The organism is bacterium, from assembly GCA_018814885.1.
In the GTDB taxonomy this organism is placed as follows: domain Bacteria; phylum Krumholzibacteriota; class Krumholzibacteriia; order LZORAL124-64-63; family LZORAL124-64-63; genus JAHIYU01.
The window spans coordinates 1-57,671 of sequence record JAHIYU010000075.1 but is presented as its reverse complement, the minus strand read 5'-3'; the positions used below and the strand labels follow the sequence as shown (position 1 = coordinate 57,671).

At 66.5% G+C, this 57,671-nt stretch carries 50 protein-coding genes (1 of these 50 running past the window's edge); 46 read left to right on the top strand and 4 right to left on the bottom strand.

What is annotated here, in order from left to right; all coding sequences use genetic code 11:
* The 11 genes from KJ554_04620 to KJ554_04570 all read left to right on the top strand — a co-directional run.
* Positions 1-49, top strand: the 3' portion of a protein-coding gene (locus tag KJ554_04620; protein ID MBU0741623.1) for an NADH-quinone oxidoreductase subunit D. The gene continues 1,670 nt to the left of window position 1, outside the view; the window shows 49 of its 1,719 coding nt (coding positions 1,671-1,719); its start codon lies off the left edge, out of view; it ends in the stop codon at positions 47-49.
* On the top strand, positions 46-615 hold the full coding sequence (gene nuoE, locus KJ554_04615; protein ID MBU0741622.1) for an NADH-quinone oxidoreductase subunit NuoE: 570 nt from the start codon (positions 46-48) through the stop codon (positions 613-615). Before KJ554_04620 ends, nuoE begins: the two co-directional genes overlap by 4 nt.
* 1 nt (position 616) lies before the next feature.
* Positions 617-1,921, top strand: coding sequence for an NADH-quinone oxidoreductase subunit NuoF (gene nuoF / locus KJ554_04610; GenBank protein MBU0741621.1), 1,305 nt, complete (start codon positions 617-619; stop codon positions 1,919-1,921).
* A gap of 4 nt (positions 1,922-1,925) precedes the next feature.
* Positions 1,926-3,491, top strand: a complete 1,566-nt coding sequence (locus tag KJ554_04605; protein MBU0741620.1) for a (2Fe-2S)-binding protein — start codon at positions 1,926-1,928, stop codon at positions 3,489-3,491.
* Positions 3,488-4,762, top strand: a complete 1,275-nt coding sequence (locus KJ554_04600) for an NADH-quinone oxidoreductase subunit H (GenBank protein MBU0741619.1) — start codon at positions 3,488-3,490, stop codon at positions 4,760-4,762. Before KJ554_04605 ends, KJ554_04600 begins: the two co-directional genes overlap by 4 nt.
* Positions 4,763-4,837: 75 nt before the next feature.
* On the top strand, positions 4,838-5,302 hold the full coding sequence (locus KJ554_04595; protein ID MBU0741618.1) for an NADH-quinone oxidoreductase subunit I: 465 nt from the start codon (positions 4,838-4,840) through the stop codon (positions 5,300-5,302).
* 21 nt (positions 5,303-5,323) lie between these two features.
* Entirely contained in the window at positions 5,324-5,839 is a 516-nt protein-coding gene (locus tag KJ554_04590) for an NADH-quinone oxidoreductase subunit J (GenBank protein MBU0741617.1), read from the top strand.
* Entirely contained in the window at positions 5,836-6,135 is a 300-nt protein-coding gene (gene nuoK, locus KJ554_04585; GenBank protein ID MBU0741616.1) for an NADH-quinone oxidoreductase subunit NuoK, read from the top strand. Before KJ554_04590 ends, nuoK begins: the two co-directional genes overlap by 4 nt.
* A gap of 19 nt (positions 6,136-6,154) precedes the next feature.
* Positions 6,155-8,206: an NADH-quinone oxidoreductase subunit L gene (nuoL, locus tag KJ554_04580; GenBank protein MBU0741615.1), complete on the top strand. Its 2,052-nt coding sequence runs from the start codon at positions 6,155-6,157 to the stop codon at positions 8,204-8,206.
* 33 nt (positions 8,207-8,239) lie between these two features.
* A complete protein-coding gene (locus tag KJ554_04575; protein ID MBU0741614.1) occupies positions 8,240-9,784 on the top strand; it encodes an NADH-quinone oxidoreductase subunit M in 1,545 nt (514 codons plus the stop codon).
* Positions 9,781-11,292, top strand: a complete 1,512-nt coding sequence (locus KJ554_04570; protein ID MBU0741613.1) for an NADH-quinone oxidoreductase subunit N — start codon at positions 9,781-9,783, stop codon at positions 11,290-11,292. The genes KJ554_04575 and KJ554_04570 overlap by 4 nt, the downstream gene beginning before the upstream one ends.
* A gap of 61 nt (positions 11,293-11,353) precedes the next feature.
* On the opposite strand, the gene KJ554_04565 is transcribed toward KJ554_04570, so the two are convergent.
* On the bottom strand, positions 11,354-12,520 hold the full coding sequence (locus tag KJ554_04565) for an acyl-CoA dehydrogenase family protein (protein ID MBU0741612.1): 1,167 nt from the start codon (positions 12,518-12,520) through the stop codon (positions 11,354-11,356).
* 150 nt (positions 12,521-12,670) lie between these two features.
* On the opposite strand from KJ554_04565, the gene KJ554_04560 reads away from it, so the two are divergent.
* Positions 12,671-14,665 carry a sulfatase gene (locus KJ554_04560; protein MBU0741611.1) on the top strand — a complete coding sequence of 665 codons (1,995 nt, stop codon included), beginning with the start codon at positions 12,671-12,673 and terminating at the stop codon, positions 14,663-14,665.
* A 95-nt stretch (positions 14,666-14,760) separates the two neighbouring features.
* On the top strand, positions 14,761-16,413 hold the full coding sequence (locus KJ554_04555; GenBank protein ID MBU0741610.1) for a hypothetical protein: 1,653 nt from the start codon (positions 14,761-14,763) through the stop codon (positions 16,411-16,413).
* Positions 16,414-16,468: 55 nt separating this feature from the next.
* Here the strand turns inward: KJ554_04555 and KJ554_04550 are convergent, their stop codons facing one another.
* Positions 16,469-16,687 (bottom strand): NifU family protein, encoded by a 219-nt coding sequence (locus KJ554_04550; protein MBU0741609.1) that lies wholly within the window; start codon positions 16,685-16,687, stop codon positions 16,469-16,471.
* 166 nt (positions 16,688-16,853) lie between these two features.
* Here KJ554_04550 and KJ554_04545 point away from each other — a divergent pair, with 166 nt between their 5' ends.
* From KJ554_04545 to KJ554_04530, 4 genes are read left to right on the top strand one after another with little or no spacing between them, the layout of a single operon-like run.
* The gene (locus tag KJ554_04545) at positions 16,854-17,675 is read left to right on the top strand and encodes an inositol monophosphatase (GenBank protein ID MBU0741608.1); all 822 of its coding nucleotides are present in this window, start codon (positions 16,854-16,856) and stop codon (positions 17,673-17,675) included.
* Positions 17,676-17,690: 15 nt separating this feature from the next.
* Positions 17,691-19,286, top strand: a complete 1,596-nt coding sequence (locus KJ554_04540) for a Na+/H+ antiporter NhaC family protein (protein MBU0741607.1) — start codon at positions 17,691-17,693, stop codon at positions 19,284-19,286.
* Positions 19,283-20,098, top strand: a complete 816-nt coding sequence (locus KJ554_04535) for an SAM-dependent chlorinase/fluorinase (GenBank protein ID MBU0741606.1) — start codon at positions 19,283-19,285, stop codon at positions 20,096-20,098. The genes KJ554_04540 and KJ554_04535 overlap by 4 nt, the downstream gene beginning before the upstream one ends.
* An 18-nt stretch (positions 20,099-20,116) precedes the next feature.
* Entirely contained in the window at positions 20,117-20,896 is a 780-nt protein-coding gene (locus tag KJ554_04530) for a hypothetical protein (GenBank protein ID MBU0741605.1), read from the top strand.
* A 55-nt stretch (positions 20,897-20,951) separates the two neighbouring features.
* Here KJ554_04530 and KJ554_04525 read toward each other — a convergent pair whose 3' ends face one another.
* Positions 20,952-22,253 carry a PhoH family protein gene (locus tag KJ554_04525; GenBank protein MBU0741604.1) on the bottom strand — a complete coding sequence of 434 codons (1,302 nt, stop codon included), beginning with the start codon at positions 22,251-22,253 and terminating at the stop codon, positions 20,952-20,954.
* A 269-nt stretch (positions 22,254-22,522) separates the two neighbouring features.
* Here KJ554_04525 and glnA point away from each other — a divergent pair, with 269 nt between their 5' ends.
* The 10 genes from glnA (at position 22,523) to KJ554_04475 (ending at position 38,120) form a co-directional block, all read left to right on the top strand.
* Positions 22,523-23,905 carry a type I glutamate--ammonia ligase gene (glnA, locus tag KJ554_04520; GenBank protein MBU0741603.1) on the top strand — a complete coding sequence of 461 codons (1,383 nt, stop codon included), beginning with the start codon at positions 22,523-22,525 and terminating at the stop codon, positions 23,903-23,905.
* Positions 23,906-23,978: 73 nt separating this feature from the next.
* A complete protein-coding gene (locus KJ554_04515) occupies positions 23,979-24,548 on the top strand; it encodes a hypothetical protein (protein ID MBU0741602.1) in 570 nt (189 codons plus the stop codon).
* A complete protein-coding gene (locus KJ554_04510) occupies positions 24,545-25,948 on the top strand; it encodes an O-antigen ligase family protein (GenBank protein MBU0741601.1) in 1,404 nt (467 codons plus the stop codon). The genes KJ554_04515 and KJ554_04510 overlap by 4 nt, the downstream gene beginning before the upstream one ends.
* On the top strand, positions 25,945-27,096 hold the full coding sequence (locus KJ554_04505) for a glycosyltransferase family 4 protein (GenBank protein MBU0741600.1): 1,152 nt from the start codon (positions 25,945-25,947) through the stop codon (positions 27,094-27,096). The genes KJ554_04510 and KJ554_04505 overlap by 4 nt, the downstream gene beginning before the upstream one ends.
* A gap of 245 nt (positions 27,097-27,341) precedes the next feature.
* Entirely contained in the window at positions 27,342-28,508 is a 1,167-nt protein-coding gene (locus tag KJ554_04500; GenBank protein MBU0741599.1) for an undecaprenyl/decaprenyl-phosphate alpha-N-acetylglucosaminyl 1-phosphate transferase, read from the top strand.
* Positions 28,471-29,130 (top strand): class I SAM-dependent methyltransferase, encoded by a 660-nt coding sequence (locus KJ554_04495; GenBank protein ID MBU0741598.1) that lies wholly within the window; start codon positions 28,471-28,473, stop codon positions 29,128-29,130. The genes KJ554_04500 and KJ554_04495 overlap by 38 nt, the downstream gene beginning before the upstream one ends.
* 53 nt (positions 29,131-29,183) lie before the next feature.
* On the top strand, positions 29,184-30,467 hold the full coding sequence (locus KJ554_04490; protein MBU0741597.1) for a hypothetical protein: 1,284 nt from the start codon (positions 29,184-29,186) through the stop codon (positions 30,465-30,467).
* Positions 30,468-30,928: 461 nt separating this feature from the next.
* Entirely contained in the window at positions 30,929-35,782 is a 4,854-nt protein-coding gene (locus KJ554_04485) for a T9SS type A sorting domain-containing protein (protein MBU0741596.1), read from the top strand.
* Positions 35,783-35,905: 123 nt separating this feature from the next.
* On the top strand, positions 35,906-37,528 hold the full coding sequence (locus KJ554_04480; protein ID MBU0741595.1) for a hypothetical protein: 1,623 nt from the start codon (positions 35,906-35,908) through the stop codon (positions 37,526-37,528).
* 79 nt (positions 37,529-37,607) lie between these two features.
* Entirely contained in the window at positions 37,608-38,120 is a 513-nt protein-coding gene (locus tag KJ554_04475; protein ID MBU0741594.1) for a hypothetical protein, read from the top strand.
* Positions 38,121-38,179: 59 nt separating this feature from the next.
* Here KJ554_04475 and KJ554_04470 read toward each other — a convergent pair whose 3' ends face one another.
* On the bottom strand, positions 38,180-38,524 hold the full coding sequence (locus KJ554_04470; protein MBU0741593.1) for a histidine triad nucleotide-binding protein: 345 nt from the start codon (positions 38,522-38,524) through the stop codon (positions 38,180-38,182).
* A 94-nt stretch (positions 38,525-38,618) separates the two neighbouring features.
* On the opposite strand from KJ554_04470, the gene KJ554_04465 reads away from it, so the two are divergent.
* From KJ554_04465 to KJ554_04375, 19 genes are all read left to right on the top strand, one after another.
* Positions 38,619-39,560: a hypothetical protein gene (locus KJ554_04465; protein ID MBU0741592.1), complete on the top strand. Its 942-nt coding sequence runs from the start codon at positions 38,619-38,621 to the stop codon at positions 39,558-39,560.
* A 56-nt stretch (positions 39,561-39,616) separates the two neighbouring features.
* Positions 39,617-40,075 carry an Hsp20/alpha crystallin family protein gene (locus KJ554_04460; protein MBU0741591.1) on the top strand — a complete coding sequence of 153 codons (459 nt, stop codon included), beginning with the start codon at positions 39,617-39,619 and terminating at the stop codon, positions 40,073-40,075.
* Positions 40,076-40,117: 42 nt separating this feature from the next.
* The gene (gene lon / locus KJ554_04455; protein MBU0741590.1) at positions 40,118-42,481 is read left to right on the top strand and encodes an endopeptidase La; all 2,364 of its coding nucleotides are present in this window, start codon (positions 40,118-40,120) and stop codon (positions 42,479-42,481) included.
* Positions 42,482-42,512: 31 nt separating this feature from the next.
* Positions 42,513-43,580, top strand: coding sequence for a hypothetical protein (locus KJ554_04450; GenBank protein ID MBU0741589.1), 1,068 nt, complete (start codon positions 42,513-42,515; stop codon positions 43,578-43,580).
* Positions 43,581-43,593: 13 nt separating this feature from the next.
* A complete protein-coding gene (gene waaF / locus KJ554_04445) occupies positions 43,594-45,273 on the top strand; it encodes a lipopolysaccharide heptosyltransferase II (GenBank protein MBU0741588.1) in 1,680 nt (559 codons plus the stop codon).
* On the top strand, positions 45,270-46,433 hold the full coding sequence (locus KJ554_04440; protein MBU0741587.1) for a glycosyltransferase family 9 protein: 1,164 nt from the start codon (positions 45,270-45,272) through the stop codon (positions 46,431-46,433). Before waaF ends, KJ554_04440 begins: the two co-directional genes overlap by 4 nt.
* Positions 46,430-47,500: a glycosyltransferase family 9 protein gene (locus KJ554_04435; protein ID MBU0741586.1), complete on the top strand. Its 1,071-nt coding sequence runs from the start codon at positions 46,430-46,432 to the stop codon at positions 47,498-47,500. The genes KJ554_04440 and KJ554_04435 overlap by 4 nt, the downstream gene beginning before the upstream one ends.
* A gap of 12 nt (positions 47,501-47,512) precedes the next feature.
* Entirely contained in the window at positions 47,513-48,328 is an 816-nt protein-coding gene (locus tag KJ554_04430) for a DUF3108 domain-containing protein (GenBank protein ID MBU0741585.1), read from the top strand.
* Complete coding sequence (locus KJ554_04425) at positions 48,325-49,941, top strand: glycosyltransferase family 39 protein (protein MBU0741584.1); 1,617 nt, start codon at positions 48,325-48,327, stop codon at positions 49,939-49,941. Before KJ554_04430 ends, KJ554_04425 begins: the two co-directional genes overlap by 4 nt.
* A 68-nt stretch (positions 49,942-50,009) precedes the next feature.
* Entirely contained in the window at positions 50,010-50,639 is a 630-nt protein-coding gene (locus KJ554_04420; protein ID MBU0741583.1) for a sugar transferase, read from the top strand.
* Positions 50,636-51,013, top strand: a complete 378-nt coding sequence (gene acpS, locus KJ554_04415) for a holo-ACP synthase (GenBank protein MBU0741582.1) — start codon at positions 50,636-50,638, stop codon at positions 51,011-51,013. Before KJ554_04420 ends, acpS begins: the two co-directional genes overlap by 4 nt.
* 96 nt (positions 51,014-51,109) lie before the next feature.
* Positions 51,110-52,036 carry a PhzF family phenazine biosynthesis protein gene (locus KJ554_04410; GenBank protein MBU0741581.1) on the top strand — a complete coding sequence of 309 codons (927 nt, stop codon included), beginning with the start codon at positions 51,110-51,112 and terminating at the stop codon, positions 52,034-52,036.
* Between the two features lie 125 nt (positions 52,037-52,161).
* Positions 52,162-53,820, top strand: coding sequence for an acyl-CoA dehydrogenase family protein (locus tag KJ554_04405; GenBank protein MBU0741580.1), 1,659 nt, complete (start codon positions 52,162-52,164; stop codon positions 53,818-53,820).
* Positions 53,817-54,194 (top strand): hypothetical protein, encoded by a 378-nt coding sequence (locus KJ554_04400; protein ID MBU0741579.1) that lies wholly within the window; start codon positions 53,817-53,819, stop codon positions 54,192-54,194. The genes KJ554_04405 and KJ554_04400 overlap by 4 nt, the downstream gene beginning before the upstream one ends.
* Positions 54,191-55,003, top strand: a complete 813-nt coding sequence (locus KJ554_04395; protein ID MBU0741578.1) for a hypothetical protein — start codon at positions 54,191-54,193, stop codon at positions 55,001-55,003. Before KJ554_04400 ends, KJ554_04395 begins: the two co-directional genes overlap by 4 nt.
* Before the next feature lie 5 nt (positions 55,004-55,008).
* On the top strand, positions 55,009-55,722 hold the full coding sequence (locus KJ554_04390; protein MBU0741577.1) for a hypothetical protein: 714 nt from the start codon (positions 55,009-55,011) through the stop codon (positions 55,720-55,722).
* Positions 55,719-56,591: a hypothetical protein gene (locus KJ554_04385; protein MBU0741576.1), complete on the top strand. Its 873-nt coding sequence runs from the start codon at positions 55,719-55,721 to the stop codon at positions 56,589-56,591. Before KJ554_04390 ends, KJ554_04385 begins: the two co-directional genes overlap by 4 nt.
* Complete coding sequence (locus KJ554_04380) at positions 56,588-57,283, top strand: hypothetical protein (GenBank protein ID MBU0741575.1); 696 nt, start codon at positions 56,588-56,590, stop codon at positions 57,281-57,283. The genes KJ554_04385 and KJ554_04380 overlap by 4 nt, the downstream gene beginning before the upstream one ends.
* Positions 57,284-57,350: 67 nt before the next feature.
* On the top strand, positions 57,351-57,671 hold a 321-nt coding region (locus KJ554_04375), incomplete at its 3' end, for a tetratricopeptide repeat protein (protein ID MBU0741574.1).

Genomic DNA, 57,671 nt, shown 5'->3' with positions numbered 1-57,671 from the left:
CGCCATCCTCGGCAGCATCAACATCATCGCCGGGGAGCTCGACAGATGAGCGCCACGAAAGGACCAGGCGAAATGAACGCACCGGCGGAGCAGGCCACCGCCTTCGACCTGTCGGCGGAGGATCGGGCGGCGTTCGACGACATCGTCGCCAGGTACCCGACCAAGCGCAGCGCGCTGATGCCGACCTTGTGGCTCATCCAGGATCGCCACGGCTACATCAGCGATGCGGCGGTCGCCTGGACCGCCGCCCGGCTCGAGATCTCCGAGGCGAAGGTCCGCGAATTGATCTCCTTCTACTTCATGTTCCGCGACGTTCCGCAGGCCGCGCACGTGCTCCAGGTCTGTCATAACATCAGCTGCCACATCATGGGCGCGCGCCCCCTGCTGGCGCAACTGGAGAAGAAGCTGGGCGTGCGGGCCGGCGAGACGACGCCCGACGGCATGTTCGCCCTGGAGGGCGTCGAGTGCCTGGGCGCGTGCGGCATGGGTCCCTGCATGCTCGTGGGCAAGCACCTCTACGAGCACCTGACGCCGAAGAAGGCCGACGAGATCCTCGACAGCATGCGCCGGGGCGAGCCGCTGCCGGCCGACACCGATCGGGATCTGGAGGACTAGAATGAACCGCGACGAGTGCCGGATCCTCTCCAAACGCTTCGGAACCCGCGACGGCCACAAGCTGCCGGTCTACGAGGCCCAGGGCGGGTACCGGGCCCTGCGCAAGGCCCTCGCCGAGCTGGATCCCCCGAAGGTGACCGAGCTGGTCAAGGACTCGGGGCTGCGCGGCCGCGGCGGCGCGGGCTTCCCGGCGGGCGTCAAGTGGGGTTTCGTCCCCAAGGACGCGTCTGCCGTCTACTTCATGGTCAATGCCGACGAGTCGGAACCGGGCACCTTCAAGGACCGCTTCCTGCTCGACTTCGACCCCCATGCGGTGATCGAGGGATCGATCATCTCCTCCTACGCGGTCAGCGCCTGCCTCTGCGTCATCTACATCCGCGGCGAGTTCGGCTGGCTTATCGACCGCGTGCGGAAGGCCGTCGACGAGGCCTACGCGGCCGGCTACCTGGGCCGCAACATCCTCGACAGCGGCTACGATCTCGAGATGATCGTCCACAAGGGGGCCGGCGCCTACATCTGCGGCGAGGAGACCGGGCTGATCAATTCCGTGACCGGCAACAAGGGACAGCCGCTGATCAAGCCGCCCTTCCCAGCGGTCTCCGGATTCCTCGGGAAGCCGACCATCGTGAACAACGTGGAGACCGTCGCCGCGGTCACGTACATCGTCGACGAGGGCCCCGAGGCCTACCGGCGCTTCGGCACCGAAAAATCCACCGGCACGAAGCTCTTCAGCGTCAGCGGTCCCGTCCGCAATCCCGGCGTGCACGAGATCCCCATGGGGCTTCCCTTCAGGGAATTCTTCCACGACTGGTTGGGGGGCATGGCCGCAGGGGAGGAGCTCAAGGCCGTGATCATGGGCGGTTCGTCCGTGCCCGTGCTCACCGCCGAAGAGGCCATGAACACGCGGCTGGACTACGAATCGCTCCAGGAGGCCGGTACCATGCTCGGCTCCGGCGGCATGATCATCATCCCCGCGCGCTGCGACATGGTGGAGCTGATACAGGTGCTCATGCACTTCTACTGGGACGAATCGTGCGGACAGTGCACGCCCTGCCGGGAAGGCACGGGGTGGCTGCATCGGATCGTGCGGCGCCTGCGCAGGGGCGAGGGGACCCTGGAGGATATCGACCTGCTGGCGAAAGTGTGCGACGGCATGGCCGGGTTGACAATCTGCCCGCTGGCCGACGCCGCGGTGATGCCCATGCGGAGTTTCCTGCAGCGTTTCCGCCCCGAGTTCGAAGCGCTGGTACACGAGAGCAAGCAGCCGGGGCCGGACTCGCGCTGGGCGCGCGAGATCAGGAGTTGACGACATGACCAAGTTGACGATAGACGGCCGGGAACTGGTGTTTCCCGAGGGCACCTCGCTCTTCGACGCCTGCCGCGAGGCGCGGGGCGAGGCCCTGCCGCACTTCTGCTACCATCCCGATCTCCCCGTCGCCGGCGTCTGCCGGCTCTGCCAGGTCGAGATCGAGGGCATGCCCAAGCTGACCATCGCCTGCAACACCACCGTCCGCGAGGGCATGGTGGTCCATACGCGGAGCGAGCGCGTGCGCACGGCCGCCCGGCAGATCCTGGAGATGCACCTGATCAACCACCCCGTTGACTGTCCGATCTGCGACCAGGCCGGGGAATGCGGCCTGCAGGACCAATACATGGTTTACGGCCTGTACGAGTCGGAAGTGAGCAAGGGCGACAAGGTCAACAAGGTGAAGGCCCAGGTCATCGGGCCGCACGTGATCCTCGACAAGGAACGCTGCGTGCTCTGCAGCCGTTGCGTGCGTTTCTGCGATCACATCACCGGTACGGGCGAACTCGGCGTCTTCAACAGGGGGGACCGGGCCGAGATCGGCATCGCGCCGGGCAAGGAGCTCAACAACAACTACAGCTTGAACACGGTCGACATCTGTCCCGTGGGGGCCTTGACCAGCCGCGACTTCCGCTTCAAGAAGCGCGTGTGGCTGCTGCGCAGCACGCAGTCCGTCTGCCCCGGTTGCGCGACAGGCTGTAACATCCGCGTCGATCACGAGGCGGAACGCATCTACCGCATCAAGCCGCGGCGCAACGACGAGGTGAACGGCCCCTGGATGTGCGATCTCGGACGCCTCGAATACCGCGCGGTGCATGCCGAGAGCCGCCTGGCGTCGCCGCTCGTCCAGCGCGACGGCGCGCTGCGGGAAGCGGCGTGGGCCGAGTTGGACGCCCGGCTCGCCGAGTTCGCGCCAGGCGGCCTGGCTCTGGCCTCGCCCGGGCAGACGCTGGAGGAGCTGGCCCTCTTCGCGCGGCTGGGACGCGTACTGTGCGGTGAGGGCCGCGTGCTGGGATGCCTCGCGGAATCGGGGCGCGGCGAGGGCGACGAACTGCTGCTCGCGGCCGACCGTAAGCCCAATCGCAAGTCGCTCGAGTGGCTCGACCTGCCCGAAGTGACGGCTGCGGATCTGGTCTCGCGCACGGCGGGTTCATCCGGCGGGGTCCTCGTCTACGGCGGCGATCCCGTCGCGGACTCTCCCGGTTTCGCGGAAGCGGCGTCCGGACGCTTCCTCGTCTACCTCGGCACGCATCGGAATGCGACCGCCCATGCGGCGCAGGTCGTCGTGCCGCTGCGCGCCTGGGCCGAGAAGGACGGCATCTTCGTCAACGCGCAGGGGCGGTTCCAGCTGATCCGACGCGCTGTAGCCGGCCCGGAGCGGACGCGCGAGGACTGGCGTTTCCTGGCCGGGTGGCTGGGCCGGCTCACGACGGCGGAGCAACCCGCCGGTTTGCCGGAGGTGCGCCGTATGGCCGCGGAGCAGGCTCCGGCCCTCGCCGGCGTCGACTTGAACGACCTAGGCACGGCCGGCGTTGCGCCCCTGCCGGTGGGAACGGGGGGTGACGCGTGATGGAGCTCGTCGTGGCGACCCTGCTGAAGATCGTCTTCATGCTGGTCCTGGTGATCGGTCTGATCCCGGTGCTGGTCTGGGCCGAGCGCAAGGGCTCGGCCTTCATCCAGGACCGGACCGGGCCCAACCGCGCCAGCGTGGCCGGCATCAGACTGGGCGGCCTCGTGCATCCCATCGCCGACGTCGTCAAACTGCTCTTCAAGGAGGACGTGCGCCCCGACGGAGTGCACGGGTTCCTGTATGCGCTGGCGCCGTTCGTGGTCTTCTTCGTCGCGCTCGTCACCTATGCGGTGATCCCCTTCGGGGACTACCTGGAGGTGGGCGGGCGACAGATACCCCTGGTGGTCGCGGACCTGAACGTGGGCATCCTCTACGTGTTCGCCATCGCCAGCCTCGGTACCTACGGGATCGTGATGGCCGGCTGGGCCTCGAACAACAAGTACGCGTTCCTGGGCGCCCTGCGCTCGACCTCGCAGATGATCAGCTACGAGATCAGCATGGGACTGGCCATCATGGGGCTGCTCCTGATCTTCCAGTCTCTGCGCTTGACGGAGATCGTATCTGGTCAGGGCGATCTGATCTGGGGGTTCCTGCCCAAATGGGGTGTGGTGATCCAGCCGCTGGGCGCGCTGCTCTTCATCACCGCGATATTCGCCGAGACCAACCGGACGCCCTTCGACCTGCCGGAAGGCGAGTCGGAGATCGTCGCCGGTTACCACCTCGAGTACAGCTCGATGAAGTTCGCACTCTTCTTCATGGCCGAATACGCGAACATGGTGATCGGTGCGGCGCTGATCGCGACGCTCTTCTTCGGCGGCTGGAACATTCCCTGGCTGTCCCGTCAGACGATCACGGCCGGCGCGGACACCCTGCTGCCGCTCGTGCTCGGACTCCAGGCGGTCGTTTCCGGTGTGATCGCGTGGCTCTTCTTCAGGCGGGCGGTCCGCGAACGCGGGAAGTTCGGCGATGCCCGCGACCGCGAACCGGGATTGCTGGGAGGCTTCTTCGCCGTGGTGGGCGCGTTGTCGCTGGCTTCGTTCGCCCTCGCGCCGTGGCGGGTCGGCCCCGCCGGCGCTTCGCTCTTCGCCACCCTGCTGCAGGTCGGGGCGTTCGTGGGCAAGGTGGTCTTCTTCTGCTGGTTCTTCGTCTGGGTGCGGTGGACGCTGCCGCGCTTCAGGTACGACCAGCTCATGAGCCTGGGTTGGAAGGTGATGTTGCCGCTGGCCCTGGCGAACCTGGTGATCACGGCGGTCGGGGTCGCCATCGTCTGAAAGACGCGCGGCGGTTCCCGGTGAAGGTATGAGGACATGAGGACGAACGGCAAGGCACACGGCTACGGCAGGGACATGAGCCTGGGCGAGCGCGTCTACGTGGGGGAGGTGCTGCGCGGACTCTTGATCACCATCAGGCATCTGCTGCGCAACATCTTCGCCATGAAGGACATGCCCACGGTCCAGTACCCGGAAGAGAAGCCCCGGTACAGCGACCGTTTCCGCGGACGCCATCGTCTGATGAAGCGGGACGACGGCTCGCCGCGCTGCGTGGCCTGCATGATGTGCAGCACCGCCTGTCCCGCCGACTGCATCCACATCACGGCCGCGGAGCATCCGGATCCGACCATCGAGAAATACCCGGAGAGATTCGACATCGACCTGTTGCGCTGCGTGTACTGCGGGCTCTGCGAGGAGGCCTGTCCCTGCGATGCCATCCGCATGGACACCGGCATCTACGAGATCGTGGCCGACGCCAGGGAGAAATTCTTCGTGGACAAGGATTTTCTGCTCAACGACGAGACCCGCGGGACTCTCTGACGTTTCGGGAGGCAAGAGGACGTGGAGATTTATCTGTTCTACCTTTTCGCGGCGCTGATGCTCGGGGCGGCCGTGATGACCGTCGCCAGCCGCAACGCCGTGACCGCCGCGGTCTGGTTGATCTTCAGCTTCATCAACGCCGCGGGTATCTTCGCGCTGCTGTCGGCCCCCTTCCTGGCGATCCTGCAGGTTCTGATCTACGCAGGCGCCATCATGGTCCTGTTCCTGTTCGTGATCATGATGCTGCAGGGACCGGTCCTGCCGGCGGAACGCGAGGGCCGCCGCTTCTGGAAACTGGCCCTGCTCGCCGCCCCGGCGGCGGCGATCGCGGTAGTCCTCGTCGGCTGGGTCTCGCGCAGCGGCGTCACGGCGTTTTCCGACGCCGGGAACGCGTCCGCCGGAACCGCGGAGCGCGTGGCCGGCCTGCTGCTGAACCGCTATCTGCTGGCCTTCGAGCTCATCTCCATCGTCCTGCTGGTGGCCATCATAGGCGCCCTAGCGCTGGGGCGCAGGGAGGAGGATCAGCCGTGGAGATAGGTTTGACCCATTACCTGGTGCTGGCCGCGGCCATGTTCCTGGTGGGTATGGCCGGCGTCGTGATCCGCCGCAACAGCCTGATCATGCTCATGAGCATCGAGATCATGCTGTGCGCGGTGAACGTCGTCTTCGCCGCGTATTCCCGCATGCACGGCGATCTCTCCGGCCATGTCTTCGTGCTGATGAACTTCGCCGTGGCGGCCGCCGAGGCCGCCATCGGCCTGGCGATCCTGGTGGAGATCTACCGGCTGCGCCGGACGGTGAACGTGGACGAACTCAAGACCCTCATGGAGTAGCGTTGTGGATACCCACGCCGTGGAAACAGCCTTGAGATGGATCGTGCTAGTGCCGCTGTGCGGCGCCGCCGCGAACGGCCTGCTGGTGCGTCATCTGCCGCGGCGGGCGGCCGGTCTGCTCGCCTGCGGCACGGTCGCGGTCTCCTTCGCCCTGTCGGTACGCGTGTTCATGCGCCTGCTGGCGCTGGAGCCGGCCGAGCGGCTGCTGACCGACACCCTGGCCACCTGGCTCGCCATGGGCAAGCTGTCCATCGACATCGGTTTCACCATCGACCCCCTGGGCGCGGTCATGGCCCTGGTCGTTTCCGGGGTCGGGCTGTTGATCCACATCTATTCGCTCGGCTACATGGCCCGCGACGAGGGTTTCACCCGGTTCTTCGCCTACCTGAACCTCTTCATCTTCGCCATGCTGATGCTTGTGCTGGGCGAGAACCTGGTCATGCTCTTCGTCGGCTGGGAGGGCGTGGGGCTGTGCTCGTACCTGCTGATCAGCTTCTGGTTCAACGACGAGGCCAACGCGGCCGCGGGCAAGAAGGCATTCATAGTCAACCGGATCGGCGACTTCGGCTTCCTGCTCGGCATGCTGGTGATCGGCACCACCCTGCTGCCGCACATGTCGCCTGGCGAAGGGGTCTTCTCCTTCGGCACCATGGCCGCCCACGCGCCGCTGCTCGCCCCGGCGGCCACGCTGATCGGCCTGCTGCTGTTCTTCGGCGCGACCGGCAAGTCGGCGCAGATACCGCTCTACATCTGGCTGCCGGACGCCATGGCCGGTCCGACGCCCGTCTCGGCCCTGATCCACGCGGCCACCATGGTGACCGCCGGCGTCTACATGATCGCCCGCCTGCACTTCATCTACGTCCTGACGCCCACGGCGCTGCTCGTGGTGGCCATCGTCGGGGCCGTGACGGCGCTCTACGCCGCCACGATCGCCCTGACCCAGAACGACATCAAGAAGGTGCTGGCCTATTCCACCGTCAGCCAGCTCGGCTACATGATGCTGGCCTGCGGGGTGGGCGCCTTCACCGCGGGGATCTTCCATCTGATGACCCACGCGTTCTTCAAGGCGCTGCTGTTCCTGGGCAGCGGCTCGGTCATCCACGCCATGAGCAACGAGCAGGACATGCGTCTGATGGGCGGGCTGCGCCGCCGGATGCCGCTGACCTGGCCGACGTTCATGGTCGGGACGGTGGCGCTGGCCGGCATCTTCCCCTTCGCCGGCTTCTTCTCCAAGGACGAGATCCTCTGGAGAGCCTTCGACGGCGGCGGCATCTGGCTGTGGCTGCTCGGTTTCCTGGGTGCCGGTCTGACCGCCTTCTACATGATGCGCCTGGTCTCGCTGACCTTCTTCGGGACCAACCGCGCCAGCGAGGCGGTCAAGCACCACATCCACGAGTCGCCGGCGACGATGACCGTGCCGCTGGTGATTCTCGCGGTGCTGTCCCTGACGGGGGGCTGGATCGGCATTCCGCATTTCATGGGTGGCGCCAACCATTTCGAACGCTGGCTGGAGCCGGTTTTCCATCCGGAAGTCGTGGTCGCCGACGCGCAGGGCGGACTCGGAACCGTGCAGGCCATCGAGCAGGGAGCGCTGGGGGAAACGGCGGCCGCGGTGGCGATCGGAGCGCACGTGGTGCGCGACGCGACCGGAAGCGCGCATCACGTCGGCGCGGAAGTGATGGAATGGACCCTGGCCTCCGCTTCCCTGGCGTGGGCGCTGCTCGGCCTCTGCCTCGGCTGGTGGGTCTACGGCAAGCGACAAGCCATCGCCGCGAGGCTGCAATCCCTCGCGGGCGGGTTGCCGTACCGGGTGTTGCTGAACAAGTACTACGTGGACGAGGCGTACGAGGCCACCCTGGTCAAACCCGGCTACGCCCTCTCGGAGAAGGTGCTCTGGAAGTCGGTCGACGTGGGGCTGATCGACGGCCTGCTGGTCAACGGCTCGGCGATCGCGGTGGCCGTCGTGAGTTCGATCCTGCGTCTGTTCCAGAACGGGATGTTGCGATTCTACGTCTACGTCTTCTCGACGGGCGTCCTGGCATTCATACTCTACTTCACCCTGTCGGCGTAGGGGAGGGCGGTTGTGTCGTTTGTAACCGACCACATTCTTTCCTGGGTCACCTTCTTGCCCCTCGCGGGCGCGCTGTTGATCTTCCTGCTGGGCCGGACCAAGGCGGCGGCGCGCAGCGCGGCCCTCGCGGTCGCACTCATCGACTTCGTGCTGTCGCTGCACCTGTACCGGCATTTCGACGCGGGCGACGCCGGCGACCAGTTCGCCGAAAAGGTCGCCTGGCTGGCCGACGGCAAGATCAGCTACTCCCTGGGCCTGGACGGCGTCTCCCTCTTCCTCGTCCTGCTGACCACCTTCCTCGGCCCGCTGGTGATCCTCAGCACCTGGAACGCCATCCAGGAGCGCGTGCGCGAGGCCATGGGCTTTCTGCTCGTCCTGCAGACGGCCATGATCGGCACTTTTGTGGCCCGCGACATGCTGCTCTTCTATTTCTTCTGGGAAGCCATGCTCATCCCCATGTATTTCTTGATCGGGATCTGGGGCGGGGAGCGACGCATCTACGCGGCCGTCAAGTTCTTCATCTACACGATGGTCGGTTCGGTCTTCATGCTCGTCGCCATCCTCTACTGCTACTACCAGGCCGGCAGCATGGAACTGGACAAGTTCATGCTCCTGGATCTCGGTCGCACCGAGCAGATGTGGCTCTTCGCGGCCTTCGCCCTCGCCTTCGCCATCAAGGTGCCGCTCTTCCCGTTCCATACCTGGCTGCCGGACGCGCACGTTGAGGCGCCGACGGCCGGATCGGTGATCCTGGCGGCCATCCTGCTCAAGATGGGCACCTACGGTCTGCTGCGTTTCGCCATCCCGCTCTTCCCTGAGGCGGCTCTGCTGCTCGGGCCCTGGCTGGCGAGACTGGCGGTGGTGGGGATCATCTACGGCGCCCTGGTGGCGATGGTACAGAAGGACGTCAAGAAGCTCGTTGCCTACTCCAGCGTAAGCCATCTCGGTTTCGTCGTGCTGGGGCTCTTCAGCCTGACGGCGACCGGCGTGGCCGGCGGTTTGTACCAGATGCTGGCGCACGGCCTGTCCACGGGCGCCCTGTTCCTTCTCGTCGGCGTGATCTACGAACGCCGGCACACGCGCGAGATCGACGAGTTCGGCGGTCTCGCCCACGTCATGCCGGCCTATGCCTCCGTTTTCATGTTCGTGACCCTGGCCAGCATAGGCCTGCCCGGCCTCTGCGGTTTCACGGGAGAGTTCCTGGTGCTCTTCGGCAGCTTCTCGAGCGCGTTGCTGCCCCAGGCCAAGCTGCTGGTGGTCCTGTCGGCGACCGGCGTGGTCCTGGGGGCCATCTACATGCTGTGGATGTACCAGCGCGTCTTCCTGGGCAGGCTCGCCCGCGACGCGAACCGCCATCTCTCCGACCTGAACCTGCGGGAGTGGATCGTACTGATTCCGATCATGGTCTTCATCGTGCTGCTGGGCGTCGCGCCGGCGCCCCTGCTGGAGCGCATGGAGCCGTCCATCATGCGGCTGTTGGAGCCCGTGACGCAGGCGTTGGCCGGGGTCGCACCGGCCGGAGGCGCGGTCGTAGACCCGGGATCTGTCGTTACCGTCGGGACGGGAGGTGAGCGATGAACGGCCTGGCACCGGAGACCGACCTCGGCGGACAGCTGATGCAGATGCTGCCTTACCTCGTGCTGGCCGGCGGCGCTCTGCTGGTGATGCTGGTGGACGCCTTCGTCAAGAGCCTACGCAAGGACCACCTCTCCATGCTCTCCCTGCTTGTCCTGCTGGGGACGGCCGTGGCCCAGGGCACGGGTCCCGCTCGCACGGGATCGCTGATGAACGGCATGCTCGCGTGCGATCTGTACACGCATTTCTTCAATCTGCTGTTCGTGGCCATCGCCATGCTGACGGTCGTCTTCGCCACCAGCATCTACGATCGTGATGGGCGTTTCCGGGCGGAATTCTATCCCCTGGTGCTGTTCGCCACCCTGGGCATGATGCTGATGGCGGCCGCCACCGACCTGATGAGCCTGTTCCTGGCCCTGGAGACCATGAGCCTCTCGGTCTACATCCTGGTGGGCGGCAACCGCGGCTCGATGCGCAGCAGCGAGGCCGGCTTCAAGTACCTGATCATGGGCGCCTTCGCCTCGGCCGTACTGCTCATGGGTTCCGCCCTGCTGTACGGACAGACCGGGGGCACGTCATACGCGGCCATCGGCACGGCGCTGGCCGCCGGCGCCGGCGGCGTCCTGCTGCCGATCTCCAGCGGATTGATCCTGATCGCCTTCGGCTTCAAGATCGCCATGGTGCCGTTCCACATGTGGACGCCCGACGTCTACGAGGGAGCGCCGGTGTACATGACCGGCTACATGGCGACCGGCGTCAAGGCGGCCGCCATGGCGGCCCTGCTGAGGTTCGTCTGGTTGCTGCTCCCGTCCCTCTCGGTGGTCTGGTTCCCCCTGCTGGCGGTCCTGGCGGTCCTGACCATGACCATCGGCAACGTGGTGGCGCTGTCGCAGGACGGCATCAAGCGCATGCTGGCCTACTCCAGCATCGCACACGCCGGTTATCTGCTGCTGGGCGTCCTGGCCCTGTTGAACACGGGCCGCAGTACCGAGGTCGCGACGCGCACCGTGGAGGTGGCCGGCGCAGCCGGCGGCGCCTTGCTCTTCTATCTGGTCGTCTACGCCCTGATGAACCTGGGCGCTTTCGGCATCGTCGCCTACCTGAGCCGCAGCCGTGCCGAGGAGGCGGATGCGATCTCAGGCTACGCCGGTCTCTCGCGCCGGCGCCCCCTGGCCGCGGCCACTCTGTCGGTGTTCCTCTTCTCGCTTGCCGGCATTCCACCGGCCGCTGGCTTCGTGGGCAAGTTCTACCTCTTCGACGCCGTCGTGAAGGCGGGCCTGGTCCCGCTGGCCGTCTGGGGCGTGGTCAACTCCCTGCTGTCCGTCTACTACTACCTGCGCGTGGTCGTGGTGATGTACTTCAAGCCGGCGGAAGGCGATCTGCACGAAGGTGCCAGCTGGGAAGCGGCTTTCACGGCGGGCGTGCTGGCGCTGCTGGTCATCCTGATCGGCGTGCTGCCGGGCACACTCTTCGAGCTCGCCTCGCGCACCTTCGCGCACATGGCCTTCTGATACCCGGACGCTCGGTCTTTCCGGTGCGGCGGCGGATCGCGGGGATCCGCCGCCTTGCGCTTCAGCGGAAGGCGGACAGGCCGGTGATGTCGGCCCCCACGATCAAGGTGTGGATGTCGTGGGTCCCTTCGTAGGTCTTGACCGATTCCAGGTTCGTCATGTGGCGGCCGACGGGGAACTCGTCGGTGATGCCGGCCGCGCCCAGCACGTCGCGGGCTGTGCGGGCGCAGTCCAGTGCCATGGCCACGTTGTTGCGCTTGGCCAGCGACACCAGCGGTACCTCGTCGATGCCGCGGTCCTTCAGACGGCCCAGCTGATGGACCAGGGCCTGGGCCTTCGTGATCTCCGTCAGCATGCGCACGAGCTTGCGCTGGACCAGCTGGAACGAGGCAAGGGGCCGAGAGAACTGCTCCCGGGCGAGCGCGTAGCGCAGCGCCGTCTCGTAGCAGTCGGCCGCCGCCCCCACGGCGCCCCAGGCGATGCCGTAGCGCGCCTGGTTGAGGCAGGAGAGGGGGGCTCGCAACCCGCGCGCGTCGGGCAGGCGGGAGGCGTCCGGCAGGCGCACCTCGTCGAAGGCCAGTTCGCCGGTGTCGCTGGCGCGCAGGGAGAACTTGCCGCGGACCGGTGCCGCGTGGAAGCCGGCGGAGTCGCGCTCGACCAGGAAACCGAGCACGCCGTCGGGACCGCGGGCCCAGACGACGGCGAGGTCGGCGAGGTTCGCGTTGGTGATCCACATCTTGGCGCCGTTGAGGATCCAGCCGTCCCCGTCCGGGGTGGCCGTGGTCTCCATGCCGCCGGGATCGCTGCCGTGACCGGCCTCGGTCAGGCCGAAACAGCCGACGGCGCGGCCGGCGGCCAGTTCCGGTAACCACCTGCTCTTCTGCGCCGCGCTGCCGTAGGTGGCGATGGGCCACATCACGAGGCTGCCCTGCACAGAGGCGAAGCTGCGCAGTCCGCTGTCCCCCCGCTCGAGCTCCTGGCAGATGATGCCGTAGATGGTCGCCGAAAGGCCCAGGCAGCCCGGGCCGTGGATCGAAGGCCCGAGCAGACCCATCTCGGCCATCTCCGGCACCAGCTCCATGGGGAACGTCCCGGCTTCGTGATGCCTGCGCACCAAAGGCAGGAAGCGGCGCGAAACGAATTCGCGCACGGTGTCGCGCACCGCGCGCTCCTCGTCGTTGAAACCCTCCTCGAAGCGGTAGTAGTCGATACCGTTGAATGTCTGCATGTCCTCTCCTGCGCGTGAGGTGCCGGATCGTAGACGGGAAGATACCACGGCGCCACGCTGCCGCAAGCGCAGCTTGACCGTCCGCCCTTTTGACCGGAAACTGTGAGGCGGCGGCGAGGCTCGATCGTCATAGAGGGGAATGACCGGTTCATGTTGCACGAACTGTGGCGCTGGATCCGCGGATTGCTGGCGACGGCCTCCTGGGCGTTCGTCATGGCCGGTCTGCTCGGCATGGTCGAAGGCTTGAGCCAGTGGCTGCGGTTCGACCTCATGGCCGAAGGCGGTCCAGGCTTCGTCAGATCGGTCGCCCCCACGGTGGCTCTCTACGGCTGGGTGGCCATGCTCGTCGCCGCGGTGCTCTTCGTGCCGTTCTACTTGCTCGTCCGACACAGGCGACATCCCCGGCGCCACGCCTACGCCCTGTCGGTGGCCACGGCGCTCGGGCTCTTCATCTTCTTCTACTCCGGTTACGTCCTCCGCGAGCACGTGGTGCCGGACTGGTGGTCGGACCACGAGCATGGCGCGGCTCTGGTCGTCCAGATGGTATTGATGATCGTCGCTTCCGTACTGCTCGCCAAACCCATCCTGACGATGGCCTCGCGACAGGCGCTGAACCCCTGGCGCAACATGTTCCTGGCTGTGGTCTTCATGGCGGTCTTCACCAGCCTCTGGCCCAACTGGCGCGAGGAGGGCAGAGACGCCCGCCTCGTCGGCGCGGGTGCCGCGGCCGCCGGCATCGCCGACAGCGACCGGCCCCACTTGATCCTGGTGACCATCGACACCCTGAGGCGCGACGTCCTGTCGGCCGTCTCGCCCGACGCGCCGCCGACCCCCGGCCTGGACGCCATCGCCGCGGAGGGCATCCTCTACACCAATTACTGGTCGTCCAGCTGCTGGACCCTGCCGGCGATGGCCACGCTGATGACCGGGCGCGCCCCGCGAGAGTTGGGGGTCGCCAAGTACGCGGGGGTGCCTACCGGCGTGCGCACGCTCTCACAACTCGCCAGCGAGGCGGGATACAGCACGGCGGCCTTCACCGCCAATCCCTATCTCATGCCTGCTTACGGCTTCGACCGTGGCTTCGGCGAATTCGAGCACGCCCTCGTCCTGGAGCCCCTCCTGCCCGCCGCGCGCTCGGTGCTGGCCAGGGAGCTCTCCTACCTTGCCGACACGCGACTCGATCTCGACGACGCCGCCGTGATCGTCGGCAAGGCCGCCCGCTGGCTGAAGCAGCGCCGGGACGATGCCCCCCTGTTCCTGTGGCTTCACCTCATGGATCCGCACCTCCCGTACCGTTGGCATTCCCTGCCAGCGAATGCGCCCGCGGCGGCGCCGGGCCGCGGCGTGCAGCCGGCGCGCACGGAGATCCCGGATGATCCCCTGTTCACGGACGGCGTTTTCCCGGCCGCCCATCTTCCGGGTGTCCGCGATTCGCTGCCCGGGGTGTCTGCGGAGGTGCGTGCCGGGTTGTGGGCGCTCTACCGGCGCGAGGTCCAGTACACCGACGCCTGTCTGTCGAAACTGTGGGCGACCCTGCGCGAGCTCGGGATCTGGGATTCCGCGTTGGTGATCGTCACCTCGGATCACGGGGAGGAGTTCTTCGAGCACGGCGGCTTCGAGCACGGGCATTCGTTGATGCCGGAAGTGACCGGCGTCCCCCTGCTGATCCGCCAGCCCGGCGCGAGGGACGGCGGGAGCACGTGCGCCGCCGACCACGATGCGCTGGATCTCGTGCCGTCTGTATGCCGTTTCCTGTCCTGGACGCCACCGGCCGGCCTGGAAGGCGCCGATGATCTGCTGTACGTGGACACCGATGCAGCCCGGCAGGGCAAAGCTGAAGGCGACGCGCCGGCGATCATGGAGAACATGCTCTACGGTGAACCGCAGCTCGCCTGTCGAGCCTGGCCCTATCTGGGTGTGGTGGGAGAGGGAGGCGTCGGCTCCGCCTGGTACGACCTGGGCGCGGATCCGGGAGCCCGGCACCCGCTCGCCGACGATCCCGCCGCCGCCGCTGCGATCTTGACGGCAGCCCACGCGCGCCTGTCAGCGTGGGATGCGCGATCCGCACTCATGTCTGCCGCCGGGGTCGATTCTGTCGGGCTTTCGGCCGATCTGCGCCGCCAGCTGCAGAGCCTGGGTTATTGATGGGCGCGAGGGGACGCTTGCCCTGGACCTGGTTCGCCAGCGGGCTTTTCCTTGTCATCTGTCTGCGCCCAGTATTTGGCGTCTGGGGAGAAGCCGTGCTCGGGCCTTTCGGCGGCCTCGACGCCGTGTTCCAGGCGAGTCTGCTCGAATGGAGCGCCCGGCACGTCTGGCATCCCGAGATCTGGCGCCACCTGCCCATCTTCCATCCCGCCGGAAACGCCATCGCTTTCATGGATCCGCTGACGGCCCAGGCGATCCTCGTCGAGCCCCTCCACGGGCTGGGCATGTCTTCCGCCGCGCTCTACAACGCCGCCTTCCTGATCGCGCTGGTTCTGTCCTGCGCGGCGACCGCCGCCCTCTGGCAGGCCTCCGGCGGCGACGCCCGGTCGGGAGGCGTGGCAGCCATGCTGTTGATCGGCTCGCCATACACCCTGGCGCAGCTGGGACATCTCAACCAGTTGCCGCCGCCGGGCGTGCCGGCCGTCCTGGCGGCGCTGATCTGCGCGCTGACCGGATGGGAGCGCGGTACGGCGACGGCCAGGTACTGGTGGCTGATGTCCGCGGCTCTCATCGCCCAGGCGGCCATGGGCTGGTACGGTTTCGCCTATGCATTGTTGGCGGCCGGGATCGTGCTGGCGGGATGGGTATTGCGCCATCACCGGACCCTGGCCCGGCGCCCGGCGGCCAGGGCGGCTGTCCTGCCGCTGGTGGTGGCGGCGGCCGGCGTGTGGATCCTGGCCACGCCCCACCTGGAGACCGCCGCTCGGGAGGTGGATTTCACCCGTCACCCCGGCGAGGTGATGTGGTACAGCGCCGATGCGCAGCACCTGCTCAACACGGGCGCCTATCGCGCTGGGCCCGCCGACTTGGTGGGGCGGGGCGAGGACCCGGCGAAGCGCCATCTGGGTGTCGCCCGCCAAGTGCTGAACCCCGGCTGGATGGCGCTGCTGCTGGCCACCGTGGGTTTCGCGGCCAGGTCCGGCCTGACGGCGCGACGTCGAGAATGGGGCTACTTGTTGCTGACCGCGGGTGTGGCCGGTCTGGTCCTGGCTTTCGGGGATTCCGTCGGCATCCCGGGCACCGGCCGCCGCGTGATCCTGCCCATGGGCTGGTTGCAGCAGAACCTGCCTCCGGCGCGGGCTTTTCGCACCGTCTGGCGCTTTTCCTTCCTCTTCACGCTGGCGGTGGCCTGGTGGGCGGCCGCCGGCTGGGCGTATCTTGCGGGTCTGTCCGGTCTGCGCGCCCGGGTCCTGCCCGCCGCCGCCTTGATCCTCCTGTTGCTGGAGTCCGCGCCCGTCGCCGTGCCAGTGGTAGCCCTGCCGGATCAGACCCGCGCCCGGCCGCGCCGGCTCTCCTCGGAGGCCGTCCTGACCTTGCCGGCGCCGCCCGACGTGTACGGCGAGGACCTGCGCGAGGCGCGCTGGCTTTGGCGGGCCCTCGCGACGGGCCGACCGGTCACGGGCGGCGTCTCGGGCTGGGTGCCGCCGTGGACGCGTGATCTGCGGCACGCTCTGGCGGCCTGCGAGCAGGGAGCGGCGGATCCCGACGATCTGTTCGCGAAGCTCGCCGCGGTCGGTGTGACGCGGGTGGAGATGTTCGCCGCCGACGACGACGCCCGGCTGATCTACTGGCGGAACCTGCTGCGCTCGCGTACCGGTGCGCCGATCCTGGCCGAGGGCATCGAGGCGTATCCCCTGCCAACGGGACCGGGACCGGATTTCAAGGCAGAGCCGGGACCGGACGGATAAGAAGACCCGCCGCAGAGCCTGCAGCGGGTCCGGTGACGAGTGGGGCCGGCAGCCCCTATAGGGGTTCGACAGACTTGATCTCGGGTATCTCTTCCTTGAGACGCGCCTCGATGCCGTGCTTCAGCGTCATCAGGGACATGGGGCAGCTTCCGCACGCGCCCTGCATCCTGACCGTGACGATCCCGTCGTTGTAATCGATGAACTCGACGTCGCCGCCGTCGGCCTGCAGGGCCGGACGGATCTTGTCGAGGATTTCCTTGATCTTATGTTCCATGGTGCGTCCTTTCTGGTACCGTCCCGTTGAACAAGCAGAAGCTAAATGAATCCCGCGCGATGTCAACCCCTCACCTGGCGCATCTAACGGTTGTACGGCCACAAGGTCGCCCGTATCATCCCCTGGCGGCGGAAGCGGTGCGGCTGGATCAACGGGGAAAGAACGGATGAAGCCTGATAGCGGCGAGTTGGCTCGCTTGCGGGGAATAGCGATGGCGGCGGGTGCCCTGCAAATGGCCGAGCAGGACCGCCTGAGATCCATTGCCTACAAGTCGACCACGGACATGGTCACGGACCTGGACAAGCGCGTCGAGGCGTTGCTCGTCGATCTCTTCGCGCGCGAGTTTCCCGACGACGGATTGCTCGCGGAGGAGGGGGCGGTCAGCGAAGGCACCAGCGGGCGCGTCTGGCAGATAGATCCGCTGGACGGCACCACGAACTACGTGCATCACCATCCCTTTTTCGCCGTCTCCCTCGGGCGGGTGTCCGCAGGCGGGATCGATCTCGCAGCCGTCTACGCGCCCGAGCTGGACGAGCTCTATCTGGCCGGCGCCAGCGCCGGCGCCTGGCTGGAGCGTCCCCGGCGCCGCACGCGGCTTGCCCTGCCGCCGCGCGAGCCGGTGGATCTGGAACGGGCGCTGCTCGCCACGGGCTTCCCGTATGTCCGCGATGAACTGGTCGTACGCAACTGCGAACTGTTGAAATCCTTCCTGCTGCGACGGTGTCACGGCGTGCGGCGCGGCGGCAGCGCCGCCATCGATCTCTGCCACGTGGCGTCAGGCCGGCTGGACGGCTACTGGGAGTTCTCCCTCAATCCCTGGGATCTGGCTGCAGGCAGCCTTGTCGCGCGGGAGGCCGGCGTCGTGGTAAGCGATTTCTCCGGGGGCGACGGGTACCTCGACGGCAGCCAGATCCTGGCCGCCGTCCCGGGGCTGCACGCGACCATGCTCGCGATCATACGGGAGGAACTGCTTGATCCGGTCCGCTGAGAAAGGCGCGTCGTGATGGAACACGGCTGGCTGTCCATCCTGCCACCCCTGCTCGCCATCGGCCTGGCGCTGATCACCCGGCAGGTCGTGCTCTCCCTGCTGCTCGGCGTATGGGTGGGGGCCCTGGTCCTGACCGGCGGCAATCCCCTGACGGCCTTGCAGCGCGTAGGCGACACCTACCTGGTCAACGCTCTCGCAGACAGATCCCACGCGGCCATCATCCTCTTCTCCACGACTCTCGGCGGCATGGTCGGCATCCTCTCGCGCAGCGGTGCGATGGAGGGCATCGTCGATGCGCTGTCGCGGCGCGTCCGCTCGCGGCGCAGCGGCCAGACGGTCACCGCGGTCATGGGGCTGGCCATCTTCTTCGACGATTACGCCAACACCCTGCTGGTCGGCAATACCATGCGCCCCCTGACCGACAGGTTGCACATTTCCCGGGAGAAACTTGCGTACCTGGTCGACAGCACCGCGGCGCCGGTGACGACCATCGCCATCATTTCCACCTGGGTCGGCTTCGAGGTGGGACTGATCCAGGATTCGTTGTCGCGCCTGGCGCAGGAGGGATCTGGTTACCTGTTCTTCCTACGTTCACTGCCCTACAACTTCTATCCGATCCTCACCCTGGCGATGGTTTTTCTGGTGGCCGGCACGGGCCGTGATTTCGGTCCCATGGCCAAGGCGGAGGGGCGTGCGGCGGGCGGCGAGCTGCTCCGGCCCGGCGCGCAACCCGCAGCCGATCCCATGGCACTCGCGCGCGTCGCCGACGAGGCCGGGCCGGCCTCGCCTCTGCTGGCGGCGATTCCCATCGCTACCGTCGTCGTCCTCACGGTTGTCGGTCTGTGGTGGCACGGGAGGCACGAGTTGATGATGCGGGGCGAGGCAGCCGACAGCCTGCGGGAGATTCTCAATGCGGCGGACAGCCTGGCGGTCCTGATGTGGTCGTCGCTCGGCGGATCGCTGGTGGCCATCGCGTTGTCGGTCGGCGCGCGTCGGCTGGATCTGAGCGGCAGCGTCGACGCCTGGCTGGACGGCGCGCGGGCGATGCTGATCGCCATGGTGATCCTGATCCTCGCGTGGGCGCTGGGTGCGGTCTGCGATGGACTCGGCACCGGGCCCTGGCTCGTCGACGTCAGCCGCGACGTGCTGTCGCCCCATCTGCTGCCCGCTATCTCCTTCCTGCTGGCCGCGGCCATGAGCTTCTCCACCGGCACCTCCTGGGGCACCATGGCCATCCTGATCCCGATCATCCTGCCGCTGGCCGACGCTCTGCCCGCGGACGGGGGCGTCACGGCGCAGTTGCGCGATGTCATCGCCTTGTCGTCGACCAGCGCCGTGCTGGCCGGCGCCGTCTTCGGCGATCACTGCTCGCCCATCTCCGACACGACGATCCTGTCCTCGATGGCCTCCGGCTCCGACCACGTGGATCACGTGCGTACCCAGTTGCCTTACGCGTTGGCCGCCGCCGGCGCGGCCGTCTGTATCGGCTATCTGCCTGCCGGCTTCGGGGTCTCGCCTTGGATCTCGCTGGCGGGCGGTGCGGCGTTGCTGGCTGGCCTGCTGCGGTGGCGGGGGAGACGGGCGCCGCCGGTGCTCGGTGCGGACCGATGAGCGGCACCGTGATCACCCTCACCAGCGATTTCGGCCTCGCCGATCCCTACGTGGCCGAGATGAAAGCGGTCGTCTTGTCCGAGTGCGCCAGGTATCCGCACGATCGCGAGAGGCCCACCCTCATCGATGTCTCCCACGAAGTGCCGGCCCATGACATCGCCGCCGCGGGCTGGCTGCTGGCCAGGATCTCGGCGCGGTTCCCCGCGGGCACGGTCCACCTGGTGGTCGTGGACCCGGGCGTGGGCACCGCCCGGCCCGCCGTTGCCGCCGGGGCGCGAGGAAGCTATCACGTCGGTCCCGGCAACGGCCTCTTCTCTTGCCTCGCCGAGGCCCGGGACCTCGCGGTCGTCCTGCTGGACAGGCCGGAATACACGTGCGGCCGTCGGGAGCCCGCTCCCACCTTCCACGGGCGCGATCTCTTCACCGTCGTCGCGGCCCACCTGGCCATGGGCGCGCCCCTGCACCAGGTCGGATCGCCCGGTGGCGCGACAGACCTGGGTGTCTTGCCTGAAGAGGATCACGCGGATGACGGCGCACTAGGTCGCGTGATCTGGATCGACCGGTTCGGCAACGCGATCACGGACATCAAGCGGGATTCCATGCAGGGCAGACGCCTCGCCGCCGGCGCCGTCCTGCGTTTGGGAGAAGGCGTCGCCACTGGTCCTGTGACCACATACGGCGCGGCAGCAAGGGGGGAGTTGATCTGGTACTGGGGCAGCGGGGGCGACCTGGAACTCGCCGTGCGGGGCGAAAGCGCCGCAGCTGTGTGGAACTGGCTGCCCGGATTGGCTTTGCACGAGGTCTTGCCGTAGTTTGACGGAGGTTCAACCTTGCGAGGGATGCTGATGCACGATTCTCACGCCGGCGGGCGCCTCAAGCGCTGGCTGGGGCTGGCGACGATATCGGCCGCGCTGTGTTGTCTGGCGTCCTGCAGCCAGCAGAAGGTCGGTTTCCCTTATCCCGCGGAGATGATCGTCTATCCCGGTCTCGGCGACGAGTTGCCGCGTCTGCACATCACCTCGGTGTCGGACAGCCGGCCCGCAGTGCAGCGCAACGGAGAGGGTCATTTCACCGGCATCACCTTTCCCTCCGATGCCAGCTGGGAACCGCCGGTGGCTGACATCTACCATCGGGCCCTGGCGCAGGACATCACCCAGACGCAGCTGGCCGAGTTGACGCCGTTGCCGGGGCAGGCCGCGTACACGCTGGAAGCGGTGATTCATTCCTTCCACTGCCGCATGGAGCGCAGCGGCGCCTCCTTCTTCTTGCCGCCGGCGATCGGCATGCTCGGGGGCTTCGTCTGGGGAGACGACACGTCCTCCCGCTTGAAGCGCGGGGCCGTGCTGGGCGTGGTGGCCCTGGGAATCGTGCCGGTCCCGTTGCACGTAAGGGCGGAAGCGGAGGTCGAGATGATCCTGCGCGATCAGGTGGGCGATGTGGTGTGGCGGGAGGTCTGCATCGGCGAGGTCGAGGACGACCGCGGCCAGCCGGCCAGCGCGCGCCCCGACAAGCAGCTGGCCGAGAGATACATGCCGCAGGCGGTGAAACGCTGCAACGCCTGCCTGCTGGGTCAACTGCGGCAGTTCCTCCATTCACAGGCCGTGGACTGAGTCGCCCCCGGGGCCGGTTGCCCCTTCAGATGTAGCGCTCCGGGCGTGGTCCGGGCTAGAGCAGTGCGGCGGCCAGGCTGGCCAGTCGGCTCCGCTCGCTCTTGGCGAGCGTGATGTGGCCGTAGATGGACTCGTTCTTGAACCTCTCCACCAGATAGGTGAGACCGTTGCTGGACGCGTCGAGATACGGATTGTCGATCTGATAGGCGTCGCCGGTCAGCACCACTTTGGTGTCGTGTCCGGCGCGGCTGACCACGGTCTTGACCTCGTGCGGGGTCAGGTTCTGGGCCTCGTCGATAAGGATGTAGAGACGGGGCAGGCTGCGGCCGCGTATGTAGGTGACGGCCTCGACCTCGATGACGCCCGTGTCGAACAGGTAGTCGACCTTGTCGGTGGATTGCTCCAGCTGGGGATCGACGAGATACTGGAGGTTGTCGAAGATCGGTTCCATCCAGCTCTCGAGTTTTTCCTCCTTGGTGCCGGGCAGGTAGCCGATATCTCGTCCCAGGGGCATGATCGGCCGCGAGACCATGATCCGACGGTACGATTTCTCCTCGGCGACCTTGTGCAAGCCCACCGCCAGCGCCAGCAGTGTCTTGCCCGTGCCGGCCTGTCCCAGCATGGATACCAGCTGGATATCCTCCCTCATGAGCAGTTCCAGGGCGAAATGCTGCTGCAGGTTCAGCGCCTGCAGGCCCCACGGGTGGAGTTCCTCGAAGCGCAGCCGCTCGATCCGATGCGAACCCCCCTGGTAGATGCCGAGGGCGGTCTGCTTCGCGTTGGTCTCGTTGCGCAGCAGGACGCCCTCGTTGGGGTGGAATTCCCCCGCCAGCTCCAGGTGGCCCTCGGCGTAGAAGGCGTCGATCTCGGAACTCTTGCAGTCCAGCTCCGTCCAGCCAGTGTACAGCTCGTCGAAGTCGACGGTGTCGCGCTGGAGGTCCTCGGAACGCACGCCGAGAGCGTCGCCCTTCACGCGGGCATTGATGTCCTTGGTGACGAACGTGATGTCCACGCCCTGCTCCTGGAGGTAGAGCGCGGTGGCCAGCAGGCGGTTGTCCGGAATGCTGCCGGACATACCCTTGGGCAGATACGATACGTAGTCGTCGACGAGCACGAAGAGCAGCCCGCCGCCAGAGAGCGGGACGCCTTCGCGCAGGGGACCGTTCTGGCGCAGGGCGTCGATGGTGCGAATGACGCGGCGGGCGTTGCGTCCGCGCTCGTCGTTCTCGCGTTTGAAGCGGTCGAGCTCCTCGAGGACGTCCACCGTGATCACGATATGGTGCTCTTCGAAAGCCTCGAGGGCCGTCGAATCGTGCAGCAGGACGTTGGTGTCAAGGAGAAAGCAGCGGCCGGTCATGGCCGAGATCTTGATGCCGTTGAGACCGTGGGCCGTCATCCAGATCCTCCTTGGCTGTGCGGGCTGCATCCATGCTGCCACGGGGAAATTGTACTCCTGGTATCGGCAATCCGCACGTTGAAATTACAAGAATAATGCGGAATAATATAATTGCTTATTATGCATAATTCATGTTGCAATCAGTCGCAATAAATTATAATTATGATTCTCTGTCATGGATATCATGCGGCACTGACCATAATAATTGATCAACGCAACAGGAGGCGATCATGTCCCACACGGAGAACAGCTACTCGCGGGGTTTCGAAAGGGGTGTCATAGCGTCCGAGAACGAGCGTCAGGCGCTCCTGGAGAAGATGCGCAAGGACAAGGTCAGGTTCCTCAGGCTGATGTTCTCGGACATCCAGGGCTGCAACAAGAACGTGGAAGTGCCGGAATCCCAGTTCGAGAAGTCCCTGCGGGGCGAGATCATGTTCGACGGCTCGTCCATCGAGGGCTTCTCTCGGATCGAGGAGTCGGACATGCTCCTGGTCCCGGATCTGCGGAGTTACGTCACCTTCCCCTTCGAGGAGATCCAGGGCAAGGTGGCGCGTCTGATCTGCGACGTGTACAACGCCGATCACTCACCCTTCGCCGGCTGTCCGCGGCTCACCCTGCGACGCACCATCGCCAAGCTGGACAGGATGGGCCTGCGGCCGGTCTGCGGCCCGGAAGTCGAGTTCTTCCTCTTCGAGAGGGACCGCAACGGAGAACCGACGGTACGCACGCATGATGCCGGCGGTTATTTCGACCTGCTGCCCGTGGACCTCGGCGAGGAAGCTCGGCGCGACATCGTGAACGTGCTCGAGGCTATCGGCTTCGAGATCGAGGCGGCCCACCACGAGGTGGCGCCGGGCCAGCACGAGATCGACTTCAAGTACGCCGACGCTCTGCAATCGGCCGACGACGTGATGACCTTCAAGATGGTCGTCAAGAAGATCGCCCTGGACTACGGCCTGCACGCGACCTTCATGCCCAAGCCCATCTATGGCATCAACGGCTCGGGCATGCATACCCACCAGTCACTGTTCCGCGGCGACGAGAACGTGTTCTACGACCCCGAGAAAGAGTATCAGCTCAGCGACCTGGCGCGCTTCTACATCGGCGGGATACTGAAGCATGCCCGGGCTTTCGTGGCGGTCACCAATCCGCTGGTGAACTCCTACAAGCGTCTGGTGCCGGGCTTCGAGGCGCCGGTCAACGTGGCCTGGTCCGAACGGAACCGGTCGCCGCTGGCGCGCGTCCCTGAACGCCGGGGCGTGGGCACGCGGGTCGAGGTGCGCATACCGGATCCCAGCTGCAATCCCTACCTGGCTTTCGCGGTGATGCTGGCGTCCGGACACGACGGCATCGTCAACCAGACCGATTGCGGCGCACCCGTCAACAAGAATATCTTCGCCATGAGCGATCGCGAGAAACGCCGCTTGAAGATCACGCAGTTGCCGGGCAACCTCTCCGAAGCGCTCGCTTTCCTGAAGAAGGATGCGATCATGCGGGAAACCCTTGGCGAACACGTCTGGCATCAGATCATCACGCACCACGAGGGCATCTGGGCCGAGTACATCTCGCAAGTGCACGAATGGGAGTTGAAACGCTATCTCATGTCGCATTGACGGTTCCGGGGCGGGGTCCACGACACCCGCCTCGCATCTTGTACGCCGCGCCGCCCGCGTGTAGGATGGCGCCATGAAGGAACTCTTGAAGTACGGCACCAGGGGCGGGCCGACCATGCCCGCCCTGGCCTATATCTGCCTCTGCACGATCCTGCTCGCCGCGGCTGCCGGGGCCGAGGGGCGTCGGGAGTCGGAGCGACATCCTGCCGCGCCAGGGATGCTGGTCGTCGAGGGGCTGGACGGTCAGGGCATCCTCGATCCCGTCGTGGATGAGGGCGACGGCGTCAGGAGCTGGTCCTGGGCCTGGGGCGCGTTGACAGTCCTCGCCGACACCGTGCCGGTGACGGTCGGCGAGACGGGCCTGAGCCTCCCCTACGGGACGGAGCTCGGCGGCGTCAGCCGCGGTCGCAGATTGCGGTTCGTGACAGGCGAGTATCCCGTCGACGGACCGCTGCTGCTCAGGGGCGAGTCGTTCCTGCTCTTTGTCAACCGCGGCGTGCTCGAGGTAGGCGAGGGTCGCCTCGTGCTCGCCGTACGTGAGCCGCAGAAGCACTCCGGCACCCAGTACCTGCTCTTCCTGGGCATACTGCTGATCACCACGTTCATGATGATGAAAACGCGTGCGAGGCTGAAGAAATCATGACGCGCGGATCCGGTACCGACCGGCTCGCGGACTGGTCCACCCTGGCCTGCCTGGCGACCCTGCCCTGGATCGGGCTCTGCGTTGCCCGGGCGACGACGGGCCGGGATCTGGGCGCGGGATTCCAGCCGGCCTACCTGTTGCTCGCCGTGGCCGTCGTCGCCTCCTGGTCCAGTGGAGCCTACGGCAAGGGACGCGCGGCGAAGGCGGTTCCTGCGCCCTGGATCTGGTCCCTGGCCCTGTTGGCGATCCTCCTTTCGGCCGTCGGCGTCTGGCGCTCGCCCGGATTGGCGACACCACAGGAGGCGTGGGCCAGGTACGGCCGCCAGCTGACGCAGTGGCTGTTGATGTCCGCCTTCGCCCTGCATCTGGCCGTCTGGCTGCGCGGGGAGACCCGCTGGCGCCAGGCCTTGATCGCGCTGATGGCGGGCCTGTCGTTCCAGTTCCTCTACGGTGCCTGGCAGGTGGTGGACTTCTACGGTCCGGGCACCGTCTTCGCCGGCTTGGACTCCCTCTTCACATCCAATCCAGCCGTCTTGTCGGGTTCGGGGGAATTGTACTTGGGCCGGGATTTCGTGGGTATTCCGCGTGTGAGGGGCACCGCCTGCGAGCCCCTGTATCTTGGCAACTACGTCCTGGCGCTGCTGCCGTGGACGATCCTGCTTGCCAGCGGGCGCCGCAGGTTGTTCTGGCTGCCCGCGGCCGGCGTTATCCTGCTGTTTTCGACATGGTCACGCGGGGCGTGGCTGGCGGTCGTTCCCGGCATCGTTGTCGGCTTGATCTGCCTGCGGCGCTCGGGCGGTCTGCGCATAGCACCGAAGCCTTGGCGCGCCTTGGCGGGTGCCGGCATCCTGGTGCTCGTCGCCTACGTCCTGACGGATGGGCAGGTCTTCGCGCTGATGGCGCAGCGGGTCCGGCAATCGGTCAACATGGAGGACTGGTCCAACCTCACCCGCCTGTATTCGATGCAGGCGGCCTGGCGCGCTTTCCTGCTGCAGCCGATCTTCGGTATCGGATGGGGGCAATATGGCTATCATTTCGCCTTGTTGGTCGATCCGATGGGCCTGCAGAGCCAGTTCGCCTGGCCCGTAGTCAACAACTATCCACTGGCGGTCCTCTGCGAGACGGGCCTGTTCGGTTTCGCGGCGTTCGTATGCGGGATGATTGCCCTGGCCGGTCGCGTCTGGCGCTCACTGGCTCCCCGACAGGTGGCGGAGGGACGGTCGCTCCCGATCGCACAGCGACGGCTGGTGGCCGCCACCGTGGGCGTGACTGCCGTCTGGTTCCAACTCCTGACGTTCTCCCAGTACAACCTGCCGCACATCTGGGTGTCCTTGGGCCTGTTGCTGGCGGCGCTGTCTGGCGGCGACAAGCCTTCCGAGGCCGGGGAGGGGCGGTCGTGAACCCCGGACCGCTGATCGTCATCGACGGACAGGTGGCGAGTCCGCCCTGCACGGGCGTCCCCTGGTCCGTGGTGGAATTGGTGCGCGCGCTGTCGGCGTCCGAGCGCGGCGCCCGCTTCGTGTTGACCACCGATCATCCCGAACTGTACCCGTTTCTCGACCGGGCGAGAGAATGGCGCATGGTCGCGTGCGGTGCCGGGTCGGGCACCCTGGCGCGTGTGAAATGGACGCAGCTGGGTTTGCCGAGACTGGCCGGCAGGCTCGGCGCGGACGTCCTCCACGTACCGACCTTTCCGACCCCGGTGCTCGCGCCCTGTCCCGTGCTGGTCACGATCCACGACGTCGCCTTTCGCCTTCATCCCCGAACCGTGGAGCCGCTGCGACGCTGGGGGTATCGTCTGCTGTTGCCCTTGTCTCTGGCCCGGTCGGAAGTCGTTATCGTCAATTCGCACAATACCGGGCGCGAGCTGGCGGAACTCTACCCGCGCGCGGCCGCCAAGATCGAGGTGACAAGGTTCGGGACACCCCAGTGGGTCACCGGGCGTGAGCCGCCGCCCCTGCGGGGACCCGAAGCGCCTTTTCTGTTCATCGGCGCCCTGGAACCCCGGAAGAACCTGTCGCGCATTCTGGACGCTTTCGTCGGCTTCAGGCGGGAAGCGGCCGCTTCTGCCGCTGGCCGCGGCCTGCCCCGGTTGGTAATCGTTGGAGCCGACGGTTGGTGTAATACGGGATTGGTCAACAAGTTGCGCAGGACATCTGAGGACGGCTCCGTCGAAATCGTCGGACATTGTGACCGTGAAGAACTGTGGCAACGCATGATTTCGGCCCGAGTCTTGCTCTTCCCATCCTTGCATGAGGGTTTCGGATTTCCGATCTTGGAAGCAATGGCCGCTCGGCTGCCGGTGATCACTTCGAATCGAGGCGCGATGCGCGAAGTGGCCGGCGAGGCGGCCTTGCTGGTAGATCCGGATTCCACCGGGGAGATATCTCGAGCCATGATGCGTCTCTGGCGGGACGATGACCTCGCCGGGCGCATGGCGGTCGCCGGCCTCGAGCATTGCCGCACCTGGGACTGGCAGGCCACGGCGGAAAGGACGTTTGCTGCATTCCAGAGGATATTGAGTCGGCGACATCTTGTGACTAAATAATCGTTGCCACCCCGCGGAGCTTGCCATACGGTGCGAGTTGCAAGAACCGCCGACGGAGCGGTGGTCAAATGCCCAAGGGGACGATTTTGAATACGGAAGTCATCGTTCTGCTCAGCGCCTCGGTCGCTTTTGTACTGTCTTGGTTGGTTCAGCCCCATTTCCGGAGTCTGGGCTTTCTTACGGGTATCGTGGATCATCCCGGCTATCGGCGTTCGCACCGTGAGCCGGTGCCGCGCACCGGCGGAATGGCCATCTTTATCTCCTTCTTCGTCACCCTGTACATCCTCGACGACCTGGTCCTGACCGAACCGCTGCCCTGGTCCTGGCTGGCGGCTCTGGGCGGATCCGGACTCGCCATCATGGCCCTCGGCGTCGGCGACGACCGATTCCACATACACGCCGAGAAGAAACTCTACGGGCAGCTGCTGGTGATCCTGGGCCTGATGGTCATGGGCCAGCGTCTGACCACGGTCGTCCTGCCCCTGGCCGGAGCGGTTGATCTTGGCGGTTGGGCCTGGCCGGTGACCCTGCTCTGGTACCTGGGATTCATCAACTCCATGAACCTCATAGACGGACTGGACGGCCTAGCCAGCGGCATCGGCGTGATAGCCACCATTTGCATCGCGGCCGTGGCGTTCGTGATGGGTGATTTCTTTTCCCTGCTCTTCGCCTCCACGCTGGGGGGCGCCTCGCTCGCCTTCCTGTACTGGAACGTGAGCAGGCGCAAGATCTTCCTGGGCGATTCGGGCAGCATGTGGATGGGACTGGTGCTGGCGAGCCTCCTGATGCATCTCGGGCAACGCAACGGCGTCTCGCTGCTATTGTTGCTGGCGCCGATGGTCGTGCCCATCTGGGACACCGGCACTACCATCATCCGTCGCTACCGCAAGCGCGCCTCGATCTTCGAGGCGGACGACTACCACCTTCACCATCGACTGGTCAGGCTCGGATTCCAGCCCGGCAGCACCGTCAGGCTCCTGCTGCTCATCACGGCCGGATCGGTCCTTTTCGCCCTGTCCGATTCGCTGTCAATTCCCTGGTTGGGTTTACCGGCCCTCGCGTGCTGTCTGTGGCCCGTGCAGATCTGGGTCGATCGCCGGCGGCGCGAGGATTCGGGTCCTGCGCTCGATTTCTTCAGCGAGTTGCTGTTCGTGCTCGGTCTGGACGACAAGGTCGAGGACACCTTCCGGCGCCGACGCCGCCAGGTCGCTGAGATCATCGATATCCAGGCGGAGCGCAACAAGGTCTCGCGCGTGATGACGGCCGCCGCCGGTTCACGCGCGCCGGCCGAAGTGGTCGACCACCCCGGTGAACTGGAGTCGATCGCGAGAGCGGCCTCCGTACCTGCAGACGAACCGGAGACGGGCCCGGACAATGTCGTTCTCACCTCTTCCCGACGCGTTCCAGACTGACCTGAGAAGCTCGTCGACAGGCCTGACCGTCGAGCTCGGCTGTGGCGACGGCCGGTTCACGCGTATCCTGGACGCGGCGGGGGCCCGGGTGGTGATGTCCGATCGAATCCGCAGCGACGTGTTCGCGCCGGGTCATGGGGTGCTTGCCGACGCAGCCGCGCCGCCGTTCAGGGAAGTGACCCTCATGGTCGCCGCCAACCTGTTGCGGCACCTCTGGGACAAGTTGGGACGATCCAGCCCGACGGATGCCTGGATCGACTGCTTGGCCGCCGGCGGATGTTTGTATATCTTCGAGGACGAGCCGGCCGAGCAGCCGGGTCCTGCCCGCAACTACCGGGACCTGCAGGAACTGCTCGCGCAAATCGTCCCTTGGCGGAAAGGTCTGCTCGCCAAGCGGGAATTCGAGCGGTTCGCGGCGAATGGCGTACGACCCGGAGCCTGGACATTCGGTCTGACGAAGAATCAATTCTCGCCGGCCGGACGCCATGATGTGTTATCATTATTGGTGGATGAACGGGGAGTCATTGCGAATGACGCCGCAGCCTTGGTCCGCAAAGTCGCTGAGGAGGGCATCGACTACGGACATTACTGGTGGGCTCGGTATGAACGAGAGTGGATTTGATTAGGCCGCGAACATTTACCGGGTTTCCACTTCTGGACCTGCTAGCACTCGCCGTGATCGGCACGGCATTCGCCAGCGGGTTCGTCTTGTTGAAGCCGCGCGGCGCCGTGGACTGGACCGCGGCGCGGGCGGTCGTCATCGAGAGCGACGACTGGGGCCTATGCGGCTTCACGCCCAGTCGCGGAGCCCTGGACAGCATCGATATCGAAGCCATCTGTCCGGGTGAATTTCCGCCAGTCTATCTCTACTCGACCTTGGAGGACGGAGCCACCGTGGCGCGCCTGGCCGACCTGTTGTCCGCCCATCCGGGGCGTGACGGCGTGCCGGCCGTCTTCCAGCCGAATTACATCATGGGCTCGCTCTCCTACGCCGCATCGACTCCGGACAACACGGACCGCATATGGCGCCGGGCTATCCTTCCCAGTCTCCCGGAGAAATACGGACGGGACGATCTCTGGCCGGCCGTGCGCCAGGCGATCGCCGCCGGCGTCTGGTGGCCGGAGTACCACGGCATGTGGCATTACGATCCCGAAGATCGCCGTACCACGGTGGCAGGCAACGGCGAAGCCCAGGACGCGGCCAGGCTGGGCTTGCTGATATTCCCCGATGGTGCCCGCTCCTACGAACTGGCGTTGGACCGGGATCCCGAAGAATTTATCGCCGAACTGAGGGAAGGCATGGGCGCTTTCGCGAAGCTGTTCGGCCGGGCACCTCAATCGGTCGCTGCGCCCGACTACGCCTGGGATCGTCTGCGGGAACGGATGTGGCTGCGCGAAGGATTGCGCATCATCCAGGCCAAACGCGAGCAGCGCTCCCTCTCCAAGCTCGAGGTGACGATCTGGGACCGTATCTGGAAAGTCTGTGAGCGCAGCTGGCGCTATCTGACCGAGAAGGAGATCGTGTACTTGAATCGGAACTGCCGCCTCGAGGGAGCTCAAGCCGAGGATTCCTCGCGACACGCCTCGACCTGTATCGAGAGCGTGCAGAGGGCCTGGCGGTCGGGCGAGCCGGCGATCGTCGGCACCCACAGGGTGAACTATGCCCATTTCGACCCGGAAACGGTGGACGTGGGCTTCGCCGCCCTGGTACACGTCCTCGACCAGCTGGGGGGGGATCCGGAGCACGAGCCCATCTATCTCACCGATGTCGAGACCGCGCAACTCTTGCGCAGCGGCACCAGCCTGCGCAGCAGCGGCCAACGGCTGGTGTTGCGCAACCTGACCCATTCCCGGCGGCCCGTCCGGCTGCCCGCGACCGACGGCCGGAGCATGGGCATCGTCTGGTTGAGCCCCCGCACGACACACATCATCGACTTGCCATATGCTGCCGCGGATTGATTTACAGTCTCCCGCATGGTATAATTCGACATGCTCTCGTAACCGTACGCCGGCCTGCGGCGCACGTGTCGTGGACACGATACAACTTCGGGTGTTGCATGTGGACCCCGGCCCGGTCGTATCTGACATTCCAGCCTCGCCGGCCCCGGTGCCAGCGCGACGGGCGGATGGCGCTCGCGGGGTGGATCCCGCCCTGCCGAAGTTGACACGAGCGTCATATTGGAGTACACTCTCGGGTGCCGTGTAAGACGCGCGGCGCCCGCCACATAAGACATTTGCCAGGAGGCATGCTGGGCGACGAGGCTATCTGTTCGGGGGCGGTCGCGGCTCGCGACCGAATTGGCGCACCAGGTGTTTCTCACGACGGCGAGTGCTCTGCAGAGCAATTACCTACAGACAGACTTTCGCGAGTCCTCAGGGACTCCATACATCGGGGGTATGGAATGCTCAGGCATCAAATCTTGAACAACCGCACAGTGATCATCCTGCCGTTCGCCCTGGCGCTGTTGCTGCCGATCTTCACGATCTCGGCGCATGCGGGGGGAGAGGTCATATACGAGGGCACTTTCACCGCAAGCGGCCTGAGCTGGTCCGACACCGGCGACGGCACCGTCGTGCCGGTCCTGGCGGGCACCCGCAGCCTGGAGGACACGGACATCCCCGAACTGGTGGGACGTTCCCTGACCTTGCTGGTCCCGCTGGACATCGCGGTCGGAGACATCGAGGTCGTTCCCCTCGCTACCCATGGCGTCTCCGCGCCGGCGCCCCTACGCGTCGCCGGCAAGGCGATCAGCAGCGAAGGCATAGCCGTCGGCCAGTCCCTGCACGGTGATGCCGAGTCCTCGGTCTATCCCTCCGCCTGGGGGCGCTACGGCGGAGTGCAGATCTTCCGTGGCTTCAAGATGGCGACTGTCACCGTCTATCCCCTGCGCGCCACGCGAACCGCCGCGGGCGACTGGGGCTCGCTGGAATTCCTCGATCGCTTCGAAGTGCGCTTGCGGCCTTCGCTAGTGCCCGTCGCACTCGAGAGCGTGGCAGTCCGCCAACGCAAGGTTCCCGGCGAGCGCGCCCGCCTGGAGCGGATCCTGGCCGCCACCGTGGACAATCCCGGCACGTTATCCGGCTATCAGCGCGAGGACGGCATCACCGTCGCCGGACCCGCAAAGGGCTTCGCTCCCAGCAAGACACCCAGCCTGAGCGGAAGCGACGTAGCGTACTTGATCATCACCAGCGACGGGCTCGCGAGCGCGTTCGAGCCCCTGGCGGTCTCCCGCACGGCACAGGGGTTGCCGGCCGTCGTCAAGACCATCAGCTGGATCGAGGACAACTACCGGCACGGAGTGGATATTCAGGAAACCATCCGCATGTTCATTCGCGACGCCTATCAGCGCTGGGGAGTGGAATATGTCCTGCTGGGAGGCGATACGGATATCGTGCCGGCTCGTTTCATCACCAGCGACTTCTACCCGCCCGGCGGCAGCACCGATATCCCCGCCGACCTGTACTTCGCCTGTCTGGACGGGAACTGGAACGCCGACGGCGACATGATCTTCGGGGAACCGAACCAGAGCGTGCTCAACCCCGGCGATGATTGCGACATGTCGAGCGATATCGGCTTCGGCCGGGCGCCGGTCAGCAATGCCGCCGCGGCAACCGTTTTCGTGAACAAGGTCATCGCCCAGGAGTCCGCCCAGACCGGCTCCGGCTTTGGCAACCGCTTCATGTTCGCGGCCGAGGTGTTGTTCCGCAACCAGGATGGGGACATCACCCTCGACGGCGCCAACTATGCCGAAGGCCTGGTCGACTCGGTGATCGAGCCGTGCACGGACATGGAGTACATCCGGCTCTACGAATCCTACGACGAGAGGGACGAGTTCGATCAGCTCCTGTATCCCGGATCGGTCAACGAGACCCGTCGGGCGGTGCTCGACAGCCTGGACACCGGCCGCTACGGCATCTTCAACCAGATCGGACACGGCTTCTTCTTCGACATGTCGGTGGGTGATCTGAACATCACCGGCGGCGACGCCGACGCCCTGACAAACGAGAACACGTTCCTCATGTATGCGTTGAACTGCGCATCCGCCGCCTTCGACTACTCGTGCCTCATGGAACGTTTCGTGCAGAACCCCAATGGCGGCTCCTTCGCCTCCATCGGCGCCAGCCGCGCCGCCTTTCCCTCCACGGCCAACGACTTCCAGGTCGAGTTCTTCAATCAGCTGATGTGTGAGGGAGAGCCGCGACTCGGCGACCTGATGACCTTGAGCCGACTGCCCTGGCTCGATTTCGCCTCCACCAACAGCTTCACGCGCTGGACCTACATGAACTACACCCTGCTGGGCGACCCCGCCCAGAAAATGTGGACCGCGGACCCGGCGGCGGTCGTCATCGCCGCGCCCGGCAGCCTCGTGACCGGCCAGCAGACGGTCAACGTGACCGTCACATCCGGCGGCTCACCCGTCGTCGGCGCGCGGGTCACCCTCGCCCGGACCGGCGGCGTCTACGTGCGCGACGTCACCGACGGCGTCGGACAGGTCGCCTTGCCCGTCACCCTGACCGAGGGCGGCGATCTCACCTTGACCGTGAACGGCACCAACATCGAGCAGACATCGGTGACGGTGACGGTCTCCAATCCCGGCGCCTATATCGCGCTGGAATCGATGACCGTCATCGATGACGGCACGCTCGGCTCGAGCGGCAACGGCAACGGGGTCATCGAGGCGGGAGAGACTGTGGCCCTCGCCGCGCGCTTCGAGGATACCGGCACGGGCGGAGCCACCGGCCTGACCGCGACCCTGACCACCACCACGCCCGGTCTGGTGCTCAACGTCGGCGTGGTCGCGGTGCCCGACGTGCCTTCCGGTGGATCCGTCGCCGCGAGCGCTCCGTTCCTGGTCGCGGCGCATCAGCTGATGTGGGACGGCATGAACCTGGACTTCACGATCGAGGTCGACGACGGCGGCTCGTCCTGGTTCAGCGAGTGGGGGGCGACCATGATGGCCCCGGAAGTCGAGCCCATCGCCCTGACCTGGTTCGACACCTTCTACGGCAACAGCGACGGCATCGTGGACGACAACGAGCGCATCTCCATCGTTCTGCGTCTCAAGAATTTCGGTGCGGGTTTCGCCGACATGATCACGGGATACCTGCGGACCAACAGCCCCAACGTCACGCTTCACGACACCGTGGTGACGTATACGGGACTCGCCCTGATGGACACGTCCAACGGCGCCGCCCTCTTCTCGATGGCGGTCATCGACACGTCCCAGGCCTACGACGCACGGATCGATTTCGTGGACAACATGGGGCGGACCTTCACCCACGACTTCCAGATCGTCGATCCGGACGTGCCGCAGGGCATCGATTCCGGCCTGACCCTGGGCGCCGACGTGATCGAGCTGGTCTGGGACCCGGTGGCTGGTGACGACGCACGCGGCTATCACGTGTATCGCAGTGATGCCGAAGGCGGCCCCTACGCGCGGGCCAACGTCGATCTCCTGGAGGGGATCTCCTACTTCCGCGACTCCGGGCTCGATCTGCTGACCCGCTACTACTACCGCGTCTCGGCCGTGAATACCTCGCTGATCGAGGGAGACCAATCAGATCCGTTCGCCAAGAGCACGGCACCCCCGGAGACGGGCGATTTTCCCCTGCCCTTCGGTCGCGAGACCGACAGCCACTGCGCTGTCGGCGACGTGACGGGCGACGGCCGTCTGGAAGTGGTGCTCACGGCCGACGAGGTGTACGTCTGGACCGAGGACGGCGGCGAGCTGTTCGACGGCGACGACAACGCCCAGACGCGCGGTCCCATCACCAACCTCACGGGCCGGTTGACCGCGATGGCCGTCACCCTGGCCGAGCTGGACGGCGAGCCCGGCGCGGAGATCATCTGCTCCGACCGCGACCTGAAGCTCATCTACGTCTTCAAGTCCGACGGCACCCTGCTGCCGGGGTGGCCCCAGTCGACAGGTGCGGGCTGGGTCTGGGCGCCGGCAGCCGTGGGCGACATCGACGGCGACGGCGAGCCGGAGATCGTCTGCAACAACCTGAATCGGGTCACACTGGCCTGGCACGCCGACGGCACCGAGGTTCGCGACGGCGACAGCAACCCCGCCACCAACGGGCCGCTCATCGATCGTACGGCCGAACTCTCGTGGGCCGGCTGGAACCGCTCCGGGCCCGCCCTCTTCGACCTGGACCACGACGGCGCCAAGGACATCATCTTCGGCACGCGCTACGGATGGGAGACCACCAACTCGCTGCGCGCCTACCGCTGGGACGGTACCCAGTTGCCCGGCTTCCCCATCGAGACCGGGGGCGGCGGCAGCATCATGGTCAGTCCCACGGTGGCCGACCTGGACGCGGACGGAATCTGGGAGATCATCTTCGTCTCGGAGGACGACCAGCTTCACGTCGTGCACGAGAACGGCTCGTACTATACCGGATTCCCGATCTACTTCCGGGCCCAGAGCGACAACGGCGACCGCACCTGCCCGAGTCCGGCGGTCGGCGATTTCGACGACGATGGCGAACTCGAGATCGTGGCGGTCGAGGTCTTCGGCAGCCTCGAGTCGTACGTGCACTTGATCGACACGGACTACGTCGGCGGCACGAGCGGCGAGACCATGCCCGGCTGGCCGATCATGGTGCCCGGCAACTCGAATTCGAACCCCGTGGTCGGCGACATCAACGGCGACGGCATGCTGGACATCCTGTTCGGCATCGGCGGCGGCAACACAGAGTCGCCCAACAACCTGTACGCCTTCAAGCACGACGGTACGGACGTGGAGGGCTTCCCGCTCTCGCTCGGCGGACCGGTCAATCCCACACCCGTGATCTGCGATCTCGACAGGGATCATGACGTAGACATCGTCTACGGCGGTTGGGATCTGTTGATCCACGTATGGGACATGCCCTATGCCTTCGACGGCACCGAGGCCCCCTGGCTGACCTTCCGCGGCAACAACCTGCGCGACGGCGTCTTCAGGATCCTGAGCACCACCGAGGTGCCGGACATCCCGAAGCCCTCGCGGTTGACTTTGCAGCCGAATCACCCCAACCCCTTCAACCCGAGCACGGAGGTCAAGCTCTACATCCCGGGCGACGCGGGCGAGGTGGATCTGCGGGTGGACGTCTACGACATGGCCGGCAGGCGCGTACGCAGCCTTCACCAGGGCACCGTCTCGCCGGGCTGGCACTCCGTCACCTGGGAGGGGCGCGACGACCGCGGGCAACCTCAGGCCAGCGGAGTCTACTTCCTGAGGGCGCGCACCGGAGGAGCCGACGCGACCGTCAAGATGTCGCTCGTGAAATAGGACCGGAGCAGTAGGACCGGTTGACCTCCCAGTCGGGAGTCGCTACTTTCAAGCAGCCGCCAGCGCGGCCCCGTCGACGGACGGGGCCGCGATTTCACGACCGCCCAGCTCGACGAGGTGCTCATGCGCTCCACGAAGTGCGTCGTTTCCGTGCCGTTGATGCTCTTGACGTGCCTGCTCGCGGGTTGCGGCGGGGGCGCTGACATGGCTAGCACCACGAGTCCGGTCGCCGGCGGCACGGCGGTGATAGCCTTTGCCGAGGATCCCGATGTCCTGAATCCCCTGATCTACCAGAGCGCGGCGAGCGGCCAGATCCTGGTCCTGCTGCACGAGGGTCTGGTCGAGATGGGGGAGGATTTCGCCTATCATCCCCACATCGCGAGCGGCTGGCGGTTCTCTCCGGACAGCCTGGCCATCACCGTGACCCTGCGTCCATGGTGCTGGTCCGACGGCACACCGGTCACGGCGGACGACGTGACGACGTCGTTCTCGCTCTACATGGATCCCCGCGTCGCAAGTCCCCGCAGCGGCAGCCGCCTCGCCAACATCGCGCGGGTCACGGCCATCGATTCCGTTACGGTCGTCTACGAGTTCCGCGAGCGACGGGCTGATCAAGTCCCGGCGCTCGGCCATTTCCTGTTCCCCGCGCATCGGACGACGGACCTCGATCCGTCGCGTGTGGGCGAGTGGCCGCTCAACGAGGCTCCCTTGTCGACGGGACCCTACGTCTTGACGGGTTGGCGGCACGGCCAGGATCTGGTGCTGGAGCGCAACGAAGTCTATCCGGGTGACCCGTCCCGGCTGGATCGTCTGATCTTCAGGATCATTCCCGACAAGACGGCGAGCATCGTCGAGTTGGAGACCGGGGGCGTGGACTTCGTGGAGAACATTCCCGTGCATCACGCCAGGCGTCTGGCGGAAGACGGGGAGATCGTCCTGCAGAGGGTCGAAAGCCGCCTGGTGGGCCAGATCTACTGGAACCTGGAATCCCCCCTTTTCGCGGACCGGCGCGTGCGCAAGGCCATGTCGCACGCCATAGACCGCTCCATCTTCTGCGACGGCCTGCTGGGCGGTTTCGGCTCTCCCGCCGGCAGTCCCCTGCCCCCGGCGGTATGGGCCTACGATGCCACGCTGTCGCCGGACGCGTACGATCCCGAACTCGCCCGCCGGCTGCTGGCCGAGGCCGGCTGGCGGGATGAGGACGGAGACGGACTGCTCGAACGCGACGGGTCGCCTTTCCGGTTCACCATGTCCACGCGCAAGGGCGATCCCGTGCGCGAGAACGGCCTGCAGGTGATCCGCGACAACCTGCGCCGCGTCGGCATCGACGTCGTGACGCGGGTCATGGAGTTCACGTCGTTGATCGCGCAGGTGCGCAACGGAGACTTCGAGTCGTATCTGGGCGTCTTCTCCTCGCGGCTGGCGGTCGACCCGTCGGCGCTGTACGCCTCCGACGCATTCGACCGCTTCAATTACGGTCATTATGCGAGTGCGAAGGCTGATTCGCTGCTAGGCGCCGCACTCTCCCTGACCGATCGCGGCGAGGCGAAAGCCGTCTGGGATGCCTTCCAGCGTCACATAGCCTTCGATTCGCCCCTCTGCTTCCTGTATTATCCGGAGACGATAATCGGCCACGGGCGTCGTTTGCGAGATGTCCGTCCCCATGTCCTGTCCCCGTACCAAAATGTTACAGAATGGTGGATCGCGCCTGCCGACCGCAAGTACACGAGCGCCGCCGCGGAATAATACAGTTGTTGACTTGCAGATAGTCGGCGGCTAGAGTCGGTGTAATATTAACGCAAACCACTCAGGCGTGGAGGTAGAAATGTCCCGCTCATTGAAGGTCCTGGCGGCCGGCCTGTCGTTGGACGAACTGCGGCACCTGCTGTCCGTCAAGGAGAAGCTGTCTACCCTGGAGAAACGCAAGTCGCAGCTGGAAAAGGAACTGGCAAAGATAGAGATCCAGATAGCCAAGCTGGTCAAGGGCGACAAGAAGGCGCTCCGGGGCGCCAAGGCTGTCAAGCGCACGAAGGCGACACGCAAGAAGGCGACAAGGGCTAAGCCCGCAGCCGCGAAGAAAACCGTCCGCAAGGCCGCTACCCGCAAGAAGGCTCCGGTGCGCCGGAAAGCCGCGGGCCGGCAGACCGTGGAGACCGTGGTCGCCGACCTGATCCGCAAACGCGGCGAACCCATGAAGTTCCAGGACATCCTGACCACGATCAACCGGAAGAAGCTGGTGAAGACCAAGAGCAAGAACTTCGCCAATGTGCTGCGGCGCACGCTCTCGACGAGCAAGCTTCTGAAGCGCAAGGGACGTGGCATCTACGGCGTGAGCTGATGAGGGGCCAAAGACCGGGCGCCAGGCGGCTGGCGTCCGGGGCCGGCCTCATGCCCCGGTCAACCTGGCGGCCATCCGAGCATACGCCCTCCCAGGATGTGTAGATGCACGTGCGGGACGGACTGGCAGCCGTTCTCGCCGCAGTTGACGACCCAGCGGTAACCCCCGGAATCCAGACCCAGCTGACTGGATAGCTTGGCGGCCGTGAGCATGAGCGCTCCGGCCAGATCGGCGTCATCGCGACGCAGTTCCGTCAGCGCCGGGATATGCCGCTTGGGAATCAACAGGACATGCGTCGGCGCCTGGGGCGAGATGTCCCGGAAAGCCAGGAAATCTCCGTCTTCGTACACCTTGTCGCTGGGGATGGCGCCGGAGACGAGCTTGCAGAAGAGACACTCTGACATGTGCGACCTCGCGACATCTGGTTTGGGTGGGAATCGTGCATGAGTCCTTTCCCACGGTAACATGCCGCTCGCGGTGCGGCAACGGGCGGTATCCATGAAGACGGTCATCGTCGTCGGCTACAGCGCATGGGATCTGATCTTCCCGCTTGCGGAAACCCCGCCGCCGGATTCGAAGACCGAGGTGTCGCCCATGGTGACCTGCGGGGGCGGTCCGGCGGCCAACGCGGCGATCGCGCTCAGCAAGCTCGGTGCCAGGGTGCGGTTGGTGTCGGTAATGTCGGATGACGCGTTCGGGCGAGCGCATCTGACGGAGCTGGAAACCGCCGGCGTGGACGTCTCGCTGATCCGGACGGCCGCACATTCGCGCTCGCCCCTGGCGGTCATCCGCGTCGATCCGCGCAGCGGGGAACGCCGGATCTACTGGGAGCGGGGCGATCTGCCCCGCTACGACCCCGCCGGCGTGGACGCGTCCTGGCTCGCCGGCGCGGATCTCCTGCTGTGCGATTCGCACGAAGCTCCGGCGGCCGCGGTCCTCGCCTTCGCTGCTCGGCGTCGAGGGCTGCCGGTGGTGCTGGATGCGGGGTCCGTGAAGGCCGGCGTCCCCGAACTCGTGGCGCATTGTACCGACGTGATCGGCGCCACGGGTTTTGCCTGTGCCCTGAACGGGATCGCGGATCAGAGGGAGGCCTTGAGGCGTCTGCGCGGACAGGGGCCCCTCCGTGTCGGCACCACCTTCGGGCGGGCCGGGGTCCTGGGACTGGACGGCGATGGTTTTCGCTACGTCCCGGCCTTCGTGACGCAGGTGGTGGATACGACCGGTGCAGGCGACGCCTTTCACGCCGGCTACGCGTGGTCCCTGGCCGCCGGCGGTGGATTCGCGGCCAGCCTGCGCTGCGGGGCGGCGGTCGCGGCCCTGCAATGCCGGGCGTATGGCGGCAGGGCCGGATTGCCCTGCGCGACGGAGGTGGAGACGCTCCTGGCCCATGGCTCTTATCGGGACGACGCGCCCCCCATCCTGCCCCCGCGCAGAGGTTGACGCTGCGGTTCACCGCGAGTAGCATCCCTACGAGGAATTATTCGGGGGAGGACGGGATGATCATCAGCGGAGAGCTCAAACCGGATGGTCCAGGTCAGATGGACGACATATTCGAGATACTTGTGACCTCCTATTCGCGGGCCACGCGTCCGCTCGGTCTGGATGAAGATCTCTCATGGCGCCCGGCGACAGACGCCTATACGACGGACGCTGAGTTCATCGTCCAGATCGATCTGGCCGGCATGGATCCGACCGGCATCGAGGTGTTGACGGACGGCGACAGCTTGACGATACGCGGCGCCCGCAGCGACATCGCGCCGGCGGGGAAGAAGCATTACTTCAAGATGGAGATAAATGTCGGCCCGTTCGCGAGACGTCTGATGATACCCGTGCCGGTGATCGCAAAGAGTGCTGTGGCGCGCTACCGCAATGGGTTCCTCTACGTCACGTTCCGCAAGGGAGATCGTCGGGAAAAGGGCCGTAGGCGCATCGACGTCGACGGCGGGGACAAGTAACCGCAAAGAGGATACCTCTTGATGAACGACGAGACCAACAGCATGGACACCGAACAGGGCGAGGGCTTCGTTCCGGAAATATTACCTGTGCTGCCGATCAGCGAAGCAGTCATCTTCCCCTACATGATGGTGCCTCTGGTGCTGAGCGACGAGAACCTCATCCAGCTCGCTGACGACTGCCTGGCGAGCGACAAGATCCTGGGCGCCTTCGCGCAGCGCGAACTGGATGAGAGCGATGACGGGGAGGAAGCCGAAACGCGGGGAGAGGAGCTGCTCTACCATATCGGTACCGCTGTCAAGATCCAGAAGATGCTGCGCTTCCCCGACGGCAGCATGCGCCTGCTCGGCCAGGGCGTGGCGCGCATCCGCATCAAGGAGTTCATCACCGACAAGCCCTATCTCAAGGCGGCGGTGGAAGCCGTCCCGGAGAAAACGGCAAACGATCCCAGGACGCTGGCCTACATGCGCGGCGTGGCCAACAATTTCCTGAAGATCGTGGACGCCAGCGAGACCCTCTCGGACGAGCTGAAGATCGTGGTGATGAACATAGACGACCCTGGGCGACTCGCGGACCTCATCGCCACAAATCTGGACATCGACGTCCACGAGAAGCAGTCCGTGCTGGAAGCCGTGGCGCCGCTCGAGCGGCTGCAGATCCTGGCCAAGATCGTGGTCCGGGAGCTCGAGGTCGTGGAGCTCGGGCAGAAGCTCCAGACCAAGGTGCGCAAATCCATAGACAAGGATCAGCGCGAGTACTATCTGCGGCAGCAGCTCAAGGCGATCCAGCGCGAGCTGGGCGATACGGACGACACGTCGGTGGAGATCGAGGACCTGAACGAGCGGCTGGCCCAGGCCGATCTCCCCGAGCACGTGCGCACGACGGCGGAGAAGGAGGTGAGCCGCCTCTCCCGCATGTCGCCGGGAGCCAGCGAATACACGGTCAGCAAGACCTACATCGACTGGCTGCTAGATCTGCCCTGGTTGGCGAGTTCCGAGGACAAGCTGGACATCAAGCGGGCCGAGAAGATCCTCGAGCGGGACCACTACGGTCTGGAGGACGTGAAGGAGCGCATCCTTGAGTTCCTGTCGGTGCGCAAGTTGAAGGGCGATCACCGCGGCCCCATCATCTGCCTCGTGGGACCGCCGGGCGTCGGCAAGACGTCGCTGGGGCGCAGCATCGCGGACGCCATCGGACGTGAGTTCTTCCGCTTCTCGCTCGGCGGCATGCGCGACGAGGCGGAGATCAGGGGGCACCGGCGCACCTACGTCGGCGCCATGCCCGGCCGCATCATCACCGGCCTGAAGGATTGCGGCACCAACAATCCCCTGATCATGCTGGACGAGATCGACAAGCTCGGCCAGGACTTCCGCGGCGACCCGGCCAGCGCCCTGCTGGAGGTGCTGGACCCCGAGCAGAACAATTCGTTCACCGACCATTACATATCGGTGCCCTTCGACCTGTCCCATGTCCTGTTCATCACCACCGCGAACATGATGGACACCATCCCGCGCCCCCTGCTCGACCGCATGGAGGTTATCAACCTGCCGGGTTACACCAACCTGGAGAAGATGGAAATCGCCAAGCGGTACCTGGTGCCGCGCCAGGTGGAGGAGAACGGACTGACCGGACGGTACATCAGATTCACCGACGCGGGGGTTCGCGCTCTGATCGCCGGCTACACGCGAGAGGCCGGGGTGCGTGAACTCGAGCGCAAGATCGGCAGCGTATGCCGCAAGGTCGCCAAGATGGTCGCCCGCGGCAAGCGGAAGCGCCAGGTGATCTCCGCCAAGAACCTCGTGGACTACCTGGGTCACGCAGACTACGACCCAGACCGGCTGCGCAGCCGGACCAAGGTAGGTGTGGCCACTGGTCTGGCCTGGACTTCCGTAGGGGGCAAGATCCTCTACCTGGAGGGCGTGACGTTGCCCAACGGCAGCGGACAGTTGAAACTGACCGGCCAGCTGGGCAGCGTGATGCAGGAATCGGCGAACGCCGCGTACTCCTATCTGCGCGGCCAGTGGGGCGCGCAGTCGCAACACGCCGCTTTCTTCAAGGATCTGGACATCCATATCCACATCCCCGCCGGCGCCATCCCCAAGGACGGACCCAGCGCAGGTATCACGATGGCCTCCGTGCTCTTCTCGCTGATGGTGGGCGAGGCCATCGACAGGCGCACGGCGATGACCGGCGAGATCACCCTGACCGGCGATGTCCTGCCCATCGGCGGACTGCTGGAGAAAGTGCTGGCCGCACACCGGGCGGGCATACGCAAGATCATCATGCCCAACCAGAACGAGGCGGACCTGGAAGACATCCCCGAAGAGGCGGCCAAGGACATCACTTTCGTCTGCGTGAAGCACGTGGACGAGGTGTTCGCGGAGATATTCCCCGCACTCGCGGAATGACGATGATCCGACGCACGAGGAAGGGTGGACGGTGGTGGACGGCAGCTTCTTGACCGGTCTTCTGGGACGTTTCATCGCCAGGGGCGAGGCGGGGGCCTTCAGCCTTCCGGGCACCCTGGGCATGGAATCCCGCCTGCTGGCCATAGACAACGGAGACCTGTGCGATCTGCTCTTCCACATGCCCTTGTTGCAGACGGTGCGGGAAGAGTATCCCCGTGCGCGCATCGATTTCCTGATTCCCGAGGAGCATGCTCCGCTGATCGCGCCGAGCGGCATCGCACACCACTGCCTCGTCTACCGGCGGCGGCAGTTGCAGCCGTGGAGCCCCGGCATGTATTCCCTGCTCAAAAACGTCCGCAAGCGCGAGTACGACCTGAGCGTGGTCATGTCGTTTACGCCCCAGGCCGGTCTCGAGGCCGTAGCCCTGGCCAGCGGCGCGAAGCTGCGACTCGGCCCTTCCCATGGCGGTTCCTTCCCCGCCGTCAATTTCGAGATACGCCAGCGCGAGCCAGACGACCGCTACCGCGGCGAGAGGCTCTCCGCCGCCGCGCCCTTCCTCGGGCTGCCGGCCTTCTCCCGCGACCGCGCCTGGCCCCTGCCCGAGGAGCGCGTGCGCCGCATGCGCCAGCTCATCCATTTCAACAAACCGCGGCAGGACGAGGTGCTGGTGGGCGTCGATCCCGCGCTCGGCAAAGCCGGCGTCGGCCTAGCGGCCCAGAACCTCCATTTCGTCATGAACCAGCTGGCCAGCCAGATGCCATGCCGTACCCTGCCCCTGAGCATCGACGCCGACCCGGAGCTGCTGCAGCGCTTCGAGTCCGGGTTGACCGTACCGCCCCTCAGCCTGCCGCGCGAGACCCTCTTCGATACGGTCCTGCTGGCCGCGTTGTGCGATCTGTTCATCGCGGGCAACACGGACCTCTTCCATTTCGCGGTCGCGACGGGCGTGCCCACGCTCGGACTCTTTCTCAAGGAGGACGATGCATCCTGGGTGCCCGACGGTTATCCGCACGTCCGCGTTCTGCGCGTCAAGGGCGGCCAGCGCGTGGACATCGAGACGTTGATGGAAGCTGTCGAGGCCGTGCGGAGCGCGCGTTGACGAGGAGGTCGCCATGGCCCGGCGCATGACCCTCCTCCTGGCGGCGCCGAACTGGCTCGGCGATCTGGTCATGGCCACCTCGTTGCTGGAGCTCTTCGCCGCGGGCGAGCGGGATCTCGATCTTCCTTGTCCGGACTTGCACGTGTCCGTCCGCGAGGCTTGGCTGCCCCTGCTGGCGGACGACCCGAGGCTGTCCGGAGTGATCCGATACTCACGCCGGGGGCGGCATGCCGGTTGGCGGGGTGTCTGGCGCCAGGCTGCGGAGTGGCGCAGAGGGAAGTACCCGGCCGTCATGCTTTTGCCGCCCTCCCTGCGCGCCGCCGTCGTCGCCCGCATATCCGGCATCCCAGCGCGAATCGGGTTCAGGGGGGACGCCCGCTCCCTGCTGCTCACCGCGCCCGTCGCACGTCCGCCGCGAGGCACCATGCACTACACCGAGGAGTTGGGCCTGCTCTATCGGGCCTGGGCCCGGGACTGCCTGGGTTGCCAGCCGCCGGCCCATCCGGTGCCACCGTATCCCCGTCTGGGGGCCGGTGTCGCGAATCCAGGTGAGAGGGATGTGGACTCGAAGCCGCCGTTGTGGCTGCTGTCCGTGGGCGCCACTTACGGCGACGCCAAATCCTGGCCGCCGCAACGGCAGGCGGAACTGATCGCAGAACTGCTCGCGCGAGACGATGTACGCGTGGCCCTGATCGGCGACATCGCTGCGAGCGGCACGGCGAGGAGGGTGCGCTCGCTGGTCGATCGTCCGTGGCGGGACCGCCTTGGCGAGCAGCCCGGCTGTCACGATCTCGTGGGCCGCACGTCCCTGGTCGAGGTTGCTTCGCTACTGCGGGAGGCGGCGGTTTTCGTCGGCAACGACAGCGGCCTGATGCATCTCGCGGCCGCCCTGGGCAAGGCCACGGTGGGCATCTACGGTTCCACGAGCACCGCCTGGACCCGTCCGCGCGGACCGGCGGCGACCTCGGTACGCGCCGAGGGATTCCCCTGTCAGCCCTGCTACCTGCCGTCGTGTCCCCGGGAGAGCTTCTGCCTGGACAGCATCGCCGCGCGGCGGATACTCGGGGCGGCGGACGCGCTCTCGATGGTGCCGGGATCAGGTCCCTCCTGCTGCCGCGAACCCCCGCCGGACACGCCCGGGATGACGGCGGCACCGATCCTCTTCCTCGACCGGGACGGCGTCATCATCGAGGACACGGAATACATCAGCGACCCTGCCCGGGTGAGGTTGCTGCCGGGGGTCGCCGCGGCCCTGGCGCGCGCCGCTGCCGCCGGTCTGCGCCTGGTGGTCGTGACGAACCAGTCGGGCATCGGCCGAGGTTACTATTCGGAGCGCGAGTTCGCGGCGGTGCAGGAGCGCGTCGATGCCCTCCTGGCCGCCGAGGGTGTGGCGCTGGACGGCGTCTACTATTGCCCTCACGCGCCCGAGGACGACTGCAACTGCCGCAAGCCGCGTCCCGGTATGCTGGACGCCGCGGCTCGCCGGCTCCGTTGGCATTCTGAGCGCGCGTGGATCATCGGCGACAAGCTCTCGGACCTCGAGCTCGGTCGCCATTTCGGCATGGGCACTTACCTTGTCGAGACGGGCCGGGGCCGCGAGACGGCGCGTGACGTGGATCCCGTCTGGCGCGTGAAGATCTTGGACGATCTGGCGCGTGCCGTGGACGACATCCTGGGGGAGCTGAATACTTGAGCTGGCAGGTGGACGGCGTGCGGCTGCGCTCGGTGCTGGTTTCCAGGTTGCGCTATCTGGGCGACATCGTCATGTCCACCGTCGTGCTCCAGGTACTGCGCCGAGGCGATCCCGACCTGGACCTGGGGTACCTCTGCGAATCGCAGGGCGCGCCCCTCCTGAGGGACCATCCCTGCCTCTCGCGGGTCCACGCACTGGTGAGCACGCGCCGGGGACCGGATGCCGCCGCGCGCCGGTTCGCCCGGGGAGTGCAGGCACCCGGTGGCCGCGGCACCTGGCATACCGTCGGCGAACTGCGCCGCCGCCGTTACGACCTCGGCGTGGACCTCCTCTACAATCCCCGCAGCGCCTGGCTGATGCGACTCTCCGGCTCCCGGTTCCGGATCGGCGGCGCACGGGGCATCCGCAGCCGGCTCTTCACCCACGCCCCGAAAGTACCTGCGCCGGCGGCGGACCAGACGTTCCGCCGGGCGGCACCCGGCGCGCTCGGCGAGCACCTGGGGCGCCTGCTGCCCTTGCGGCACCATCCTAGCGGGCTGGATTTTCGCGCCTGGTATCTCGAGGAGTTTCCCGTCGGGCTGGGACCGGTTCTGCATCCCTTCGCCATGAGCCGGAAAGTCCGTAGCGCCCTGCACGACCTGGGTGTGGAGTCGCCGCGCGGTTACACGCTGCTCGTACCCGGTGCGACCTGGCCGTCCAAGGCCTGGCCGCCCGAAAACTGGCGGCGGCTTGCGCGCGCCCTCGCGGACGACGGACGCGGACCGGTCGTGATGCTCCCACCCCCCGACGGCGGCGACGCCTACCGCGCCGCCCTGGCTCGTTCGGGGTTGCCCCACGGCGGTTGTCTCCCGCCCCTGTCCCTCGACGACGCATTGGCCGCGGTCACTCACAGCGGACTCGTGATCACCGTGGACGGGGGACTGATGCACGCGGCCGTGGCCCTGGCCCGGCCCACAGTCGCGCTGCTGGGACCGACCGATCCCGACATCTGGTTCCCCTACGGATCCTTCGGGCCCTACCGGGCCCTGTGCACGCGCCCTCGCTGCCACCCCTGTGACCTGCACGAATGCGGCGACTTCGTCTGTCTCCCCGCCTTGACGCCCGGCCAGGTCATGGACGCGATCGCCGCACTTCACCTCGCGAGCGGGGAGAAGCCATGAGAGAGGCCGGATCGCTGTCGATCGCCGCGCCACGGCGGGTCCTGATGATCCGGCGGCGGGCGCTGGGCGACGCGCTGGTCACCTTGCCTGCGGTGCTGTCCCTCCACGAGGCCCTGCCCGATGCCGAACTGGATCTGGTCGTGGATCGTTCCCTGGCGAAGTTGTTCGGCTCCCGCGCGGGGGTGAACGTGCTGGCCTGGGATGAGCGCGACAGACTGGGCGCGCTGGCCTGGATAGGCATGTTGAGGCGGCGGCATTACGATCTGGTGATCGATTTCCTGAGCACTCCGCAGACGGCGCTCTGGACGGCCCTTAGCGGTGCCCGCTGGCGGGTGGGATACGATCTGCGCTGGCGCAGCTGGGCCTACAACGTGCGCGTGCCGCGCAACCGGTCGCGGGACCTGTCGCTGCGCCAGTTCGCGGGCGAGAGTTTCCTCGATCCCTTGCGCGCGCTGGGCCTGTCGCTCCTCCCGTGGCTGCCGAGGGGACGTTTTGATTTCGCGGACTCGCAACTCGGCGGCCCCTACCTCCGCTGGCGGGCGCGGCTGGAAGCGCGGGCCCGTCCCCGCCTCGGACTGGTGCTCAGTGCGACCTGGCCGGCCAAGTCGTGGCCACTCGCGGCTGCGGCGCGCCTCGCGCGGATTATCCTGCGCGAGGGCACGACGGTCGTGCTGCTGCCGGGTCCCGGGGAGGAATCCGTCCTGGCGCCTCTGCTGGCCGAAGTGCCGGAGATCATCTGTCCCCCGCCGACGGATCTGTGCGAGCTGGCCGATCTCGTGGGCCGGCTTGACGTCCTCGTCGCCACCGACAGCGGGCCCCGCCACCTGGCGGCGGTCATGGGCGTGCCGACGGTCACGCTCTTCGGCCCGACCGATCCGGGCGGCTGGAACCCGGAACACCCCTTGCATGTTGCCGTCCGGACGGGTGAAGACTGTTCACCGTGCGATTTGCCGCTGTGCCCCCTGCCCGACCATCCGTGCATGACGAGACTTAGCGCGGAGATGGTCGCCGAGGCGGTGCGCCAGGTCCTCAGCGGCGTGCGGACGGTGGACGCAGCCGACAGTTGATCGGATTTCTTCATGAATGGACTTCTACGAATCGTGACGTTCCTTGGCTGCTGGCTGGTCCCGGCCGGCGCGTCCGTCGCCATGGGTGCGTTGGCTGCCACGGATTCGGCCGTATCTGATCCGAAACCGGCCTATGCCCGCGTCCCGTACGCACCCGGTGAGTTCCTGCTCTTCTCGATCGATTACGGTCCGGTGAACGCGGGAGAAGCCTCGCTCGAGGTTCGCGACATGGTCGAATCGGACGGCCGGTTGTGCTATCGCGTCGAGAGCAAGGCCATCTCGAACAGGTTCTTCTCGGCTTTCTACATGGTCCGCGACAAGGTCGTGTCGCACATCGACGCCGAGACCCTGTTCAGTCGATACTTCAGCAAGCGCCTGCGGGAGGGGGACTACCGCAAGAACATCGCCATCAGGTTCGATCACGAGGCGGGTGTGGCCCACTATGCGGATCGGCGCGAGCTGGAGATCCCGTTCGGAGTGCACGATATCCTCTCGGCCTTCTATTTCGTGCGCACCATGGATCTGCAGCCGGGCGCCAGCGCGTTCATTCACACCCACAGCTCCCACAAGAACTACGATCTGGAAGTGATCGTGCACGGTCGCGAGACCGTGAGTGTGCCGGCCGGGACTTTCGACTGCTTCAAGGTGGAGCCGATCATTCTCGGTGAAGGCCTGTTCCAGTTCGAAGGCAAGCTGACCATCTGGCTGACCGCGGACGAGCGCCGCTTGCCGGTGCTGATGAAGACCAAGGTCAAGGTCGGCGCCATCGACGCTTCATTGAAGGAGTTCACCATGGGTGAAACGTTGCCGGAAGCCGGACCGAGGTGAGATCCGAGCGCGGAGGGAGCCTCACGGCCCGCCCGGTGGAGAATCCCTGGCGGTCGCGGACGGGGCGCGCAGCGGACGGCGAGGCCGACTGGCGTTACGTGACGCTAGTGATCCTGCTGGCGGCGGTGCTGAGATTCTACCGCCTCGGCGCCGATTCGCTCTGGATCGACGAGGTCTTCACCTGGCGCATGGTGAACCCGGGGCCGGGGCACGGCTTCTGGGAGCAGTTCCGCGACAACATCCAGGGTCCCCTGTACATGGCCGTGCTCTGGCCTTTCGTCCGGGACAACCTCTCCGAATTCCTCATGCGCCTGCCCGCCGCCGTGGCGGGCGTGGCTGCCGTCCCGTTGATCATGCGCCTGGGCCAGGAGCTGGGAGATCGCCGCTGCGGCGAATGGGCCGCCCTCCTGCTGGCCATCAGCCCTTTCCACATCTGGTATAGCCAGGAGGCGCGGGGATACGCCTTTCTCGTGCTGTGGAGCCTGGCCGCCACCCTTGTGCTGACGCGTATGCTGCGCGACGGCGCGACTGTCCGGCGCGGAGTCGCCTTCGGCCTGTTGTCCGGACTGGCCGTGCTGAGCAACATGTCGGCCCTCTTTTTGATCTTGGCGCAAGCTCTCGCCGTGCTGTTTTTCGCCAGACCGTGGCGACGGGAGCACCGGCGAGGATGGCTGACGGCTTTCGGCCTGGTTGGTCTCGTCGCTCTGCCCTGGCTGCTCCAGGCCACCGGCTACTGGTACGTGGGACGATTGGCGCCGGGCGGCGGGGGCGGACTGCAGCCGGCGGGCGCCATGAGCCTCAGCGTCTGGGCCTACCCCTTCACGTTCTACGCGATGTTCTATGGCTTCACGCTCGGACCGACCCTGACCGAGCTCCATCGACCGGACCGGTTGGCGCTGGTCAAGGCGAGTCTGCCGCTGCTGGCGACCGCCGGTCTCCTGGCCGGCGCGCTCTTCCTCTACGGGCTGTCCCGGCTGCGCGCGCGCTCGCGCCTCACCCTGTTCGTCTGGCTGGTCGTGCCGGTGCTCGTTCTGACGGCCCTGCGGCTGGCTGACATCAAGACCTTCACGCCGCGCTATCTGGCGACCCTGCTGCCCTTGCTGCTCTGCGCGGCGGCCCTGGGTGTCGCGCGCCTGCCGGGCCGCGCTGCCGCGCTCGCTGGAACCGCCTGGCTCGCCTTGACCCTCTGGTCCACGGCGAACTACCATTTGTCGGACCGCTACGCCCGGGACGACATCCGCGCCGCGGCCGCATGGGTCGCGGCCCACGGCGAGCCGGGGGAGCCGGTGCTGGTGCCGGTGGTGACGGACGTTTTCACGCTCTATTACGAAGGGGCCGCAGTGGTGAAGGATTTCTGGCAGAGCGGACCCGTAGATGACCTGGCGACCGCGCGACGCCTCGTCGCCGAACGCGTGGGAGACGCGCCCATGGCCTGGCTGGTCCTGAGTCGGAGCGCGGCGCTCGATCCGTCCCACTACCTGCCCGTGGCCCTGGCAGAGCTGGGGTACGTCGCGACCGACCGCACTTTTCCCGGCGTGCGCTTGCTGCGGGTCGTGCGCGACGGAAACGCGCCACGCCGGGCTCCGCCAGCAGCGGAGGTGGATGCCCCGTGAAGATCGCGCAAGGGGAGACTGATGTGTTCGCCGAGGCCGGCGGGTACGAGAGCTTCATCGCCGACGATATCCATGGGCCGGTGCCCGATGGATCGCGTCTGTTCAGCGTGGTCAAACGCCTGATCGACATCGCAGGCGCACTCCTCGGCCTGCTCCTGATCCTGCCGCTGCTGCCATTCTTGATCCTGATGATCAAGATTGATTCCCCCGGCCCGTTGTTTTTCAAGCAGGAGAGGGTCGGGTACCGGGGACGTACGTTCCTGTGCTACAAGTTCCGCTCCATGGAACGGGGCGCCGAAGCGCGCAAGTCAGAACTGGGACATCTGAACGAGGCGACGGGCGCGGCCTTCAAGATCCAGGACGATCCCCGCATCACCGGCGTGGGCCGCTTCATCCGCAGCAGCAGCCTGGACGAATTTCCCCAGCTGTTCAACGTCCTGAGGGGCGACATGTCCATCGTGGGCCCGCGCCCTCAGATCCCGAACGAGGTGGCGCAATACACGCCGGCCCAGGCACGCCGACTGCTGGTAAAGCCCGGGCTGACCTGTCTCTGGCAGGTCTCCGGTCGCAGCCAGCTCGATTTCACCGAATGGATGGCGCTGGACCTGGCCTATGTCCGCCAGCAGAGCCTGCGCTTCGACCTGTGGGTGCTGTCACGGACGATCCCGGCGGTCATCGAGCGCAAGGGGGCCTATTGATGCTCGCACTGGGTTGCGACATCGTCTCGGTGGGCAGGATCGCCGCCGCGGTGGAGCGCCACGGCGATCGTTTCCTGCAGCGCTGTTTCCGGCCCGACGAGATCGCGCTCGCGCACGGCAGGAACGGCGGGGAAGCCGCGACCCTGGCCGCGCGCTGGGCGGCCAAGGAGGCCTTCGTCAAGGCGCTGGGGGCGGCTGCCCAGGGTGTGATGTACCGGGATATCGAGGTCATCGGCGACCATGACGGCGCAACCGGACTCAGCTTGCACGGCCCGGCCCGCGATGCCTATGCCGCCACCGGCGCCGGGCGCATCCTCCTGAGCCTCAGCCACGAACGCGAGCATGCCATGGCCGTGGTCGTTCTTACCTCCTGACAGTGACCCCTTGAATTGGCCGGGGCGAAACGCTAACATGCGTCAGCTCGCCGTCTCCCGTTGACAGTCCGTCCTCAACTCCGAGGTGCGCTGGCCTTGGTCGAACGTGACTACATGCTGATGGACGTCTTCACGCGTGTGCCGTTCGGCGGCAGCCGCCTGACGCTCTTTCCCGAGGGCGGTGGACTGTCGGCCAAGGTGATGCAGATCATAGCCAGCGAGATGGGGACGCCCGAAACGGCCTTCGTGACCGGGGCCGACGCCGCGGCCCGCCAGGCCCGGCTGCGTATCTTCACGCCGTCGGCCGAGGTCCCCCTGTCCGGTCTGTCGGTCGTAGGCGCCACCTGCGCACTGTTTACGCGCGGTCTCATCGCCCGCAGCCAGCCCGAGACGACCTTCACCTGGCAGACGGAGACGGGCTTTCATCCGGTGACGCTCAAGTGGGAGAACGGGGACACCCTGTTCAGCATGGCGCATGAGCCCGCGGAGTTCATCGGACAATACTACCAGCGCGGCAAGGTGGCGCGCGCGCTCGGACTCGACGAACAGGACATCGCCATCACGGGCATGCCCTGCGAGATCGTCTCGGCGGGTCTGCCGATCCACATCGTGCCGCTCGCTTCCCTGGACACGATGCGCAGCATCAAGCTCAGTGCAGCCGGGGCGCGCGAGATCATGAACGATCTCGGTTTCGGCGATCTCTTCGTCTTCACGTGCGAGACCGAGAGCCGGGATGCGGATGTTCATTGCCGCATGTTCGCCCACGGCTTCGGCATCCCCGAGGATGCCGCGACCGGCAGCGCCGTGGGCTCCCTGATCGCGTACATGATCAAGCACCGGCTCGTCCCGGCCGGCGCGGAAGCCCGGATCGTCTGCGAGCAGGGGTTGGAGATGGGCAGGCCGAGCCGTCTGTTCGTCCAGGCCGACGTCGAGGACGGCAAGGCCGTGGCGATTCGCGTCGGCGGTCACTGCGTGAACATCGGCGAAGGCCGGATATCCTTCGACACGGAGCAGATGACCTGAAAAGCTCAGGCCCGGATGATTCACGATGGAGAGCTGCGAGAAAGCGAGTTCCTGCGGGGGGTCGACACCCCACCGGAGCTTCAGCATGAAGATTCCGACCTAGGCGAGTAGACCAGGAGAGACCCATGACCAGGACCGCCGGACTCAGCCCAGAGATGCGCGACATGATGATCGAGGCCATGCGCCAGGTGTGCCTGAGGGACATGCCCGAGGAACGTCAGCTCGAACTGGACGTCAGGGACGAATTCCCCCTGGCGTTCATCAAGACGCTGCTCTCTCCCGAGGTGGGACTGCACCTGGTCTTCCTGCCCGAGGAGGTGGGAGGGCTTGGCGGCGGCGCCCTGGATGTCTGCCGCGTCTCGGAGGAGATGGCGGTGATCGACCTGGGACTGGCGACCTCTTTTCTGGCCATCTGCCTGGGCACCGATCCGATCATCGTCGGCGGCACCGACGCGCAGAGGTCCAAGTGGCTGGGCAAGATCGCCGAGGGCAGGATCGTGGCGTACGGGGTCACGGAACCCGCCGCGGGCAGCAACGTGGCCGCCCTGCAAACGGTGGCGACGCGCATCACCGACGGCGACGGCCGCGTCACGGGCTACCGCATCAACGGCACCAAGCAGTTCATCACCAACGGCAGCGTGGCCGAGATCTACACCATCCTGGCCAAGGCACCCGAGGGTCCCACCTTCTTCGTGGTCGAACGCGAGACGCCCGGCCTTACCGCCGGCCGGCACGAGGACAAGCACGGCATACGCGCCTCCGACACCGCGAGTGTCGTCCTGGAGGACGTGGAAGTCCCGGTCGACCAGCTCATCGGCGGCGTGGAGGGGCAGGGCCTCAAGCAGGCGAACGCCGTCTTCGGCTACACGCGCCTGATGGTCGGTGCTTTCGGGCTGGGCGCCGGCAAGGCCGCCCTCGAACGCGCGGTACGCTACGCCAAGGAACGGATCCAGTTCGGTTCGCCGCTCATCGAGAAGGAAGGCTACTGCGCCAAGTTGATCGTGCCCAACTGGGTCGCGCTCGAAGCCGGGCGCGCGTACGCCGAAGAGATCGCCGGCCGGCTCGACGCCGGCGAGGAGGGTCTGCAGGTCGAGGGCGCCGTCGCCAAGCTGTGGTGTACGGAGGCGGGGAACAAGACCGCCGAGGACGCGATGCAGGCTCTGGGCGGATATGGCTACACGCGCGAGTACATCGTGGAGAAGATCAAGCGCGACGTGCGCATCACCACGATCTATGAGGGCACCAGCGAGATCCTGCAAAGCATCATCGGCATGTTCCGCTGGAAGGAGACGGTTCGCTCGAAGGGCGGCTGGTACGAAGCCCAGGCGGCCGGGCTGGACGAACTCCACGCCCGGCAGGGCGACCTGGGGGCCGGCCTCGTCGCCGCCGCGACGCGGGATCTCAACGCAGCGATCCAGTTCTGCCACACGAAGCGCACGGCCACGCGCCAGGCCGTCCAGTTCACGCTGGCCGACATGATGACCGCCTGCGAAGTCGCCGGCGCCTTCTGCCGCCGCGCCCGGGCACTGGCCGATGCGGGCGATAAGGGCGCCGGCGTCTTCGCGGCCATGAGCCGGTTGCAGGCCCGACGCGTGCTCGCAGACGTGGGACGCGGCGCCATCGCCTGCGCTGCCGGGACGGAAGATCCCGCCGATACGGCGGCGGTGTCGGAAATCCGCAAATTCGCCTCCGGCCTCGCCTCGGCGGATCTCCTGCCCGCACATCTGGGACACCTCGAGGACGTCTCTGCGGTCACGGAGTACATCAAGCGGCAGGTCCGATGAGCCGCCTCTCAGGCACGCACCGGGCGCACGGCCGCAGCCGTCCGTTCGACTCGGAGGGTCGTGCGGAGGACCGCCCCGCGGATTCGCCCGGGCTGGCCGCCGAGGATATGCGCTTCCTGCACGATCTGGCCGCCCGCGTGCGCGAATCCGGGCTGGCCTCGGCCGCCATCCTCTGGCTGGCGAGTCTGCGTCCCCTGTCGTTTCTGGGCTCCCAGGTCCTTCATGTCGCAGCGCCGGTGCTTGACGTCGTGGTTCCCGGCGAGAGCGCATCCCGTCTGGCGCGCATCCTGGAGAAGCGCGCCAATCTGGACCTGCTGCTGGCATGTCTGGAGGGAAACGGGGACCCGCCGGTCGGCCGGACGGAACCGTCGTGAGCGTCTACCTCGACAGCCAGGCCTGGAACGTGCTGCTGGTGACGGGAGTGCTCTGCGGGCTGATCGCCTGGTCCATCCTGCGTGCGCGTCGGGGGTGCGAGATACGCGTGAGGCCTTTCACCGCGCTCGCTGCGGTCGAGCAGGCCGTCGCCCGGGCCACCGAGGCCGGGCGCCCGGTCTTCTTCGTGCCCGGTGTCCGCGATCTGGACAACATGCAGACCGTGGCCGCCCTTTCCGTGTTGGCGCCGGTCGCCGCCCAGGTCGCCAGATGCGGTGGCCGGCTCTTCGTCCCGACCAGCCGCAGCATGGTGATGGAGACCGCACGCGATATCTGTCGGGACGCCTACGTCGCAGCCGGCCGGGCGGATCTCTGGGACGACGATCAGGTGACCTACATCTCCGACGACCAGCTGGGATTCGTGGCGAGGGTGGACGGTCTGATCGATCGCGAGAAGCCTGGCCTCTGCCTCTTCATGGGCTTTTTCGCCTCGGAATCGCTGCTGCTCGCCGAGGGAGGACATCATGTGGGCGCCGTGCAGATCGCCGGCACCGCCAGCCCGGTCCAGCTGCCGTTCTTCGTGGCCGCCTGCGACCACACCCTCATCGGGGAGGAGTTCTTCGCGGCAGGCGCTTCGCTGGAACGCGATCCCGCCATGCTCGGCAGCCTGCGCGGCCAGGATCTGGGCAAGGCCGCCGCCATTGCCTCCGTCGTCGCCGGCGTCGTGATCGTCACCTTGGCCGAACTCACGGGGTCGGGCGCCTTGATCTGGCTGCGTGACGCCTTCATGAACATTTTCCGTACGGGGTAGGTGGCTTGCGCCAGAGAATCACCCAGATCATCCTGACCACGGTGGCCCTGCTGCTGGTCGCCTCCGCCTTCGCGACGCGACCGCAGGGGCCGGGCGATACCGGCGCCTCGCGCCTGCTGGCCTTCTGCGACCAGCACTTCTCCCTCTGGTTCAGCGTGCTCGCCGTCTTCGCCTTCACCCTGGGCGGCGTCAACCTCATGAAGACACATTGGCGCAAGGTGCGGGAGCGAGCCGCCGATTGGCGCTACTCGATGGTCACGCTCGCGAGTTTCGTGGCGGTGCTGATCGTCGGATTCGCCAAGTTCGGCGGTCCACCAGGTCTGCAGGGGGACGTGGCCGCGCCGGACAGCTGGTTGACGGGCATCTTCGAGAGCGTGCTCAGTCCCCTGCATGCGACACTCTACGCACTGCTCGCCTTCTACATCTCGTCCGCCTCGTTTCGGGCCTTCCGCGCGCGAAGCGTGGAATCGACGATCCTGCTGGTCTCGGCGCTGGTCGTGCTGCTGGGTCGTATCCCCTTCGGCGCGACACTGACCGCCTGGTTGCCGGCGCCGCTGACCTTCCTGCGCATGGAGGATCTGTCGCTCTGGATCCTCAAGGTGCCCAACACGGCGGGACAGCGCGCCATCATGCTCGGTATCGCTCTCGGCGTGGTGGCCATGGCCATGCGGCTCATCCTGGGCGTGGAGAAGGGGCAGGGGGGGAGGTCGGGGAAATGAACCGGTTCGCCGCCGCCGTCTCCCGGTTCGAGACTCTGGACAGGCGCTGGATCTACCTGGTTATGGCGGTGGCCGTCTGCGGGGCGCTGCTGTCGGGGCTGTATTTCCCCGACCGGCCCAGCGATGTCGTCAGACCGATCTTCCAGCACATCGAGAAGCTGCCCGCCGGCGTGCCGATCCTGCTGTCGCTGGATTATTCCCCGAGCTCGGCGCCCGAGCTGGAGCCGATGGCGGAGGCCCTGACGCGCCACGCGCTGCTGGCGGGACATCCGGTGTGTTTCATCTCCTTGTGGCCCACCGGCAACAACATGATCGCCCGGATCGTGTCGCAGATCTGCTTGACGGAATTCCCCGACGCCGTGGAGGGCCGCGACTGGGTACGCCTGGGTTTCCAGGCGGGCGGCGAGATGTTCATCAATTCGCTGCGCGATTCGCTGACGGCCAGGTACGAGCTGGATATCAGCGGTGTGCCCTTGTCGGATCTGCCCGCCCTGCACGGCATCCGGGGGATAGGAGATTTCGGCCTGATCGTGAGTCTCTCGGCCGGCGTGCCGGGTCTCAAGGAGTGGATCCTCTACGCCGGCGATGTGCTGGACGTGCCCATCGCGGGGGGGTGCACCGGCGTCGGCGCGCCCCAGTTCTTCCCGTATTACCCCATGCAGCTGGTCGGTCTCATGGGCGCCCTGAAGGGGGCCGCCGAATACGAGGCGGCGCTGCTGGCGGGTTATCCCGGTGAGGTGCCGCCCGTGCAGCGGGCCACCCGGGGCATGGGTCCGCAGGCCGTGGCGCACGTGGTGATCGTGGCCTTCATCCTCCTGGGCAACGCCGGTCTCCTGCTGACGCGCCGGCAGCGGCGGGAGGGCCCATGATCGCGGCGATCGCCATCAGCACCGACCTGACAGTCTGGGTGAGCGCCTTGCTGACCCTGATGGTCTTCTCCTTCCTCTACCGCGACAACCCCTTCTACAAGGTCGCCGAGCACATATTCGTCGGCGTCAGCGCGGCATACTGGATGGTCATAGGATTCTGGACGACCTTCTGGCCCCAGGTGGTCGTGAAGCTGGTGCCAGCGGCCAGCCGCGTCACCAGTCCCGAGGCGGTGCCGGGCGGGACCGATCTCACGGCGCTCGCGCCGCTGGCGCTGGGTTTGCTGATGCTCTGCCGTCTGGTGCCGTCCTGGGCCTGGCTGGGTCGTTGGCCCACAGCCTTCGTGATCGGCACCACGGCGGGCTATGGCCTCGTGCGGTACATCCGCTCGGATTTCGTCTATCAGATCAGGGCCACCGTCGGCCGGGGCCTGTTGCCCATGGTCGACGGACGCTGGCTGTGGCAGGAATCGCTGGCGGCGCTGGTGATCCTGATCGGCACCCTCAGCGGCCTCGTCTATTTCATCAACACCCGGGAGCATCGCGGCGCCTATGGCCGCGTCGCCCGTCTGGGGCTTATGTTCATGCTGGTGACCTTCGGCGCCTCGTTCGGCTCCGCCGTGATGGCCCGCTTCGCACTGCTGATCGGACGTTTCCAGGAATTGCTGGGCGAATGGCTGGGCCTGATATCTTGACGGGGCGTGGCTGTCGTGCCTAGACTTCATGGTCCAGTCACCTCATCCGGAGAGGCGGTCGCAGGCCTTGCAGCGGAAGATCAGATACTTCGAGATGCAGCACGAGCGCAATCCGCATTCGCGGCATTTCATCCCCTTGGCCGATCTGACCCGGCGCACCGGTGGCAATGCGCAAGCGATCGAGCTTCTGAACGGCGGTCTCGTCCGCTGTCCCGATTCCCTGTCCGCGCGCTGGCTGCTGGGCCTGTGCCTGCTGGAGAGCGGCGAGCGCAAAGCCGCCTCCGAGCAGTTGCGGCGGGTTCTCGAGCGCGACCCCGACCATACGCTGGCCGCAGCGGCGCTGGCGCGTTGCGGGAGCGACGAGGGGAAGACGGCGCCGCCGGCGCGG

Bases quoted from the DNA above. Each gene is read 5' to 3' on its own strand.
- nuoE (MBU0741622.1), top strand. From the start codon at position 46: ATGAGCGCCACGAAAGGACCAGGCGAAATGAACGCACCGGCGGAGCAG.
- nuoF (MBU0741621.1), top strand. From the start codon at position 617: ATGAACCGCGACGAGTGCCGGATCCTCTCCAAACGCTTCGGAACCCGC.
- KJ554_04605 (MBU0741620.1), top strand. From the start codon at position 1,926: ATGACCAAGTTGACGATAGACGGCCGGGAACTGGTGTTTCCCGAGGGC.
- KJ554_04595 (MBU0741618.1), top strand. From the start codon at position 4,838: ATGAGCCTGGGCGAGCGCGTCTACGTGGGGGAGGTGCTGCGCGGACTC.
- KJ554_04570 (MBU0741613.1), top strand. From the start codon at position 9,781: ATGAACGGCCTGGCACCGGAGACCGACCTCGGCGGACAGCTGATGCAG.
- KJ554_04565 (MBU0741612.1), bottom strand. From the start codon at position 12,520: ATGCAGACATTCAACGGTATCGACTACTACCGCTTCGAGGAGGGTTTC.
- KJ554_04560 (MBU0741611.1), top strand. From the start codon at position 12,671: ATGTTGCACGAACTGTGGCGCTGGATCCGCGGATTGCTGGCGACGGCC.
- KJ554_04550 (MBU0741609.1), bottom strand. From the start codon at position 16,687: ATGGAACATAAGATCAAGGAAATCCTCGACAAGATCCGTCCGGCCCTG.
- KJ554_04545 (MBU0741608.1), top strand. From the start codon at position 16,854: ATGAAGCCTGATAGCGGCGAGTTGGCTCGCTTGCGGGGAATAGCGATG.
- KJ554_04540 (MBU0741607.1), top strand. From the start codon at position 17,691: ATGGAACACGGCTGGCTGTCCATCCTGCCACCCCTGCTCGCCATCGGC.
- KJ554_04535 (MBU0741606.1), top strand. From the start codon at position 19,283: ATGAGCGGCACCGTGATCACCCTCACCAGCGATTTCGGCCTCGCCGAT.
- KJ554_04525 (MBU0741604.1), bottom strand. From the start codon at position 22,253: ATGACCGGCCGCTGCTTTCTCCTTGACACCAACGTCCTGCTGCACGAT.
- glnA (MBU0741603.1), top strand. From the start codon at position 22,523: ATGTCCCACACGGAGAACAGCTACTCGCGGGGTTTCGAAAGGGGTGTC.
- KJ554_04515 (MBU0741602.1), top strand. From the start codon at position 23,979: ATGAAGGAACTCTTGAAGTACGGCACCAGGGGCGGGCCGACCATGCCC.
- KJ554_04510 (MBU0741601.1), top strand. From the start codon at position 24,545: ATGACGCGCGGATCCGGTACCGACCGGCTCGCGGACTGGTCCACCCTG.
- KJ554_04500 (MBU0741599.1), top strand. From the start codon at position 27,342: ATGGCCATCTTTATCTCCTTCTTCGTCACCCTGTACATCCTCGACGAC.
- KJ554_04495 (MBU0741598.1), top strand. From the start codon at position 28,471: ATGTCGTTCTCACCTCTTCCCGACGCGTTCCAGACTGACCTGAGAAGC.
- KJ554_04480 (MBU0741595.1), top strand. From the start codon at position 35,906: ATGCGCTCCACGAAGTGCGTCGTTTCCGTGCCGTTGATGCTCTTGACG.
- KJ554_04475 (MBU0741594.1), top strand. From the start codon at position 37,608: ATGTCCCGCTCATTGAAGGTCCTGGCGGCCGGCCTGTCGTTGGACGAA.
- KJ554_04470 (MBU0741593.1), bottom strand. From the start codon at position 38,524: ATGTCAGAGTGTCTCTTCTGCAAGCTCGTCTCCGGCGCCATCCCCAGC.
- KJ554_04465 (MBU0741592.1), top strand. From the start codon at position 38,619: ATGAAGACGGTCATCGTCGTCGGCTACAGCGCATGGGATCTGATCTTC.
- KJ554_04460 (MBU0741591.1), top strand. From the start codon at position 39,617: ATGATCATCAGCGGAGAGCTCAAACCGGATGGTCCAGGTCAGATGGAC.
- lon (MBU0741590.1), top strand. From the start codon at position 40,118: ATGGACACCGAACAGGGCGAGGGCTTCGTTCCGGAAATATTACCTGTG.
- waaF (MBU0741588.1), top strand. From the start codon at position 43,594: ATGGCCCGGCGCATGACCCTCCTCCTGGCGGCGCCGAACTGGCTCGGC.
- KJ554_04435 (MBU0741586.1), top strand. From the start codon at position 46,430: ATGAGAGAGGCCGGATCGCTGTCGATCGCCGCGCCACGGCGGGTCCTG.
- KJ554_04430 (MBU0741585.1), top strand. From the start codon at position 47,513: ATGAATGGACTTCTACGAATCGTGACGTTCCTTGGCTGCTGGCTGGTC.
- KJ554_04405 (MBU0741580.1), top strand. From the start codon at position 52,162: ATGACCAGGACCGCCGGACTCAGCCCAGAGATGCGCGACATGATGATC.
- KJ554_04400 (MBU0741579.1), top strand. From the start codon at position 53,817: ATGAGCCGCCTCTCAGGCACGCACCGGGCGCACGGCCGCAGCCGTCCG.
- KJ554_04385 (MBU0741576.1), top strand. From the start codon at position 55,719: ATGAACCGGTTCGCCGCCGCCGTCTCCCGGTTCGAGACTCTGGACAGG.
- KJ554_04380 (MBU0741575.1), top strand. From the start codon at position 56,588: ATGATCGCGGCGATCGCCATCAGCACCGACCTGACAGTCTGGGTGAGC.